At 45.9% G+C, this 57671-nt stretch carries 47 protein-coding genes and 1 pseudogene (1 of these 48 running past the window's edge); 20 read left to right on the forward strand and 28 right to left on the reverse strand.

What is annotated here, in order from left to right; all coding sequences use genetic code 11:
- From NST33_RS22835 to NST33_RS22845, 3 genes are all read left to right on the forward strand, one after another.
- Nucleotides 1-231: the 3' portion of a MarR family transcriptional regulator gene (locus NST33_RS22835; protein ID WP_339305182.1), read on the forward strand. The gene continues 192 nt to the left of window position 1, outside the view; 231 of the gene's 423 nt are visible here — the last part of the coding sequence; its start codon lies beyond the left edge, outside the window; it ends in the stop codon at nt 229-231.
- A 56-nt stretch (nt 232-287) separates the two neighbouring features.
- Nucleotides 288-1148 (forward strand): alpha/beta fold hydrolase, encoded by an 861-nt coding sequence (locus NST33_RS22840; RefSeq protein WP_339305184.1) that lies wholly within the window; start codon nt 288-290, stop codon nt 1146-1148.
- A gap of 124 nt (nt 1149-1272) precedes the next feature.
- Nucleotides 1273-2472, forward strand: a complete 1200-nt coding sequence (locus tag NST33_RS22845) for an MFS transporter (protein WP_339305186.1) — start codon at nt 1273-1275, stop codon at nt 2470-2472.
- A gap of 114 nt (nt 2473-2586) precedes the next feature.
- On the opposite strand, the gene NST33_RS22850 is transcribed toward NST33_RS22845, so the two are convergent.
- Entirely contained in the window at nt 2587-3039 is a 453-nt protein-coding gene (locus NST33_RS22850; protein WP_339305188.1) for an Lrp/AsnC family transcriptional regulator, read from the reverse strand.
- Between the two features lie 170 nt (nt 3040-3209).
- Here NST33_RS22850 and NST33_RS22855 point away from each other — a divergent pair, with 170 nt between their 5' ends.
- Nucleotides 3210-4394 carry a serine hydrolase domain-containing protein gene (locus NST33_RS22855; RefSeq protein WP_339305190.1) on the forward strand — a complete coding sequence of 395 codons (1185 nt, stop codon included), beginning with the start codon at nt 3210-3212 and terminating at the stop codon, nt 4392-4394.
- Nucleotides 4395-4450: 56 nt separating this feature from the next.
- Here NST33_RS22855 and NST33_RS22860 read toward each other — a convergent pair whose 3' ends face one another.
- The 4 genes from NST33_RS22860 to NST33_RS22875 form a co-directional block, all read right to left on the reverse strand.
- Nucleotides 4451-5812: an amino acid permease gene (locus NST33_RS22860; protein WP_339305192.1), complete on the reverse strand. Its 1362-nt coding sequence runs from the start codon at nt 5810-5812 to the stop codon at nt 4451-4453.
- Nucleotides 5813-6672: 860 nt separating this feature from the next.
- Nucleotides 6673-7371 carry an RNA polymerase sporulation sigma factor SigK gene (gene sigK, locus NST33_RS22865; protein ID WP_062329827.1) on the reverse strand — a complete coding sequence of 233 codons (699 nt, stop codon included), beginning with the start codon at nt 7369-7371 and terminating at the stop codon, nt 6673-6675.
- A gap of 130 nt (nt 7372-7501) precedes the next feature.
- The gene (locus tag NST33_RS22870) at nt 7502-7681 is read right to left on the reverse strand and encodes a hypothetical protein (RefSeq protein WP_036615241.1); all 180 of its coding nucleotides are present in this window, start codon (nt 7679-7681) and stop codon (nt 7502-7504) included.
- A 219-nt stretch (nt 7682-7900) separates the two neighbouring features.
- Nucleotides 7901-8833, reverse strand: a complete 933-nt coding sequence (locus NST33_RS22875) for an alpha/beta hydrolase-fold protein (RefSeq protein WP_339178317.1) — start codon at nt 8831-8833, stop codon at nt 7901-7903.
- A gap of 531 nt (nt 8834-9364) precedes the next feature.
- On the opposite strand from NST33_RS22875, the gene NST33_RS22880 reads away from it, so the two are divergent.
- Nucleotides 9365-11680 (forward strand): hypothetical protein, encoded by a 2316-nt coding sequence (locus tag NST33_RS22880; protein ID WP_339305194.1) that lies wholly within the window; start codon nt 9365-9367, stop codon nt 11678-11680.
- Between the two features lie 66 nt (nt 11681-11746).
- On the opposite strand, the gene NST33_RS22885 is transcribed toward NST33_RS22880, so the two are convergent.
- From NST33_RS22885 to NST33_RS22895, 3 genes are read right to left on the reverse strand one after another with little or no spacing between them, the layout of a single operon-like run.
- Nucleotides 11747-12994, reverse strand: coding sequence for an MFS transporter (locus tag NST33_RS22885; protein ID WP_339178322.1), 1248 nt, complete (start codon nt 12992-12994; stop codon nt 11747-11749).
- Nucleotides 12995-13020: 26 nt separating this feature from the next.
- Complete coding sequence (locus NST33_RS22890; protein ID WP_339178325.1) at nt 13021-13947, reverse strand: ADP-ribosylglycohydrolase family protein; 927 nt, start codon at nt 13945-13947, stop codon at nt 13021-13023.
- Complete coding sequence (locus NST33_RS22895) at nt 13895-14110, reverse strand: hypothetical protein (protein ID WP_339305197.1); 216 nt, start codon at nt 14108-14110, stop codon at nt 13895-13897. The genes NST33_RS22890 and NST33_RS22895 overlap by 53 nt, the downstream gene beginning before the upstream one ends.
- Nucleotides 14111-14444: 334 nt before the next feature.
- On the opposite strand from NST33_RS22895, the gene NST33_RS22900 reads away from it, so the two are divergent.
- Both NST33_RS22900 and NST33_RS22905 read left to right on the forward strand, forming a co-directional pair.
- The gene (locus NST33_RS22900) at nt 14445-15113 is read left to right on the forward strand and encodes an HAD-IA family hydrolase (RefSeq protein ID WP_221824381.1); all 669 of its coding nucleotides are present in this window, start codon (nt 14445-14447) and stop codon (nt 15111-15113) included.
- A 47-nt stretch (nt 15114-15160) separates the two neighbouring features.
- Nucleotides 15161-16333 (forward strand): mannitol-1-phosphate 5-dehydrogenase, encoded by a 1173-nt coding sequence (locus NST33_RS22905; RefSeq protein ID WP_237174296.1) that lies wholly within the window; start codon nt 15161-15163, stop codon nt 16331-16333.
- A gap of 246 nt (nt 16334-16579) precedes the next feature.
- Here the strand turns inward: NST33_RS22905 and NST33_RS22910 are convergent, their stop codons facing one another.
- The 3 genes from NST33_RS22910 to NST33_RS22920 form a co-directional block, all read right to left on the reverse strand.
- Nucleotides 16580-17470: a hypothetical protein gene (locus NST33_RS22910; RefSeq protein WP_339305199.1), complete on the reverse strand. Its 891-nt coding sequence runs from the start codon at nt 17468-17470 to the stop codon at nt 16580-16582.
- Between the two features lie 142 nt (nt 17471-17612).
- Complete coding sequence (locus tag NST33_RS22915) at nt 17613-18266, reverse strand: YkyA family protein (RefSeq protein WP_221824386.1); 654 nt, start codon at nt 18264-18266, stop codon at nt 17613-17615.
- A 40-nt stretch (nt 18267-18306) separates the two neighbouring features.
- Nucleotides 18307-19209: a polysaccharide deacetylase family protein gene (locus NST33_RS22920; RefSeq protein WP_313771507.1), complete on the reverse strand. Its 903-nt coding sequence runs from the start codon at nt 19207-19209 to the stop codon at nt 18307-18309.
- A 228-nt stretch (nt 19210-19437) separates the two neighbouring features.
- Between NST33_RS22920 and NST33_RS22925 the strand changes: the two genes are divergently transcribed.
- Both NST33_RS22925 and NST33_RS22930 read left to right on the forward strand, forming a co-directional pair.
- Complete coding sequence (locus NST33_RS22925; RefSeq protein WP_339305202.1) at nt 19438-20382, forward strand: DMT family transporter; 945 nt, start codon at nt 19438-19440, stop codon at nt 20380-20382.
- Between the two features lie 63 nt (nt 20383-20445).
- Nucleotides 20446-21282, forward strand: coding sequence for a sulfurtransferase (locus NST33_RS22930; RefSeq protein ID WP_339305204.1), 837 nt, complete (start codon nt 20446-20448; stop codon nt 21280-21282).
- Nucleotides 21283-21442: 160 nt separating this feature from the next.
- Here NST33_RS22930 and NST33_RS22935 read toward each other — a convergent pair whose 3' ends face one another.
- Nucleotides 21443-22105, reverse strand: a complete 663-nt coding sequence (locus NST33_RS22935) for a CPBP family intramembrane glutamic endopeptidase (protein ID WP_339305206.1) — start codon at nt 22103-22105, stop codon at nt 21443-21445.
- Between the two features lie 377 nt (nt 22106-22482).
- Between NST33_RS22935 and NST33_RS22940 the strand changes: the two genes are divergently transcribed.
- Entirely contained in the window at nt 22483-23061 is a 579-nt protein-coding gene (locus NST33_RS22940) for a TetR/AcrR family transcriptional regulator (protein ID WP_339305208.1), read from the forward strand.
- A 154-nt stretch (nt 23062-23215) separates the two neighbouring features.
- On the opposite strand, the gene NST33_RS22945 is transcribed toward NST33_RS22940, so the two are convergent.
- Nucleotides 23216-23803 (reverse strand): DUF1629 domain-containing protein, encoded by a 588-nt coding sequence (locus tag NST33_RS22945; RefSeq protein WP_339178341.1) that lies wholly within the window; start codon nt 23801-23803, stop codon nt 23216-23218.
- A gap of 292 nt (nt 23804-24095) precedes the next feature.
- Here NST33_RS22945 and NST33_RS22950 point away from each other — a divergent pair.
- Both NST33_RS22950 and NST33_RS22955 read left to right on the forward strand, forming a co-directional pair.
- Nucleotides 24096-24392 (forward strand): annotated as a pseudogene (locus NST33_RS22950) (aminoglycoside phosphotransferase family protein); the annotation flags it as partial.
- Nucleotides 24393-24424: 32 nt separating this feature from the next.
- Nucleotides 24425-25219 (forward strand): ankyrin repeat domain-containing protein, encoded by a 795-nt coding sequence (locus tag NST33_RS22955; RefSeq protein ID WP_339178345.1) that lies wholly within the window; start codon nt 24425-24427, stop codon nt 25217-25219.
- A 157-nt stretch (nt 25220-25376) separates the two neighbouring features.
- On the opposite strand, the gene NST33_RS22960 is transcribed toward NST33_RS22955, so the two are convergent.
- Nucleotides 25377-26414 (reverse strand): FAD-dependent oxidoreductase, encoded by a 1038-nt coding sequence (locus NST33_RS22960; RefSeq protein WP_339305210.1) that lies wholly within the window; start codon nt 26412-26414, stop codon nt 25377-25379.
- A 24-nt stretch (nt 26415-26438) separates the two neighbouring features.
- Nucleotides 26439-26822: a helix-turn-helix domain-containing protein gene (locus NST33_RS22965; protein WP_221824401.1), complete on the reverse strand. Its 384-nt coding sequence runs from the start codon at nt 26820-26822 to the stop codon at nt 26439-26441.
- Nucleotides 26823-26962: 140 nt separating this feature from the next.
- On the opposite strand from NST33_RS22965, the gene NST33_RS22970 reads away from it, so the two are divergent.
- Both NST33_RS22970 and NST33_RS22975 read left to right on the forward strand, forming a co-directional pair.
- A complete protein-coding gene (locus NST33_RS22970; RefSeq protein ID WP_221824403.1) occupies nt 26963-27316 on the forward strand; it encodes a DoxX family protein in 354 nt (117 codons plus the stop codon).
- 113 nt (nt 27317-27429) lie between these two features.
- Nucleotides 27430-29391 carry an AraC family transcriptional regulator gene (locus NST33_RS22975; RefSeq protein ID WP_339305212.1) on the forward strand — a complete coding sequence of 654 codons (1962 nt, stop codon included), beginning with the start codon at nt 27430-27432 and terminating at the stop codon, nt 29389-29391.
- Nucleotides 29392-29571: 180 nt separating this feature from the next.
- On the opposite strand, the gene NST33_RS22980 is transcribed toward NST33_RS22975, so the two are convergent.
- Nucleotides 29572-30717, reverse strand: a complete 1146-nt coding sequence (locus tag NST33_RS22980) for an exosporium glycoprotein BclB-related protein (RefSeq protein ID WP_339305214.1) — start codon at nt 30715-30717, stop codon at nt 29572-29574.
- 32 nt (nt 30718-30749) lie between these two features.
- Complete coding sequence (locus NST33_RS22985; RefSeq protein WP_221824409.1) at nt 30750-31109, reverse strand: hypothetical protein; 360 nt, start codon at nt 31107-31109, stop codon at nt 30750-30752.
- 868 nt (nt 31110-31977) lie between these two features.
- Here NST33_RS22985 and NST33_RS22990 point away from each other — a divergent pair.
- The 3 genes from NST33_RS22990 (at nt 31978) to NST33_RS23000 (ending at nt 36973) form a co-directional block, all read left to right on the forward strand.
- A complete protein-coding gene (locus tag NST33_RS22990; RefSeq protein ID WP_339178360.1) occupies nt 31978-33912 on the forward strand; it encodes a carbohydrate-binding protein in 1935 nt (644 codons plus the stop codon).
- A 33-nt stretch (nt 33913-33945) separates the two neighbouring features.
- Nucleotides 33946-36009: a family 43 glycosylhydrolase gene (locus NST33_RS22995; RefSeq protein ID WP_221824413.1), complete on the forward strand. Its 2064-nt coding sequence runs from the start codon at nt 33946-33948 to the stop codon at nt 36007-36009.
- 244 nt (nt 36010-36253) lie between these two features.
- A complete protein-coding gene (locus NST33_RS23000; RefSeq protein WP_221824415.1) occupies nt 36254-36973 on the forward strand; it encodes an SDR family NAD(P)-dependent oxidoreductase in 720 nt (239 codons plus the stop codon).
- Between the two features lie 12 nt (nt 36974-36985).
- Here the strand turns inward: NST33_RS23000 and NST33_RS23005 are convergent, their stop codons facing one another.
- Entirely contained in the window at nt 36986-38014 is a 1029-nt protein-coding gene (locus tag NST33_RS23005) for a hypothetical protein (RefSeq protein WP_339178366.1), read from the reverse strand.
- Nucleotides 38015-38269: 255 nt separating this feature from the next.
- Here NST33_RS23005 and NST33_RS23010 point away from each other — a divergent pair, with 255 nt between their 5' ends.
- Both NST33_RS23010 and NST33_RS23015 read left to right on the forward strand, forming a co-directional pair.
- Nucleotides 38270-40345, forward strand: a complete 2076-nt coding sequence (locus tag NST33_RS23010; RefSeq protein ID WP_339178369.1) for a methyl-accepting chemotaxis protein — start codon at nt 38270-38272, stop codon at nt 40343-40345.
- 94 nt (nt 40346-40439) lie between these two features.
- A complete protein-coding gene (locus NST33_RS23015) occupies nt 40440-41612 on the forward strand; it encodes an aminotransferase class I/II-fold pyridoxal phosphate-dependent enzyme (RefSeq protein WP_339305217.1) in 1173 nt (390 codons plus the stop codon).
- 288 nt (nt 41613-41900) lie between these two features.
- Here the strand turns inward: NST33_RS23015 and NST33_RS23020 are convergent, their stop codons facing one another.
- The 9 genes from NST33_RS23020 to hcp form a co-directional block, all read right to left on the reverse strand.
- Entirely contained in the window at nt 41901-43949 is a 2049-nt protein-coding gene (locus NST33_RS23020) for an iron ABC transporter permease (RefSeq protein WP_339305219.1), read from the reverse strand.
- Entirely contained in the window at nt 43946-44947 is a 1002-nt protein-coding gene (locus NST33_RS23025; RefSeq protein WP_315370802.1) for an iron-siderophore ABC transporter substrate-binding protein, read from the reverse strand. Before NST33_RS23025 ends, NST33_RS23020 begins: the two co-directional genes overlap by 4 nt.
- Before the next feature lie 183 nt (nt 44948-45130).
- Nucleotides 45131-45673 (reverse strand): CueP family metal-binding protein, encoded by a 543-nt coding sequence (locus NST33_RS23030; protein WP_339178379.1) that lies wholly within the window; start codon nt 45671-45673, stop codon nt 45131-45133.
- Between the two features lie 313 nt (nt 45674-45986).
- Nucleotides 45987-46709: a collagen-like protein gene (locus NST33_RS23035; RefSeq protein WP_339305222.1), complete on the reverse strand. Its 723-nt coding sequence runs from the start codon at nt 46707-46709 to the stop codon at nt 45987-45989.
- Nucleotides 46710-47036: 327 nt separating this feature from the next.
- Nucleotides 47037-48062 (reverse strand): NAD(P)/FAD-dependent oxidoreductase, encoded by a 1026-nt coding sequence (locus NST33_RS23040; RefSeq protein WP_221824430.1) that lies wholly within the window; start codon nt 48060-48062, stop codon nt 47037-47039.
- Nucleotides 48063-49079, reverse strand: a complete 1017-nt coding sequence (locus tag NST33_RS23045; protein ID WP_339178385.1) for an ABC transporter substrate-binding protein — start codon at nt 49077-49079, stop codon at nt 48063-48065.
- Between the two features lie 102 nt (nt 49080-49181).
- Nucleotides 49182-50807 (reverse strand): helix-turn-helix domain-containing protein, encoded by a 1626-nt coding sequence (locus NST33_RS23050; protein WP_221824434.1) that lies wholly within the window; start codon nt 50805-50807, stop codon nt 49182-49184.
- Nucleotides 50808-51064: 257 nt separating this feature from the next.
- Entirely contained in the window at nt 51065-52447 is a 1383-nt protein-coding gene (locus NST33_RS23055; protein WP_221824436.1) for a PTS transporter subunit EIIC, read from the reverse strand.
- Between the two features lie 299 nt (nt 52448-52746).
- A complete protein-coding gene (gene hcp, locus NST33_RS23060; RefSeq protein WP_221824438.1) occupies nt 52747-54039 on the reverse strand; it encodes a hydroxylamine reductase in 1293 nt (430 codons plus the stop codon).
- Between the two features lie 310 nt (nt 54040-54349).
- Between hcp and NST33_RS23065 the strand changes: the two genes are divergently transcribed.
- Nucleotides 54350-57001 carry a cation-translocating P-type ATPase gene (locus NST33_RS23065; protein ID WP_221824440.1) on the forward strand — a complete coding sequence of 884 codons (2652 nt, stop codon included), beginning with the start codon at nt 54350-54352 and terminating at the stop codon, nt 56999-57001.
- A 63-nt stretch (nt 57002-57064) separates the two neighbouring features.
- Here the strand turns inward: NST33_RS23065 and NST33_RS23070 are convergent, their stop codons facing one another.
- Nucleotides 57065-57448 (reverse strand): VOC family protein, encoded by a 384-nt coding sequence (locus NST33_RS23070; protein ID WP_221824442.1) that lies wholly within the window; start codon nt 57446-57448, stop codon nt 57065-57067.
- Nucleotides 57449-57671: the final 223 nt, after the last annotated feature.

Raw genomic sequence — 57671 nt, forward strand, 5'->3', positions numbered from 1 at the left:
ACGGTGACTGCACTTGTGGACAAATTGGTGCGGACAGAATACGTCGTTAAGGAGCGTGATGCAACAGATTCACGAGTTGTTCATGTGGCTTTAACTCCAAAAGGCGAAGAATTAAAGCCAGCCTTCGAAGAGATATCACAGCGCATGCTGGACGTGTTCTATGCGGACGTTACGGAAGCGGAGAAAAAAGAACTGCTGCGAATTTTAATGAAAATTCATAGCAACTTCTAATTTTTTTTGGAGAAATAGTTTGATATCAAACTAATAGTTTAGAGGAGGTTTTTGGTATGACGGACTACACTCAATTTTTACCGAAACATGAGGTAAAGAAGATCGGAGAACATGATTTACACTTGGAGATATTCGCTGGAACCCCGCCTCATGACGAAAAAACAACGACCAAGAAGCCCCCACTGCTGTTCGTCCACGGTGCATACACAGGCAGCTGGATGTGGAGCAAATATATCCCCCACTTTGTCCAGCACGGTTGGACCTGTTATGTCATGAACCTGAGAAGTCACTACAAGAGTCGGGTCATGGACATGACAAAGATTACATTTGACGATTATTTGGAGGATATTCGTGAAGTATTGGCGGAGCTCAACGAACCTCCCGTTCTTATTGGCTTTAGCATGGGTGGGATTCTCAGTCAAAAGATTGCAGAAACCGTTACTCTGGCAGGTCTGGTTGTGATCGACGCCAGTCTGAGCAAGGAAGTGCATGAGCTAATCCCCTACCCGGAAAGCAATCGTATCACACCTGGAATTATCATGCCTGCACCTGTCCGTGATGAACTAACCAGTATAGATGAGACGGCAGAAGACATTGCTTTTCAGCTTAAATATCTGCAATCGGAGTCCGCGAAGGCATTTGCTACCTTTTCAGTTCTTTGTGGAGTCGATGGTGTATCCATTAATGGTGACCTGATCCATTGCCCCAGTCTGGTGATCAAGGCTGTTTCCAGTGAAGACGAAGATCAGAGAGGCAAATTAACCGCCAAGCAGCTGCATGCTGCATATGCCGGACTGTGGGATACGACCCATACGGGTTTACTTGTAGGCCAACGGTACATGGAACCTGTCGATATCATCCTTGAATGGCTGAACAGACAGTTCCCCTTTGAATTAACGGAAAAATTCACAAATTAAAATAAATACCATGTTAAAACCTCCTTCTCACCTTTAATCCTGTATGCAAAAGTTTGATTTTTTCAGATAAGCTTATATGCATAGTTCTGGATAGGATTAAAATATAAGAAATGAGGTTTTATTCATGACCATTAACACCCCCCTCCCAAAACAAAGGGAGCTGCCTTCCATATCTTCAGAACGCCTTCCGTGGGCTGGGCTTCTTGCATTAGCCATGGCGGGATTTATTTGCATCCTCACTGAAAGCCTGCCTGCGGGACTGCTGCCGCAAATCGCAAAAGACTTGGGGATCACAGAGGCTCTTACCGGACAGTTGGTGACTCTTTATGCCATTGGATCACTTGTTGCTGCCATTCCCTTGACTGCTGCTACACGCGGATGGAGGCGCCGACCTCTTCTGCTGGCATGCATTAGCGGTTTTCTTGTCTTTAACACCGTTACCGCCTTATCCTCAGATTATATCCTGACACTTGCTGCTCGTTTTATGGCGGGAGTCTCTGCGGGTGTGTTATGGGGAATGACAGCAGGTTATGCTCGTCGGATGGTCCCGGATTCGTTAAAAGGTAAAGCCATGGCCGTGGCTATGGTCGGCACACCGGTAGCATTAGCCCTGGGTGTCCCAATCGGTAGTTTTCTTAGTTCTTATATCGGCTGGCGCCTCATCTTCGGGATAGTATCCCTTCTGACCGTAGCTCTAATCGTATGGGTTTTCTGGAAAATGCCAGACTTTGCCGGAGAGCCCGCTGGGGAACGTCTTCCGCTGCATAAGGTGTTTTTAATTCCGGGAGTTAGGCCTATTCTGTTTGTTGTTCTGGCCTGGATGCTTGCCCATAACATTCTATACACCTATATTTCTCCCTACCTTGCCCAGACCGTATTTGCTAACAGAGTAGACTTGATTTTGCTCATTTTCGGTATTACTTCCATTGTTGGAATTTGGTTAACCGGAATGCTTATTGACCGGTTTTTGAGGAGATTGGTTATCATTAGCTTGGCATCATTCGCTCTGGCCTCTGTCATGATGGGAATCGGTACTCATCAACCTGTCATTATTATTCTTGGCGTCATGATCTGGGGACTTACGTTTGGCGGGGCTGCCACACTGTTACAAACTGCCATCGCTCAAGCCGGAGGCAAAAGCACAGATGTCGCCCAATCGATGCTGGTTACAGCATGGAATCTGGCGATTGGCGGAGGAGGCATCATCGGGGGCATCCTTCTTGAAGTATTTGGAGCAGGATACCTCTCTGGGGCGCTGTTTATCTTGCTCATTCCTGCGTTGCTTGTAGCTATGCGTGCTTATAAATATGGATTTACCAAGTAAGTAAAATAACAGGAAGGCATTTTTTTGCATGAGTTAAACGTAAGACAAAAGAGGAGTTCACTTGATGTGGACTCCTCTTCTGCATTACATTTCAAAGTTTTATAGACTGTAATCTTATTCTGCCTGTGCCAACAGATTTGGTCCTTCCACGAGATTCTTATGTGCAATTGGAGAAGACATGGTGATTAAAGTCATGTAAGTACCGTACGGATCACACTTGTTCTCAAACTCCTCGAGTCCCTGAATGGTGTCTGTGAGGATTTTTAGCAAGTAATTGTACTCCCCGCTTATCCGATAACATTCCACAACTTCAGGTGATGCACGACAGAAATCCAGGAAAGGATAACAATCCCGCGTACGAAAAAGAACATAGGCTTTGCTTTGTTTGCCCAATTTGGAAGGGGAGATCACGGTTCGATATTCCTCGATGATTCCCTTTTCTTCCATTCGTTTGACTCGTTCAGTAACAGCGGGCTGAGATAACCCCACCAGTTTGCCTAGTTCGGTCATGGATAATCTCGCCTGATTCTCCAAGTGATACAGAATATGCTGATCTATTTCGTCCATGTGATCCACTCCTTTAAATACATAAGATATATTCAGAAATTACCTTAAGTATATTCGCTAATTCATTATAATACCTTTAACAAACCATGTAATACAAGATCAATCATTTATATAATAAACACAGTTATCCCGAGAAATCAAATACATCAGTTGGTGAGAGGAAGATAAACATGAGAAAAAAAGACATGACAACATTGCATAATTATGTGGATGAAGCCATTGACCGCGCTCTAAGCGAAAAAAGAATCGTAGGAACAGTTGTACAGGTTGCATTAGGAGGGGAACTGATATATAGCCGGGCTGCTGGTTTCGCAGACAGGGAGCAAAAACGCACCATGTCGGAAAACGCTCTGTTTCGACTTGCTTCCGTAACCAAACCTATTGTCTCGACAGCAGCACTGGCTTTAATCTCACAAGGAAAGCTGAGTCTGCATGATCCGGTGACACGCTGGCTTCCTGCATTCCGGCCCAAACTTGCCAATGGTCAGGACGCTTTAATATCAGTACATCAGTTGATGACGCACACCGCAGGCTTGACATACCGTTTCTTCCAAGAAGACCAGGGAACCTATGAGCTTGCAGGAGTATCGGACGGAATGGATTGCTCTGAAATGAGTCTAGAGGAAAATCTGCAGAGGCTGGCTTCTGCTCCTCTTCTGTATGAGCCAGGAAACATGTGGAGATATTCCATTGCGACAGATGTACTTGGTGCCGTTATCGAAAAGGTAACTGGGATGTCACTACGAAAAGCTGTTCGAACGCTGGTTACTCTTCCACTCCACATGACCGACACTGACTTTGTTGCGGTGGATTCGGAACGATTGACAGCCGCATACGCTAATGGTTCTGAAAAACCGCGTCTCCTTCATAAGGAGTTGGAGCAGATTCCTTTTATTGAGGGTACTGCTGGCTTCCGACTGTCACCCAATCGTGCGAATCGTACTTCTGCTTACTTATCGGGCGGAGCGGGTATGGTTGGAAGTACCGGAGATTTTCTTACTTTACTTGAAGCATTGCGACAAGGAGGACAGCCTCTCCTTACAGAAGCCGTTGCGGCTGAGATGTCTACCAATCAAATCGGTGATCTCGTGATGCCATACTGGCCAGGCAGAGGGTTTGGCCTTGGTTTTACCGTACTTAAAGATCCTGTCGCAGCCGGTACACCGGAATCCCCGGGTACGTGGCGGATGGGTGGAACTTACGGCCATTCCTGGTTTGTTGATCCAAAAGAAGAACTTAGTGTTGCAGCATTCACCAACACGGCACTTGAAGGGATGTCGGGCCAGTATACCACCGATATCTGTGATGCCATCTATGCGAGCATTCGTGAAGGCCAAGAGGCTGCAAGAATTTAAATACGAATAACCGCCCAATATCATTGGGCGGCTTTATTTTGCAACGATGGTAAGACCTACTGTCTGTTATTACTCAAATTTCTCTTTTTAAAAAGGTAGATCCCCGCAACAAGAATAAACCACACCGGCGTGACAAACAGTGCAACACGCGTATCCTCGGCCAATGCCAATACCACTAGCACAAACGCCAGAAACGCCAGGATCAAGTAGTTCGAGAACGGATATAGTGGCAGTTTGAAGCGGCTGCGACTCGCCAGTTCCGGCTGAGTACGACGATATCTGAGATGACAGATGACCATGATACCCCAGACAAAGATGAAGCACACGGTCGACACGCTCGTGATCAGTGTAAATACGCCTTCTGGCATGATATAGTTCAGAACAATCGCAATCAAAATAACAATTGTGGAGAAAAACAGCGCGTTGGAAGGCACTTTCCTGTTGTTCAATCGTGCAAACGACTCGGGTGCGTTGTGATCTTTTGCCATGGAGAACACCATCCGGCTTGTACTGAAAATGGCACTGTTACACGCCGAAGCCGCTGATGTTAACACAACGAAATTCACAATGCCGGCGGCAGCCGCAATACCCACAGCGGCAAACACTTGTACAAACGGACTTTCCGTAGGCACAATGGCGTTCCACGGGTAGATGCTCATAATAATCAGCAGTGCGCCAACATAGAAGAGCAGTACCCGGATCGGAATCTGGTTAATGGCTCTTGGAATAACCTTCTCCGGGTTCTCCGTTTCCCCTGCTGTGAGTCCCACCAGTTCCATGCCTACAAAGGCGAACACCACCATCTGGAACGATATGATGAACCCATGCAGCCCATTCGGGAACCATCCCCCATGACTCCACAGATTGGTGAAGCTTGCTGGACCCTGATCCGTGGTAAAGCCTTTGAATATCATATATAAACCAACAACAATAAGTGCAAGAATTGCCACGACTTTAATCAGGGCAAACCAGAATTCCATCTCCCCAAACAACTTGACCGTTGCCAAGTTCATGATTAGCAAAATGACTAACGCAATTAACCCTGGCATCCACTGAGGTACATTTGGAAACCAAAACTGCGTATATAAACCAACTGCCGTAATATCAGCCATGGCAATGGAAATCCAGCAGAACCAGTAAGTCCACCCTGTAATAAATGCCGCCATATTTCCCAGGTAATCACGCACAAAATCGACAAAGGAATGATACTGCAAGTTGCTTAACAGCAGCTCCCCCAATGCACGCATGATCAGGAACAACACAACACCCGTAATAATGTAGGCCAGCAAGATGGATGGCCCTGTTAGCTGGATCGTTTTGCCTGCTCCGAGAAACAGCCCTGTACCGATCGCACCTCCGATCGCCATCAACTGCACATGTCGGTTCTTTAATCCCCTTGTTAACGTTTCTTGCTGCATGATCAACCACCACTCTCTTTCTGCAAATGCTCTCTACGATGCAAAATATTATTACTCATCATATAATAATCTGCTCAGAATACATATCCCTCATTTATATATTTTTTTGCACAGCAAAGAGGCCACCTTTGTAAGAGGTGACCTCTTGATACGCTCGTATTTCATGCCCTTTGCTTTTATAAGCTTAAGTTGCATCCGATCCATACTATCATCAGCCTATGTACATTCCTTTGTTATTCTCATGCCATGTCATGCTGATTATACATATCTATAGAAGTATACAAAAATATAAGCCAAGCATAGAGCGGCAACAACTAAAAAGGTAATCGCTAACGAACGTTCGGTTTTCCAAATTCGAATCGCATTAGCAACATTAATTATGAATAACGCAAGCAAGTTAATGGTACCCGAGTTTGATTGGAACGAGTTGAAAACGATCATTATAAATCCTACGATCCAGATTAACAAAAACCACAGTGGAGTTTTCCGAAAAAGCTGCTTCATTATGATTTACTCCTTATATATTAAATTGGTCTGTGTACAAGATATTCTTCAATAGGAATGAAAATTCCTTTATTTAGGTCATAACCCCAAATAATTAATACGATTTAGACCCAATTTTAAGTATCTTCACAGTAAAAAGGGCTCCCGATAAGGCGCCCTCTGGTCTGTTCAGCTATTATTTTTGCTTTTCCAATCTGTTCTGAGGATATCAATCAGTGTAATTTCATTGCCCTCTTTGTCCGTACCAATTTCAGAGAGCGCGGTGTATCAAATTTTCGATCTTAATGCATCTCCCTACAAATACGATAGGTTCAGAGAACACCATCTTTTTAACGAAAAGCGCTTTTAACTAGCAACTACTTTTGCTTATAAAACTCGTGGTACAGCTTCATTAACGCTCGCTTCTCAATCCGTGATACATAAGAACGTGAGATCCCCAGTTCCTTCGCAATTTCGCGTTGAGTTCGTTCCTCCCCGCCTGCTTCCAGGCCAAATCGACCGATCACTACTTCCTTCTCCCGATCATCCAGGATGTCGAGATTGCGATAAATTTTGCTTTTTTCAATCTTGAGCTGCACTTTATCTACAACGTCGTCGGCTTCTGTTCCGAGGATATCGATCAGCGTAATTTCGTTGCCTTCTTTGTCCGTACCAATGGGGTCGTGCAGGGATACGTCTTTGCGTGTTTTCTTCAGGGAACGCAAATGCATAAGTATCTCGTTTTCAATACATCTCGCCGCAAATGTGGCAAGCTTTGTACCTTTGCCTTGTTGAAAACTTTCGATGGCTTTGATCAATCCAATGGTTCCGATGGAAATCAGGTCTTCCTGATCTTCACCCGTATTGTCGAACTTCTTGACGATATGCGCGACAAGGCGCAGATTGTGTTCAATGAGCAGATTGCGAGAGTGAGCATTGCCTTCAGCCATAAGACGTAAATGTTTGGCTTCATCATCCTCAGCCAGAGGCTGGGGGAACGCATTATTTTTGACATATGAGACGAGTAACGTTAACTCTTTAATGAATAGAGCAATTGCGGTAAACAATCCGGGCACAGATGACACCTCCTGCAGTTTTACAACGATCTGGCCTGAGCACATGTGGGAACAGGGTCGATCTATTGTATGTAGGCAGTGGCCCAGAAGTGCACGTACACTTGAAAAAGGGGATGATCTTGCGAAGATTTCACAGACTCACAGAAACGATGGATCCCACCCGCTGAAGCAGGAGAAATTCTTTTTCCACACTTTCGATAAAATACTTCTTTTCACCAAATAGGACAACATCATTCTGAGCTAATGAAACATCGCTTTTAAAATAGATCACATTGTCCGTTTCCCGAAACGCACCTTTGTAATAAAACATCCTATTTCTCTCCTTCATGTATCTACCTATGTAATTAACTACCCGCTCCATGTGGATCTGCTTCCTTCATGCTAACATATTCTCTCTCATTCATCATGTCATATTCGCACACTAACCAACATAAAGCCCCAGCCCTGTGCAGAACAGAACTGAGGCTACATATCGATATGAATTCCTGTTTCTCCTGTCGATTGCTTCAAGAAGCTAATTCAAATTAAATTATTTAAAGATTCGTTGTGAGAACTGATACAGGCCGCTGTTCCAGACAGATGGTTCATGTCCACCTACATCCTGATACCAGGTATGCGGAATGTTCATGCTGCTCAAGCCGTTTTTGAAATTCTGGCTGACCCATAACAGACCATCACTCGATCCACAGGAGATCCACAACAATTTGAGTTGGCTAGCGACTTGTCCAGGGTTGGAAACCAGCTGTGATACAGATTGCGTATTCGGTGCAGCCGAGAAGGCCCCTACCCAAGCGAAGGTATTCAGATTTTTCAATCCGAAGTTAAGCGACTGCCCACCACCCATGGACAGTCCGGCTAGCGCACGACTATTCTTGTCTTTGTACACTGGATAATTGGCCTCGATATGAGGAATCAGATCCTTGAGCAGGTCTTGCTCAAACCGTTCAAACGCAGCCACTTTGTCCGGAGCAAAAATGTCACCGACTGGACGGTCGTCCTTCATGGCACGGCCATTCGGCATGACAACGATCATCTGGGACAGCTTGCCTTCCGAATACAGGTTGTCCAAAATGTTCTTGGGTTTCATTGCATTGACCCACTCATGCTCATCCCCGCCGATGCCGTGCAGGAGATACAAGACGTTATACTTTTTATTCGGAGAATATCCTGGCGGTGTATACACGGTCGCTTTCCGTGTATTGCCCACCGTTGTGGAGTAATAGGATATCAGATTGGTATTTCCGTGCGGAATATTGTTTCGATAGCCATCAAAACCCGGTGGTGCCGGCACCACCGAAGTATTAGCAAGCGCATTGTTTGCGTCATTGCCGGATACATTCATAGATTCATACGCTGTGTTCTGAGCACCAACCTCGCTGGAATCCGTAGCAAAAGCCATTGTTGGGGCAATCATGGCAACGATCATCGAAAGACTTAAAAGGATTGTAATACGTTTTTTCATCTCAATTTCTCCTCTCAATTTTGTCAAACTTAAGTATGCGTTTCTCGAAGTTTCACTGGATTACGCTTGATGCTGAAGTTCAACTTTTTTCTAACGCGGTGAAGCAAGCTTCCTCTCAAACCAAAATTGAAAGCCCTTACAATAAACAGGTTAGATCACCTCCCTTCCCTTCAGAAAAAACTGAACCTGTAGATTTCACTCTGTTTTTCCGACATGGAATTACTTATATAGTATATTTAAACTTATTTATCCATTTTTCGCAACAATATTTTCATTTCTAGCGATTCAATTCAATGATCTTATAGCATCAGAGTTTTTCTTCTTTCTTCTTTCTTCTCGAATCCTAATTCAAAAATTGTAAAATACTGTTGTTAAATTGAATATTTTACCTTATTATAACTTCCATAGGGGGGTGTCTATGAACAATTTCAATAGATTCATAATAGTTTTCTTCTGAGAGATGCTTTCGCAAAAGTTTCAACGTCTCGTTCGCCAATATCTTTTGCAACTACTTTATTTTCTGGGAGGAAAATGATGATGTTCAATGTACGCTTTTCGATCAAAAAAGCATGGGCTTCATTTCTGGTTATTACATTATTGCTGCCTTTACTTGTCGGGTTATGGCCATCCAATGTCTATGCTGCATCTAACAATGAAGGAAAAATATCCATAACCGCAGATGATGAGTTCACACTTTTTATAAACGGCAGACAGACGGGAAAAGGCACCGACTGGGCCAAAGCCTATACGTTCCCTGTGCCGATTCAATCTGGCATCAATGTGATTGCAGTTCAAGCGAAGGATATAGGCCTCTATGCGGGACTGCTGGCAGACCTTAGCTACGGAGATGAGAATCTGGTTACGGATTTCAACTGGAAAGTATCTGAACGATATATTGAAGGTTGGGAGCAACCCAAATTCGATGATTCGTCATGGTCACGTGCTACTGACTTCGGACGGTATGGCAGTGATCCTTGGAAACAGATTAGTGGCATGCCTGAGGAGACCAGTGCACGCTGGATCTGGGCAGGCAAGACCAATGTGAATGCTCCAGTTTCAGAAGCATATTTTCGAATCTCATTTAACGTCTCTGAAGATGGACTGGCTATTAGCAATCCCATTTCTTCTTCAGGTCAATTCGAGCAAGTCGATTATCAGTTAAAACCGACCCAACCCATGCCTGCTTCCATGGTGAAGAGACTTCCCGTGGTAAATGCCGTCTTTGAAACGGTGGAAGAGAAAGGTTCAATAGAACTTAGCACCCAAGAGGCTGCCCAAATCGGTAATAACCTAGCTCCTGGTCAGATCTTTCTCGATCAGTCCTCTGCCCGGGCTATCAAAGTTACAAGCGTCAATAGAAGCTCTGGTGGTATGCGGGTAGATTACATCACTCCGGGTGTGGAGGAATTGTTCGATTACTATGATATTCCCGAGCAGGAGGTCTCGTTCGAAGAGCGTAATATCGTCATGCCTGATCCTGAGATGGTATTGGATAGCAAGGAATGGCTTGTTCATGAAACCCCTTCCTTGTTAGAGACCGATATAACTGACGATGCTGAAATGCGACAGTTCAACATCGACAACACGATTCAAAATGATTTGGATGCAAATATGGACAGGGTTGCGGATGCAGAAAGAATGGATATCGCTTCCACGGATATTGCACCCATGGATCTGAATGATGTGATTCGTGCTGCTGGAGCAGGTGATTTTGCCAATTGCAAAAAATCCGGCAATGAGTTTGTCTGTGATTTCAAGAAGGTACTTGTAAATCAACAAAATGCAAACGGTAACAAAGTGTTCGTTGAAGCAGGTGGCAAGCTCACCTTGATTGCACCCAAAGTTACGGGGAAATACGGATTTTGGGGAAAATATGATCTGAAATTTACTGCTGGTGAGAAAGCCAACATCTATATCAAAGGTGATGCCAAGTTCAAAAAAGAGGTCAAGGTTCCAATCATGGGCTTCAATATTGGTGCTGGCAATCTCGGAGCCGTATCAGTCGGCGTTTTTCTGGTCATTGGTATTGACGGCAACGTCACCTTTGAATTTCAGGTCGATCAGGGATACACGGTTACCGCGGGAGTCAAAGGGAAAACACGTGTTTTTATTCCCGTGAAGATCCAGCCTTACAGCAGTGTGAACAGATATCTTACGGTAACCCATAAAATTGAAGGACAGATCACTGCTTGGGCAGGAGCCAAAGCGGAAGTCGGTCTGAAAATTGCCGGCAAAAAAATACTTGAGGTAAGTGTTTTTGCCGGCATTGAAGGCACAGGGAAATGGACAAGCAGCAATAATGTGCCCAGTACCATGTCTCTAAAGATTGATGCTCTCGTCAAAGGAGAAGGAGCTGTATTTAATAAGTCCTTCAAACTCTTCGAGCTGCGCTGGAATTTGGTGAATCTGGTGAAAACCCCTACCAATCCGGGAACCGGACAGAACCTGGCACGAAATGCTGCCATAACGGTAACTTCAACCTATCCCGGGTATTCAGCAGCCCGAATCAATGACGGGGATCGTAACACGGCCTTGGGGGAAAGTTATAGCTGGGCCAATAACCGTAATTCCTCACTTCCCCAATATGTCGTCATTGATTTGCCGGCATCGAGTTCAATCCAGCGAATTGATCTGTATACCACCCAGGGATACCCACTTGCCAATTATGATCTGCAATACTGGAATGGCTCAAATTGGGTGAATCTCGTACAGATTACAGACAATCAAGAGTTAACGCGATCACACACATTTTCAGCAGTCAGTACTTCCAAGATCCGTGTCGTAGCGAGTAAAGGTCCTTCCCATCAGCCAACCTATGTGCGAATCAATGAGCTTGAAATCTATTAAAACAGCATACCCAAAAAGCCTCAGCTCCTGGTTACACAGGATGACTGAGGCTTTCTTGATATCTGTTTAGTATACGGATACTGGATTAACTACCTCTGCACCCTCGGGTGAAGTCTGTCTGTCTTTCATTAACAGACTGATGAACAAGCCCAGCAAACCCAGTGCGGCAATAACTGCGGCATACAAAGGTACAGATATAAGTCCTGTATGGGTAATTGCATATCCGCCCAGATAGGCACCACCTGCATTCCCCAGGTTAAATGCGGAGTGACTTGAGGTAGTCGCAAGTAGCGGTGCTTCACGAGTCATATTCATAATCCGAATCTGAAGTCCCGGCATAATACCAAAAGCGGCAACCCCCCAGAAAAATATCGTGAGCACTGCCAGATACGGATTCTCCAGCGTCAGCGTGAGCACTGCCAGAAGAACAGCAAGGATACCAAAGTTGACGATTAACGAAGGCATCAGCTTCCAGTCTGCCAGACGGCCGCCAACCAAATTGCCCAAGGTTACACCGAAGCCAAACAACACCAGAATCCAGGTCACACTTTGCTCCGCAAAACCGCTAATATCCACAAGCATCGGCGTAATATAGGTGAAGACTGTAAACAAACTTCCGCACCCCAACGCCCCAATAAGCAGAACCAGCAACACTTGGGGACGAACCAGATTCCGGAATTGCTGTCCCAGGTTCGCTGGTGCTCCTTGCGGGAGGACGGGAATGAAACGAATGATACCAATCAACGAAATGATGCCCAAGATCGTAATCGCCCCGAAAGATGACCGCCATCCGAGCTGTTGCCCGATAAACGTACCAAACGGAACGCCAATGATGTTGGCAATCGTAAGCCCCGCGAGAACAACCGATACCGCTCCTGCCCTTCTCTCGGGCGCAACAAGCCGCGTCGCCATGATTGAACCTACACCAAGGAATGTACCATGGGCAAATGCCGTTAAGATCCGTGCCGAGATTAACAACCCATAGGTGGGAGCAATGACAGACAATGCGTTCCCGATAATGAAAATGCACATCAGCAGCACCAGCAGTTGTTTCTGCGGAATCTTGTGTGTAAATACGGTCAAAATCGGCGCACCTACCGCTACACCAAGCGCATATCCCGTAATGAGTTGTCCAGCCTGCGGAATACTTACATTCAGGTCTGTTGCTACATTGGGCAGTAAGCCCATAATAATAAATTCAGTCATACCAATTGCAAAAGCACCTATCGTCAGGCATAACAGGGATAATGGAAACGCCCCTCGTTTACCTGACTGTGAAGCCTGTGGTTGTAATGTGTGTCCAGTCGTGCTCATAGATGTTCTCTTCTCCTGTCTCTTAATCAACGATTTTCTGTCGCCTTTAACCACAAGGCTTCTGTTAGTTGTTCGAACGTTCCACGCATGGCCAGCTTGTCCCGCCAGTGTGCCGGAATACCACTCAATCCATAATAAGCACCTGCGATTTGTCCGTACACCGCACCCGTGGTATCCGCATCATCACCCAGATTAACAGCTAACAATGCGCCTTCCTCAAAACTTGAGGACTTATGAAACGCCCATAGTGCTGCTTCAAGTGAACGAACCACATAGCCGCTGCCCTTAATTTCCGGTGGTTCTTTGCTCTGATAGGAACCCATAACAACCTCTTCAATAGCAGGTGAAAAAGTAGGCTCTTCCCTCCACTGTCTGCATGTCTCCGGCATCAGCATGACGCTCTTGTCCACTCCGCGCAGACCGGCAACAACTATGGCGGCTAGCACTTCACAGGCTTCCACACTTTCCGTTGCAGCATGTGTTGTCCGGGAACTAAGCCCGGCATAGCGGACCGCCTCGTTTGGTTGATTAGCATAAGCCATCACGACAGGTGCAAGCCTCATAATAGAGCCATTGCCCGCCGTCATCGGGTCCGTTGATCCGCTGTAGGCTTCTCCGGTTATCTCAAACCTCTCCAAGGCACTTCGTGTGGCCCCACCGATATCAAAGCAATCGCCTGTGCTGCTCATATACCCGACCTTGTACCAATTGGTGTATCTGCGCATCTGATCTGCAGGATCAAACTCTGCCTTGCGTACCAGACTTTCTGCCAGGCACAGAGCCATCGACGTATCATCTGTCCACTGCCCTGCCTCCAGCCCGAATACGCCGCCACCCACGATATCCCTTACGGGTTCAAATGTGCCCGGGCTACTGAATTCCACGGTAGTTCCCAACGCATCACCCACTGCAAGCCCGATGAAGCAGCCATTGAAACGGTCCTTTTGCAACATGCTTGTCTTCCTCCCTTACTCCATATACTTTCAGAATCTTTCTTCCATTCTCCCACAGGGCCTGATCTGGCGTAAAGCTAATAAAATCCAATACATTCAGCTCCATTTCTTCTATTATAAAAGTGTCGAAAGCTGTTGAACGGCCAGATGATCTAATTTTCATAAAAAAAGTTTTATTTTTTTGAGCTGTAAAAACAGTTTATTCAGTACACCGCTTACATGCAAAAGGGTTAACGGTTTGCAACGTCCATTTTTTTCTGAAAACAAATCATACATGTGAAAATTTTCAATGTGAACAATCATGACGCACTTGACCCTTTGGTTTGTCCTATGTTACGGTTTTATTAGCTTCAAACGCATATTTTTTCCCAAATTAATATTCATTTTCGGATTATTGTGTCAACTAATATCCCGCAGGTCAATGAATACAGGGAATGAATTTGCAGAAAATTTTCATTTTTATCCCAAATTAATTCTGAAACAGGAGGAACAAATTTATGATTAAGGCACTGGTGTTTGATTTCGACGGAACGATTATTGATACAGAGACAGCATGGTATATTGCTTTTCGCGATGCTTACAAGGAACACGGCGTAGATTTAACCCTGGAGATGTATTCACAATGCATCGGTACCAGTCTGAAAACATTTAATCCATATGAGTACCTCATCACAGATTTGAATCTTCCGATCGATCGGGAAGCGTTCAGGGAATCTGTTCAGTTGCAGCACGCTGCATTGATGAACAAAGAGGTGGTTCGTCCGGGCATTCAGAGCTACCTTGATGAAGCGCGTAAAGCTGGACTAAAACTTGCTGTAGCCTCCAGCTCCAAACGGGAGTGGGTTGAACAGCATCTGGAACAATTGAAACTGAAAGACTATTTTGAAGTTATCCGTACCGCAGATGATGTTGCAAATGTAAAGCCTGATCCGGAACTCTACAATCAAGCGCTTGAAGCCCTTGGAGTAACTGCAGACGAAGCCGTAGCGATTGAGGATTCACCTAACGGCGCGCGTGCAGCTGCTGCGGCTGGTATGCACTGCGTAGTCATCTCGAATACCATCACAGGAACACTGGAATTCGATATGCCTCACCAACGGCTGTCTTGCTTGACTGACCTTACATTTAACGATTTGATTTCGAAGCCACTCGTCACTACCGTCTAAGGTCTGCACGAATTTCGCGATTCAATCCTTAAAGGGGGAGTTCATACATGAAAGCTGTACATTTTGGTGCGGGCAATATAGGCCGCGGTTTTATCGGTCATATGTTGTCCGCTTCCAACTACGAAGTCTGCTTTGTCGCACGTAACCCGAAGAAAATCTCCATGCTTCAAGAGAGACAGGAATATCCGATTACACTTGCCAATAGCGATCGGGACACTACGATTGTCAACAACGTGACGGCGATCAATGTGAATGAGCAGAATCTGGTTGCTGAAGAGATCGCTTCAGCCGATGTGATCACAACCGCGGTGGGTGTATCTGCACTCGGAGATATCGCCGAACCGATCGCCAAAGGCATTCAACTTCGCATGAAAAACAATAATCAGGCTCCGCTGCATATTATCGCTTGCGAAAATGCCATCGGTGGTAGCACCAGGCTGAAGAAACGCATCTATCCATTTCTGGATGAACAAACTCGCAAAAAAGCCGAACGTTATGTTTCTTTCCCCAATGCAGCTGTGGACCGGATTGTTCCGGCTCAAAACCACAAAGACCCGCTGCAGGTCACTGTTGAACCTTTTTACGAATGGGTCGTTCATCGTCCAGCACTTCTGGATGGATTCAAGAAAATAGATGGCGTCCACTATGTGGATTCGCTTGAACCTTATATTGAGCGTAAAATGTTTACGGTAAATACAGGCCACTGTGTCGCCGCATACTTCGGCTATCTCGAAGGATTCAAGACGATTAGACAGGTGATGAGTAATTCCACCCTTCGGGCCAAGGTACGCCATGTTATGGAAGAGACGGGTCAGATGCTCATCCAGAAGCATGGATTCAACGCACAGAAGCATAACAAATATATCGACACCATACTGGAACGCTTCGCCAATCCCAACCTGACGGATCAGGTCACCCGGGTTGGACGTTCCCCCCTTCGCAAGCTTTCGCCTCATGATCGGCTTGTTCGCCCAGCGCTGCAGGCCAGTGAATTCGGAATTGAAATTCCCCATTTAACTTCTGCTATGGCGGCCGCAATGCTGTTTAATGATAAACACGACGAGGAAGCCATGAAGCTACAACACATGATTCGCGAAGATGGCATCTCCGCCTTCATCCGTGAACGCATGGGAATTCCCGACGAACATCCCGTTTATCAGAATGTAATCGCCCGTTATCAAGAACTCAGAGGACGCAAGGAATCGACTATACTAACCTGAGTAACGGATCAGGGCATGGGTTCGATCCTGCAAACTGAATAGAAGCATGGCCAAGAAGCCGGGAGGAACCTATGCATCCGCATCGCTCCTTCCGGCTATTTGTCTATACACAGCACGGTACATTGTATCTATATTGTAGTAACGTTAATAAAACAGCGCATCTCCTCTCTCAAGGAAACACGCTGTGTAGGGAATCGTTTTAATTTTACTTAGCCGTCCTGCTTAACCATGTGGCTCATCCCTTTTTTACTCATTCATAATGGAATTAAGGGATGCATATGCCATAGGCAGGAAACCTTCAGAAGGTTCACCAATAGGTGCTTGGATGTGGAAAATGAAACCATTGCCGTCCAGTTCTTTCACAATAAAATACTCTGTTTTCTTATCATTCTGGGACATCATGTACAATCTTGCATCCTTCATCGGCCCGTTACTGAGTTGTTCAGCTGTTAATTGCTTCACTTCTCCGGTCTCGGACAACTCTTCTTTGGCATCCATCTTCAACATATCCAGGTTAAAATCCGCAGGCAGCTTCTCAATCTCTACCTCATAATCCGGATCAATCTTCATTGTTAATTCATGGTCTTCCGCATCAAAAGCCATCGGTTCAAAAACATAAAGTGAATAACCTTTTGCTTGTGCCAGTGTCACTGGGCGTTTCTCGGTCATTCCTTCTACCGTCACTTCCAGCTCTGATGTCTTCGGACGATCGGACGTTACTGTACCGCCTGCATTGGAACCGTTATTGTCATCACTCGATTCAATCTTTGCAATCTCTGTAAGTACCAACTGTTTCGTTGTTGCATCAATCGTTTTCTCTACATATTTGAAACGCACGGAATCTTCGTCATCGATATCATCCAGAGACTTCTGCAAATCTTCGCTCACCTGGAATGACATCGGCTTCTCATTCACTCGAATCTCCACGGTATGCGGATCAGCCCATCCAGTCAGAATACCTTCTGCTTCAATTGCAGCACTTTCATTTGGTTGTTGCTCCGGTGCTGGTGACTGTTCTTCCGTATTATTCACTGTTGGCTGTGCAGCAGGATTACTGTTCCCACATGCCACAAGCGAGAATCCCATAAGTAAAACCAGGAATGATGCACTGACTTTCATTGTATTTCCTTTTCGCATATGAACACCTCCGTTAGCTTAAACGCAATGATGCTTGTCCATGTTGCTTATCATCCATTGGCTTGGCTGTATACTAGTACTTACACGGGAGAAAGGCAGCTCAATCATGCAAAATGTCTGAATGGTTGCTCAGATCCTCTGCTCAGCTGGCCTGATCCATCTGTACCAGTTTGGCATTGGCTCCGTTAAACGCTTTGGTCTGGAGGTTAAATTGCTTTCGGAATTCAGCAAGCTTCGCATATTCGCTATTCCGTACCCGAATGGCTCGCTTAATCTTAACCAGATTAGGTTCTGCACTTTCTCTCATCAGATCATACAGCTGCTCATCGGCACTTAGACTCAACTGATACGAGGCAATAAAATTTTCCAATGCACGTGCTCTTGCTTCATATTGATCCAGCACCTTTTCCGCCTGTGCCAACGTATCTTCTTTTTCAAATGATAGTTCTTTCAATGAACTGCGCAGGGCCACCGCCTTCTCGTTGGTCTGTTTCATGGCCTCTTCCGCCTGTTTCAACAACGTTCTTCGTTCATGAATATGATCTGCTGCCTGATCCAGCAGTGCTTCGAGATCACTATTTTTGTTCTTGCCCTTGTCTAAAATAGATTTGTATAACTTCATATCCTCCTGCTCATGACTGACCAGCGTCTTCAGACTCTGATCGATCTCCTGACCACTGAGCACCAATTGGTTCACCTGATTTGCCGCAGGCTCCTGCGGATCTCCACAACCACTTACCAGCAGAATTAGCAATACGCTGACTGCCGCAAGCGCCACTTTTTTACTCGTTAGCACCCAAGTTCTTCCTCTCTTGCATCATCATCTTGTTGTTATATTACAAACGGCTATCTGCGCTAAAATTAGCTACCCAGTGTGCATCCGGATCGTATACTTCGAACTCGTAACCCCGATCCTCAAGTAGCTTCAGAATACGCGGTAAAGCCTGAACGGTCTGCTCGCGCTCGTGCATCAGAATCACTTCCTTATCCCGATGTACACTTTTGCTCACCCGGGCCACAATCTTGTCCGGCTGACCGGGAAGATTCCAATCGAGTGAATCTGTCGTCCAGTCCCACAATTTGAACCCGGCCGCAGCAATGTCACCTCTGAACTTTTCACCGATCTGTGGACTGCTGCCATAAGGTGCACGAATCAGATGAGGTGTAAAACCAATCAGGTCCTGCACCATCTTCTGCTCTTTCTTGAACTCTTTCACAAAGTTCGCAGAACTGCCGCTCTTATACAGCTTTTTATAGTTATGCGTCATGCTGTGGAGTCCAGGGTAACTGCCTTCCTTCAACAGCCGTTTCACTGCTTCCGGATGCTGATTCAACTGACGTCCGATCATGAAAAAGGTAGCCTTTGCCTCATGCTGCTTCAAAATATCCAGCAGTTGTTCCGTATATTCAGTTGGCCCATCATCAAACGTTATGTATGCCAATTTGCGAACCTGGCCCTGGAACCGGGCCGGCTCCTCCTTCGCATCCGGAGTAACTTGTATCATGCCAAGCTTGGCGGGCTGTTCTATTACAGTAATCGGAGGCGGCGCCACAACGCTTTTGATCCAATGCGTCATGCCAAGGAATACATATGTAATACCGGTAACGAACAGTACCAGGAGCATTAGAGCTATGCTTACCCTTCCATACCGGATTTTTCTTCGTTTATGTGTTTTCGTGCGACTTGTGCTAGGCGGAATACTGCCACGTTCTCCCGCTCTCTCTTGTTGAACTCTCACTGTCATGCCACTTCCTTACTTTCATTTTTTCCCGATTATTGGTATATTATCTCGTTTCATGTCTCTATATAGAAGATTAATAGAAAAATGGATCGGGAGAATGACAGAATAGTTACAAGCCCGGTTACAATCTACTTATCTCTTCGTTCTCTTTATCTTTCCTGCGGTTACCTTCTCCTGTATAATGAAGTGATTTACGCCATCAGACTTCAAGAAGGAGCTACACCCATGACAAGCTTGAACCGTGCCGGCAGATCCATTTATCTGTTATTCTTTGTCGGCATTATCGCCATTTCTTTTTCTTCGATCTTTGTACGCTGGTCTACCGCAGATGTTGCGGTCATTGCCATGTACCGTCTATTTCTGACCAATCTGCTAATGCTGCCTTTTGTCTGGAAATACAGACATGAGATGATGCGTCTACGCATACGGCAGTGGGGCTTGCTACTTGCATCCGGTGTGATGCTGGCCCTTCATTTCCTACTCTGGATGGGTTCGCTGCGGCTCACCAGTGTTGCCAGTTCCACAGTTATTCTCGCGCTGGAGCCTATACTGATTCTTGCCGGTTCGGTATGGCTGTTCAAAGCCAAAATTAACCGCATAATGATCATCGGCATGGGCATCGCCCTGCTTGGATCAATCGTCATTGGCGCAGGAGATTTCCAGTTGGCAGGTACTGCCCTGCAAGGTGATGTCCTGTCTTTACTTGGCACAATCGCAGTCGCCGTTCATATGCTGCTGGGTCAATTTTTGCGAGCGGGACTTAGTGCATTTTCGTATAACTTCTGGGTGTTCTTCGTGGCTGCTTGCACGCTGGCGGTATATAATCTGATCATGGGCCATCCGTTCGGAGGTTACGCTGCGTCAGAGTGGGGAATCTTCCTGCTGCTCGCCATTGTGCCAACGATCTTTGGACATTATCTCTTCAACTGGCTGCTTCAATATATGAATGCCACAACGGTATCCATGGGCGTACTTGGGGAACCCGTATTCTCTTCGTTGCTGGCCTGGATGCTGCTCGGCGAATCCCTCAGTGCATTACAGATGTCTGCCGGGGTTGTCATTATATTCGGGGTATGGATATTCATTCGATATGGCAAAACCAAACCTCAACCCATTCCTGCTGATGCTCCTATCGCTGGCAAAGGGCCTGTTGAACCTACCACGGTATAACGTTTTTTTTTCGTAAAGCATAGTTATAAACGACCTACCACTCTCATAAGGCGGTGTATTTTCATGAAAAATATTGTATCCATGCGCTGGCTGCTCGCCAGAATGTATGAACCGGATGTGGTCATTGCAGATTGCCGATTCTTGCTCGGTCAGCCGGAGGCTGGAAGACAAGCCTATGAAGCTGGACATATTCCAGGAGCTGTCTATCTCGATTTGGAAAAAGATCTGTCTTCTCCTGTGTCTGCGCACGGAGGACGTCACCCGCTTCCTGATCCGGCTGTTCTCGCAAGTCGTCTCTCCAAAGCTGGCATCGGCTCCAATAGTCGTATTATTGCTTATGACGATCAAGGCGGGATGAATGCATCTCGGCTATGGTGGCTGCTTCGCTATATCGGTCATGAACAAGTGTATATCATGGACGAAGGTTTCTCCGCTTGGAAAAACGCCAAATTCCCGGTGACCACGGATGTGCCCGTTCAGATCCCGGCTTCCTTTGAGGTGAACGTACAGCCAGCCATGCTGGCAAGTGTAGAGGATGTTCAGCAGGCTTCGGCAAGTGGCAGTGCCATGCTAATTGACTCCCGTGATGCTCGCCGCTATGCAGGTCTGGAGGAACCGATCGATGCCAAGGCCGGACATATTCCGGGTGCGGTGAATTATTTTTGGAAAGATGTGTTGGATTGGGATGGACGTTGGACAGATACTGGGGTGTTAGAAGAGCGTTTCAGTAAGCTGGACAAGGATGGTGCGATTATCGTGTATTGCGGTTCTGGCGTCTCGGCCTGCCCTAACGTGATTGCACTGGAAGAAGCGGGATATACGAATGTGAAGTTGTATTCCGGGAGCTGGAGCGACTGGATTAGTTATGAGGGGAATCCGGTGGCAACGGTGGAAGAGTAGGTAAAGAGCACAAGTCTACAGTAACTCAAAAACAAATACACCGCCATGCAGGCTGATGCCTGGGGCGGTGTATTTTCAGTGCCTGAGCGTCATCCGGGAATACAGGAGAGATAGAGGCATCGTTGCACGCGAAAACTGATCCAACAAGATCTTTTCCCGCTCAATGAAACAAGATCTGCAAAAGAAAATGAGGGGAAGCATTCATGAGTCCATGAGCCAAGATAATCACCCATATTTTACGATAGCGTGCCCATAAATAACCAAGAAACAGACCCGTAACCCCATGATTTGCAATCACTGTTGCCACATCAATATCCCACTGGCCATTCCCTTGAATGGCGACATGCCAAATGGACCATAGTATTGAAACTAGTAGTATGGCGGGCCATCTTCCAAGCAACGTCTCCAATCGAGTTTGCAGCCATACCCGATAAAAAACTTCCTCCAATACGCTATTGATCATAAAACCAATCAACACCAAGAGAAGGAATTCTGTCATATCGGTTGCTACCATTGTTCCTTCTGGTTGTGCAATTGGGGAATAGAACTTTAGATAACCCCAGACCACAATAACGATCATTGGTGCAATGACGTGTCCGCGAGAGCGAGGCTTTGCCGAGATAAATCCTTGTTGCTTGCCCGTCATTTTGCGACATATCAGCAAGAAAATCAACGGAATGAACAATAGTGTCGTCAATTTGAACGCCAAATAATATAGCTGGAAATGTAATCCTTGCTGGTCTATCGATATCAGAGAAACCGTAAATAAAACGCCTGACAGCAATAATACAATCGATTGAACGACCAAGTGCCTTTTATCCATTTGTTGGAAACTCCGATGATTTTGACTTTTATAAGGAATCATACGGATTAGAAAAATGCCAAGGAATGCCGGCAACATACTATGCCATATTGGAATCACTTCCTCACGATCAGCCGTGTACCTTATATTCAAGTTTCCGGTCCACACTAACCACAGTACAGCAGCAAATATAATGATTATGCATAATAAGCCGATTGCCTTTCCCCATGCTGGAAGCATTACTTTGAATTGGTGACTCATTCCACTTGCACTCCTTTGAGTGGCATGTCACATTTGCCCCTTTTTTTTAATTCAGTTGAGTTAAATAAACTCTAGCACATTCCATCTTCATCGTCTATTTAATTCAGTTGAGTTAAATAATATGATATTCTGAGTGTATGCCAAAAATCGTGGACCATGAGAAAATGAAGAATATTATCGCTGAAGCTACTTGGAAAATCATTAGTGAGAAAGGCATTCATCATGCAACGTCAAGAACGATTGCAAAGGAGGCCGGATTATCACAAGGCGCTTTAAGACATTACTTTTCAAAACAAGAGAGCCTATTAGCGTTTGCCATGGAGTTAGTTAAGGAAAAGGTACTTACTCGACTAAGAAATCTGAATGCAAGAGAACTGGCGCCTCAAGAAAGAATTGTTGAATACTTACTCGAACTAGTCCCGACTAATGAACAAACATTATTGGAAATGGAGGTTTGGTTTGCATTTGTAAGCTATGGAAAAACGCAAAAAGGGTTCGACGCCAATTATGAGGACCTCCAAAACGCAATCAACAACTGCATCATGTACTTGAAAAATGAAGGTCTTCTGCGCAAAACCGATGAAGAGAAGGAACAAGAAAAGCTATATGCCTTTATCAATGGGATGGCTCTCAATTTGTATCTAGAGCCGGATAAGATAAATAGAACACGAAGCAAAGAAATGATACAAGACTATATCAATTGGATTATACGTTAAAGGAAAACTTGATGCATAGATCAGGGAGCTAAGTCAGCTGACCCGCGCCAAGCAAAATACACAAGAAAGTCCGGTGGCTACTGGGGAAAAATAAAGACTAAGAGCCCACGTTTTGCGTGGGCTTCTCTGCGCTTTCATTATAATCATGTAGCATTTAGCTGCTTACATTTCCGACTTCTGTCACGTTCAGGTTTAGCTTATGTTTTCGGCATACTTCGTAAAAATCTTTTGAAACAATGGGTTTGAAGATATTGATATAATCCAGCATAAAAAATTCATGCTTGCCAATTCGCTCTTCATGAAGGCAGATTTGAGATACAACTTTGACGATCTTACGTGGAGGCTGTTGTACAGATGCAGCAATGACCGCTTTGCGCCCATATTCCGAACGTTCATAATCGAAAACATCCAAACAATCAAGCTGATGTGCAGTCCAATAGGTTTTTTCAACCGAACGACCATTGTGGTAACACACCGTTGTCGGAATAAACTGTGTGTTTGTTTTAGTTTCCTCCAACAGTTTTTTAAAACGATCTGATACGTGTCTCGTTCCTGTGATCGTCTCAAAATAATCTACATTCAGATTCCGCACCGTAGGCAGTAACTCAACCTCTGCCGTTGTCCCCTCTGGCAACGGATTCTCTATCGCCAAATAATTCATATCTAATTCGGGAGTGAAGGCTGTTCCGCCACTAATAAACCCTCTACGTGGATATTGAGATTCCAGAAAATAATAGTTCAAAAGAATGATGTCTCCTTCCGAGTGAAGTGCTTTTCGATCAATTATACGGGTCAAATAGCGATAAATAAAACACCAAGACAACAAGTTAGATTCAGCTTATCTTGGTGTACGCCCCTCTAATTACTCCGCGGTTTTAAGTAAGTTATCCACAATAAAATCGAGCTATTTGTATAACGAATAAATATCATTATAGAAAAATAAACCACAACTCATATCAATGAGACGTCCTTCTTTGACTGTGGGGATATTATTCCAAATTGAATTGTCTGACAGTTCAACCATTTCTTCAAGTCCGGATCATATATGGATAGATCATGCTATGCAACCATGCCTTATTGATATTGATGGCGCAGGATTCTTCGATCTCGAACATGAGCATAGCTTTCTGGAGTTTCGATTTGGAGATTTTTATCACTACTTAAAAAATAACGATCTCGACCCGGAGCGGATGACATTTTATCGATTTTGCCATCATTTGTCCTTGATATCAGGAGGACTGAAACTGCTTCACAGACAATTCCCCGATCAGCAATTCGCTAGGGGTCTCGCGGAGTATCATGCCAGATGTGCAGTTCAGATGCTTTCATGAATATGGATACAACCCCGGAAGGAGATTTGAGCATGGAATTTATTCACGAAGATGAAAAACTTGCAGTGATCGTTATTCAAGCCATTCACACTGGAGATATTCCAACGTTAGAGCAACTGCTGGCAGAGAATCCGGGATTGGCAAAGATAAGAATATTGGAAAGAAAGCCTGACAACGTAGATGCAGATTCTAGTATCTATCGAACACTGCTGCACGTGGTGACGGATTGGCCGGGGCACTTCCCTAATGGAGCGGATACCGTGCGAGTATTGACCAAGTTCGGTGCGGAAGTGAACGCTCCTTTTGTCGATCCACATATTGAAACACCTTTGCATTGGGCTGCAAGCTCTAATGATGTCCAAGTGCTCGATGCCCTTCTTGATGCTGGCGCAGACATTGAAGCGACTGGCGCGGTGATCGCCGGTGGCACGCCGCTGGACGATGCTATTGCTTTTGCACAATGGGATGCAGCACAGCGCTTGGTTGAACGCGGCGCGATCTTTGCTCTTTGGCATGCGGCTGCCCTTGGAGATATTCACGCCATACTAGAACATTTTAAAGGAGTCAAACTCCCGGAACGTTATCCTTGGGGAACAAACACCTCCCCTTCTCCTCCCGATGCAGTAACCGTTGCCTTCTGGTGTGCTTGCCATGGAGATCAAAGAGAAACAGCCGAATACCTGCTTGACCAAGATGCCGAACTGAACTGGATAGCCACCTGGGATGGAACGACTCCACTGGACACAGCAAAACGCAATTTTTCAGCTGAACTGATCCCGTGGCTTGAGAGTCAAGGTGCCAAATCCGCTAGCGAGATTCACAAGTAGATGAAAGGCTAGCATGAAATTGCCAATCGCCAGCAACTGCGAATATAGTATGAGGAGAGTCCGGTGGCTACTGGGGAAGTGTAGAAGACTCCAACAATTATACACAACGAAAAGGACATCGCCACTTGAGCGATGTCCTTTTTGTTCTGGAGTGATTCTAAAACCGTGAGAGGCGACAAGGGTCTAATTCATTTCTTGATTTGCCATCAATAATTTCACTTGCAGCCAGATGCGCAATCAGCGGCGCCAGCGTAATTGCAGAATGCATTAGCGTCAGATAAAGTCCATTCATGTGATCATGGAAGCCCACAATCGGATAACCGTCTTCAGGCATGGGTCTCCATCCAACTTTTATGCTCTCCAGTTCCAGTTGATTACCGTGCTTGAGACTGCGACGCAATGTGTCGTAAGCTCGCTTACCTACCGCCTGTGGTCCATTTGCCTCCGACTCGTCGATATAGTCTTCCGCAGCCAGCAGCGTATAATCCGTCAGTTGACGCGCTTCAAATTGCGCATTGGAGATTAATGTGTGTATCAGTTTATTAGCAGTTTTCATCCGAATCAGAATCGAAGGTGACGAAGTTACCGGCACGTGACAACCTAATGGGTTACAAAGTTCGGGTGTACCTGTTCCTGCGGCCAATACCACAACATCCGACTCCACAAAACCCTTGGACGTATGAACACCAACCAGACGGGAACCCTCTTGCTTCAGCTGTGTAACGTTGGTGTCGAACTGAATCTTTGCTCCGTACTCTTGCGCTTTGCTCAACAACAGCTCCGTTACCGCTATAGGGTCCACCGCACCTTCTTCGCTGACAAACATGGCTTCATCCGGATATTCCTTCAGATTGGGCTCCAATGCCTCAAGCTGCTCCCGGTTTAATTTTTGAAAGTGTTGCTCCCTTAAAGGCGGAGTGTCCCAAGTTAGCGCGCCATGCCAATGAATTTTCAGTTCGGACAACTCTTGCTGAAGTGTGTGATATTCTTCCACAGCTGCATCGTACAAATGCCAGTATTCAGGAGCCACTCTATGCGTCGTATGTATCCAGGCAAATGATTTTTCCGTGACTTCACGCGCCGCGGCTGAGTGCCGTTCAATAACGGTTACATCTTGATTTCGTTTGGCTAGATGATAGGCCATACACGCCCCAACAATCCCTGCACCAATAATCACAATTTTTTGTTTATTCAAAACTAACTCTCCCTTGTCACCCTATCACCCCAAGGAATCGATTTTCCGAGGTTCGGATGGGAGTGCTCCTTTTTCGTCTTCTTCGCCGTACAGCTTCTCCATATGCTGCATATGGCCGGCTCCCCAGTCGCTCATTGTCTGGAGCACAGGTTTCATGAGCTGTCCGTACTCCGTAATTGAGTATTCGACCTTAGGCGGAATTTGAGGATACACTTCCCGATGCACAATATCGTGATACTCCAGTTCTTTTAACTGCTGGGTCAGCATCTTTTTCGAAATATCTGGAATGGATTTTTGTAATTCGCTGAACCGCATTGTACCATTGCTCAGCAAGCGTAGAAGAATCAAAGATTTCCATTTACCCGTGAGGATATCCAAGGCCGTTCCGAATTTGCAATATACCGTCATTCTTATTCCTCACTTTCTGACCATACCCGGGTATACTTTTGGTTACCTGGTTAGGTTTAAGTGCCTACTTCCAGATTGGGCCTTCTCACTTTAGTATAGAGGCAGATATTAAAATCGAGCAAGTGAGGGGATCAGAAAAGATGAATGTAACGTTATGGATCGTACAACTTATATTGGCGCTAGGTTTCATATATTCAGGATGGATGAAAACCATTCTTATCGAGTCGTCAAAAAAGACCTGGGCCTGGGTCAATGATGTGCCAAAAAGTCTAGTTGTTCTGATCGGAATCGCGGAACTACTAGGAGCGCTTGGCCTAGTTTTGCCTTGGGCGCTGAACATCACTCCGGTGCTTACGCCGATCGCCGCAATCGCTTTGGCTGTTGTCACACTGCTTGGAATGCTGTTTCATATTCGGCGCAATGAGTATCGGGAGCTTGGCGTAAATATCTTTTTTATAGTTCTGGCATTGATCATAGCCTTTGGAAGACTATAAAGGAAACGGGGAACGTTTGGGAAAGTGACAAAAAGCCACTAATATTATTATATAATAAGCTCACCACATAAAAGGCTGGCTTCAACAGCTCATGGAAGGAAGTCAACTCTCTATTGAAAGCAACCTTGAATGTACAAGAACACATACTCATCTGGAATTGTGCATCGCTCAAAATCATGGATGTACGACATATTGTCATACAGGCCGATGAGTGCGTACGTCCTTACCTGTTCCCTGCCAGCGCCTTTCTGTACGTAACGGATGGCAATGCAACCGTGATCTTAGACGGAAATGAGCATGCTACCAAACCATTTTATATGCTTCATGGGGGCAAAAACACCCGTCTGGACATCATCCCAACGGACGAATCCTTTCATTATTACCTGATTCTCTATAAAGCCTCCTTACCGCTGCCTGGCAATCAGCATACACTTCAACAACCGGATCAACCATTGCCATTCCACCTCCAGTACGGTTTTATTCCATATCATCCTGCCATCCTCTACGAAATCACTGAGCGAATGCTGGGCGAGTGGAATAAACCCGGACGCTTGGAGCGACTCCATACCAAAACACTATTCTATCAATTTGTATATGAATTGCTCAGACAAATGGATCAACAGCAGGTAAGCATTGTTAGGCCTAACCTTGCTTCTCAGCTTATTCGCTATATGCAGGAGCACTACGCCCAGCCTCTGACGCGGGAAACCCTCGCTCATACATTCCATTACAGCGTCCCTTATCTTTCCAAGTACTTTCGACGCGAAACTGGCGCAAGTCTAATCGATTACTTAATCGGTATTAGGATGAACAAAGCAGTAACGCTGCTGCAAAAGACCGAGTTATCTCTGCAAGAAGTCGCTGCAAGCGTCGGATATGCTGATGTATCCTATTTTATAAGAATGTTCAAAAAACATACTGGAGTCACACCAAAGCAATTCAAGGATGAGTCCGGACAAGTGACGAGAGGTTCTTATCGTCCTATCCTTAGGCTTCGATCATCCATTGCTCCGCGTAAACTCCGTCGTTATATTGATATCAGAGATGATAATCATTATCAACATAGCGAAAAAGGAGATTTACGGATGTATAGAAGCAAACTACCTGTAGGAATTACCCTACTGTTGTGCCTAACTCTATTGGTTAGCGCATGTTCCAGGCCAGCAAACACGAATGGAAGCACTGGCAGTACGCAAAGTCCAACTGTAGGTGCAGAGAGTAATATCAGTAACACCACAAACGGAAGCTCGGAGATGGTAACCTATTCTGCGGTTAACGGTGAAGTACAAATCCCCAAAAAAACTCAAAGGGTCGTAATGGTTGCAGGAGCCTTTACTGGTCATTTGCTAGCTCTTGGCCTTAAGCCTGTTGGAACTGGTGACGAGTCCTTTAACAGTTATACAGAAGGAAAGCTCGATGACGTTGTCAACATCGGTAACGATGTACCCTACGAGAAAATCATGGATTTGCAGCCGGATTTAATTGTCGTTTGGAATGACCCTGAAACGATTGAAAAGCTGTCCAAAATTGCACCGACCGTCGCTGTTGAATATGGAGTACCTCTGCGGCAGCAATTGATAGATTTTGGCAAGATGACTGGTAGAGAAGAGCAAGCGAAGGCCTGGATCGCAGAGTGGGACGCTAAAATCGCTGAATATAAACCACTCGTGGAGCAAGCAGTAGGTAATCGCACGGTTTCGATTTTTGATACGGGAAGTGCCAAAGAATTTTATGCCTACGGGAGCTTTGGTAGAGGTGGAGATATTATTTATGGCGAGTTTGGCCTGAAGGCACCGCCGATCATTCAGAAGGAAGCCATCGATAGCGGCAAAGGTTGGGCCAAGTTATCACTTGAATTGTTACCACAATATGCAGGAGATTATATCTTTATTAGTGGATGGACAGGTGATGAGAGTGGGGATTCCGTTTTTGAAGGTCCTATCTGGGATAACCTCCCTGCTGTCCAGAATAATCACGTTTATCGCGAGGAAAGCCGTGGCTTCGTGTTTAGTGACCCAATTTCGTTGGAAGCCCAACTTAAATTTGTCGTAGACAGCCTAACCAAAACAGAGTGAAATTGAGTAGACCACGATATGTACGAGGCGAGGAGCAATCCTCGCCTTTTTATGTTTTTGTATAGTTCTTATCTTTCATTTGAAGAGAGTTTGAAAACAAAAGCACACACATAAACAGGGACCTCTCACCATGTTGGCAAGGGTCCCTGTCTTTAAACTTGTTATATAGCCCATTTTCCGTTAAGTGATGGTAAGGCCGCCGCTTGCATATCCGGCTATGGATGTAGCCACATCAATTCCGGCTGTTACTGATGCTGAGAACACCATAAGCAGGCGGTCACCAGCAGATACCGGAATACTCAGTCCTGTAGTCACTCCGCTGGATATTGTGCCCAGTGCCAAAACGCCGGTCAGTGGAGGAGCTAAGGTTACCAATGCACCCGGTACAGCCGTAAAGGAGTTATTAGGTGTAGTGGAACGGAATAATTGTGCAGTTATGGTTACTGTAGATCCAACCAGACTAAGTCCTGCTGTCGTGCTGAAATAAGCGGCCAGTGAAGTAATCGTTCCTGCACGCGATGCCGAGAAAGCAAAGTTAAGCAATGTGCCTGCAGCCCCTGTGAGATCAATAATTCCTCCGTTAACACTTACTCCGGTAGCACTGTTGCCAAAACCAACTAAACTGGAAGTATTCAAAAGTCCACCCAAAACTGTAGTCAACGCAACCGGAAGTCCTGATGCATAAGGAATAATTGTTCCGGAACCTGTCGCACCCGTAGCCCCGGTTGTACCTGCTGTTCCTGTTGCTCCGGTTACTCCAGTTGTACCTGCCGTGCCTGTTGCTCCCGTTACTCCGGTTGTTCCTGCCGTGCCTGTCGCTCCCGTTACTCCGGTTGTACCTGCTGTGCCTGTTGCTCCCGTTACACCCGTTGTACCTGATGCGCCTGTCGCTCCGGTTACTCCGGTTGTACCTGCCGTGCCTGTTGCTCCCGTTGCTCCCGTTGCACCTGTGACTCCCGTGATGCTTGGGATTTCACCCAGCAATTCGGAAGAAACCAAACGATGGGCTGTTACCAAAGTGCCCGTGCTGCTCTTACCCCATACGGATACTTGAACAGGATCATTAACCACCGCTGGTGTTGAAAAAGTAAACTCGAAGGCATCAAAATTAGCATAATAGTTGTTGGTTATTACTTGATTGGGTACGATGTCAAAAGACTCACTGACATACAGTATTCTTATTCCACTTTCCATGTAATACCCTTGTATTTGTACGGTTGAGTTACTCACATCACTGCGGTTATCAATTCTGACAGTAACTGTCTGAGTCGGTCTTACACCGCTAACAGCATTATTTTCAATCGGCCCTGTTGATAAAAAGCTCATCGCTACATCTCCTTTTTGAGTAGATTTATCTTCTAGCTGTTCTTGACCGATTTTTCGTGCTCTACAACACGATGTGCATCAACCAATTGTCCAGAGGCTTGTTTGCCCCACACTGAAATCCCTACTTCCTCTACACCTTCCACATCTGTTCCAAAAACAAACTCAAAAGCATCTAAATCTGCAAAATAATTTCTGGTCACTGCTTCATTAGGGGCAATATTGATTACTTCACTCACATACAGCGTTCTTGTTGTGCTTAACACATAACCCTGAATGGACACTGTTACAGAATCCACCTCAGCCCGACTTACCAATCTAATCGTTACCTGTTGGGTCGGTCTAACCCCGGAAACCGGATTGTTTTCAATCGGCCCAGTTGACAAAATAGCCATTTTCCCATCCCACCTTTTATGAACCTCTGACTCTAGCAGTATTTGGCATAAGCTCACTAGATAGTAATATTCAAACACTCAACCAACGGTGTGGACAAAACACAGGGGGCAATCACCATTATCACTTAAGAACCTTTTACGCTCAGGGCTTTAGCTATACAAAAACTGGGATATGTACAACAAAGAGAAGAAATTATGCAATGTTAAAGTTGCCAGCAAGTAAAAGTAGATTTTGTTATATAACCAGGATCGTTTCCAGAAAAAAAACGAAATGACCGTTCCCCCGGTAGATTCCAGGGAAACGGTCGCAGCTTAAGACATCTTTTTCTCGCATCTAAGTTTTATAGAATACGAGATAGTATTTTACCATCAAGCCCAATGTTAAACACATAGAATAATAATGGTCTTCTTCATCCTCTACTAAAAATAGAAAAAGATTGTATTATCTTAAAATTGTGATATGATATCGTCAAGTTAATAAACATTTAAAAGAAAATATGAAAAATAATTACATTTAATTGTGACCAAACCTCTTTCTTCGCCAAATTTCAGTGTTCTAACCCATTTTATTGAAAGCGATTACAAAAAGAAACCTGACTGATTATAGCTTTTCTAATCGCACACACAGATGCAAGCTTACTTCGGGTTATAGCCACTCCCTTGCCACTGTGAACACGTACGCGGTGCACAGGTCGTCTGGCTTAAACCATATATGACAACATGAGGATTTAACCTAACAGCAACCTAACCATTATTTCAATAAGGGGGGTGACATGAGGAGAATCTCTTCGTTTTTTCGGTATTTCATCATCACTGCTATTCTGAATTTCAGCTCACCAACCAATCCAATCTCATGGAGGCGAAACGTATGATCCGTAAACCGCTAGTTTTGTTGTTGTCGTGTCTGCTAATCTTTGTCACCCTGCCCGTTGAATCGAGCCATGCAGCCAATGCAGCCGTTGCCAAACTTCCTGGAAACTCCAATTCCCTCATCGATCATAAACTGGGAGCCGATCCTTATGTGCTCGTCCATAACAATCGGGTCTATGTCTACATGACAGGTGATGCATATCTGTACAACAGTGACGGCTCTGTCAGAGAGAACCAGTACAGCACGATCGGGAAAATTAACGTCATCTCATCAGCTGATATGGTGAACTGGACAGACCATGGTTCCATCCCGGTAGCGGGTGCGAATAATGCCAATAATGGACAAGGGATTGCTAAATGGGCTACCCAGTCCTGGGCTCCTTCGATGGCGAAGAAAACCATTGCTGGCAAAGAAAAGTTTTTCCTGTACTTTGCCAACTCGGGTGGAGGTATTGGCGTACTCACGGCGGATTCCCCCATTGGACCGTGGTCCGATCCAATTGGTCGTGCCCTCCTGACTCACGGTACACCGGGTATGTCTGGCGTAACCTGGCTCTTTGATCCAGCTGTACTTGTCGATGATGATGGCTCTGCTTACTTGTATGCTGGAGGTGGCATTCCGAACGATACCAACGCTGCTTCCATTGCCAACCCCAAAACAGCTCGGGTCATTCGTCTCGGTGCCGACATGACCAGCGTGGTGGGCAGTGCTGTGACTATTGATTCTCCTTATATGTTCGAAGATTCTGGCATTCACAAGTATAACGGCAAATATTATTACTCCTACTGCATCAACTTCGCGGGAACACACCCCACTGCATATCCAAAAGGTGAGATCGGATACATGGTCAGCGACAGCCCGATGGGGCCTTTCACGTATAAAGGACACTTTCTGAAAAATCCCGGCACGTTCTTCGGTGTAGGCGGCAATAACCACCATGCCGTGTTCCAATTCAACAACGAATGGTATGTGGCGTACCATGCGCAAACGGTAAGCAAGGCATTCCTCGGTGATGGTAAAGGGTACCGTTCCACACATATCAACAAACTGACACATAATGCGGATGGAACAATCCAGGAAGTTCAGGGGAATATGACAGGTGTACCTCAGACCACTAACCTCAACCCGTATGTCCGGGTGGAAGCCGAAACCATTGGCTGGCAAGCAGGAATTAACACTGAACCGAGTCAAGCGAGCGGTGGACCTGTAGCCAATCAGAATGTCACTAATATTCATAACGGGGATTGGATCGCGGTCGGCAATGTTGATTTTGGCTCAGCTGGAGCCTCCAAGTTCAAGGCCAATGTCGCTTCTACCGGAAATGGCAACATTGAGGTTCGACTGGACAGTCCGACAGGCCCACTAGTTGGAACACTTAACGTAAGTTCAACTGGCGGTTCGCAAACTTGGCGCGAGATGGAGACCAATGTTACCAATGCTACAGGGGTACATCGTTTGTATCTGGTGTTTACAGGCTCAGGCAATGGAAATCTGTTCAAACTGGACTACTGGCAATTCACATCCGGTTCGGGCGGTAACCCTAACCCAAATCCTAATCCCAATCCAAACGTTACCCGTTACGAAACCGAGAATATGACACTTGGCGGCCAATACGCTGGCGTAGTCAGTTCCCCTTTTAATGGAGTCGCTCTTTACGGGAACAATGATTATGCGGCATACAATCAATATTTTGCATTCCCAACCCATCAATTCTCTGTCCGCGGCGCTTCCAACAATAATAATACAGCCCGTGTTGATCTGGTCATCGGGGGTGTAACCGCTGGTTCTTTCTACTTCACGGGAACGGAGCCGACCGTTCAAACCCTCAGCGGCATCACACACGCTACAGGTAATCAGGAAATCAAGCTGGTCGTAACAACGGATAATGGCACTTGGGATGCTTACATTGATTATCTGGAGTACTCGCTTTAATTCCTAGGACATGATCAATTGGGAGGATAGAATATGTGGAAAAAGATCAGTGCTCTTCTACTCGCTCTTCCTTTGCTTATAACATCATTCCCTTTGACAATTCCGGCAGCTTCAGCCGCAACGTTCAGCAATCCGGTTATTTACGCGGATATTCCTGACAGTGACGTCATTCGGGTAGGCAATGCATTTTATATGACAAGCACAACGATGCATATGAATCCGGGAGTCCCGGTCATGAAGTCTTATGATCTGGTCAACTGGAGCATCGTAAACTATGTATACGATACGCTTGGAAACGGGGATATACAGAATCTGAACAATGGACAAAACGAGTATGGGCGTGGTTCCTGGGCGAGCAGCTTGCGGTACAACAATGGTATATATTATGTGGCCTTTGGATCGCTTTCCACGGGCAAGACGTATATTTACCAAACCAGCAATATTGAAACAGGGCCATGGACACCTTACACATTGAACAGTTATTACCATGACCCCTCCCTTTTGTTTGACGGGAATCGAACCTTTCTTGTTCATGGCAGTGATAACATCAGTATCGTTGAGCTGACACCTGATGCCAAGGCCATCAAGTCCGGCGGACTCAATCAGGTCCTGATTCCAAATGCGAGCAGTGTTGCCGGCTCCAACATGATTGTAAAGGCAGAAGGAGCACACATTCAGAAGATCAATGGCATGTACTATGTATTCCTGATTGCCTGGCCTTCGGGTGATGGTCGCATTCAGCTTGCCTATCGTGCAAACACATTGACAGGTCCATACACAGGTAAAGTTGTACTCAGAGACTCGGGAATCGCCCAAGGAGGCATCGTGGATACCACATCCGGCGCTTGGTACGGCTTGCTGTTTCGTGATAGCGGGGCCATTGGGCGCATCCCCTATCTCGTTCCAGTGACGTGGTCAGATAACTGGCCAGTGTTTGGGTTGAACGGCAAGGTTCCCCTTAACATGAATATGCCCGTTGAAGGTCAGCCTGCTGCCAAAATCTACGGGTCCGATGAGTTCAACGCAACCACATCCGGCACCCCCTCAGTAACGCAACTGTTAGTGAACGGCGGCTTTGAGGAAAGTACCCTTCAGCCGTGGGCCAGCAACAATACGGCGACCATCACCGTAACAAATGCCGAAGCGTTCAGCGGTACAAAAAGCCTGTTCGTCAGCGGCAGACAGCAGACAGCTGGTGGTGCCAAACAGATGGTTACCGGCAAGCTGGTACCGGGAGGAACGTACTCTTTTTCGGCAAAGATCAAATACACTACTGGTCCTGCAACCAAAACGTTCAATCTTAGCATCCAGAACGGTGCAAGTTATACCGGAATTACCATTATGGGCAGTGCGACGTTAAGCCGCGGACAGTGGGGTACCATTCAAGGTACGTATACCGTTCCGTCAAATGCAGACCTGTCCCAAAGCTTTATTTTTGTGGAAACACCCTATAACTCGAATCCGGACCCGACCAATGACTTGATGGCGTTTTATGTGGATGACGTCTCCCTGACAAGCAATTCATCTTCCGGCACATCCAGTCTGGCCACATTTTGGCAGTGGAATCATAACCCTGATGCTGCTAACTGGTCCCTGCTCCAGCGGCCCGGTTTCATGCGGTTAACTGCAGGCAAAATCAGCAAAAACCTGTTAGAAGCCCGCAACACACTGACACAACGAACCTTTGGTCCAAAAAGCACAGGGATGACTGCTTTGGATACAGCAGGCATGAAGGATGGTGATTATGCAGGACTCGCTGCTTTTCAGGCCAAATATGGTTTTGTCGGCGTAAAAATGAAGGGCAGCACCAAATCCATCGTTATGGCTAATGCCAGTTCCGGCACCATGACTGAAGTAGCAACTGTGCCATTAAACCAGAACAGAATCTATCTCCGCGTCATCTGTGATTTTACGAACCAGACCGACAAAGCCTACTTTGCTTATAGCCTGAATGGAAGTAACTGGACAACCATTGGTAATACACTTCAAATGTCTTACACACTGCCACACTTTATGGGATATCGGTTTGCACTATTCAATTATGCAACGAAGTCTACCGGAGGATATGCAGATTTTGATTATTTCCACGTAGAATAAATGTAGTTTTATTCGGTTATTAATTTTTCGCTTATGATCAGGAGCTGGACTTCACCATGTGTGGAGCCAGGTCCTTTTCAGTATATTTTATATGAAGAGATTCACCTTTTAACTTCAAAAACCCCGAATCTTGACAAGGATGAAGCATACCTCATGTAAACTTCATGTTCCATATATCACCTCTATAGTAAGATATAGATTAATGTAAACATTATTAATTTCTAATCGATAAGGTGGGTTTTATTTGAAAAATATAATTGTCTTTGGTGCAAGCAAGGGATTAGGCGATGCATTTGTCCGAGGTGTGCCGCAATCCGGTGATAAGGTTTGGGTGGTCTCTCGCAGCAAGCCGGAAAGTCTCTCCGTGGAGGATGGCGTCGAGCGAATATGGATTCAGGCTGATCTTTCCGAGCTTCAGGCCGCAGAGCAAGTTGCCAGCCAACTTCAAGGCGAGACGTTGGATGTGCTTATTTATAACGTGGGGATCTGGGAAAAGGAAGGATTTGAAGAGCACTATACGTTTGATAAGGATGAACCGGCAGATATCAGTCAGCTGATCCATGTGAATGTGACTTCTACGATTGTATGTATACAGGCGTTACTGCCTCAGCTCCGCCAGTCTGAAGCAGGGAAGATCATCCTGATCGGTTCAACAGCTGGTTTGAGCAATGCAGGCAGCAGCCAGGTTTCTTTTGTCGCCTCCAAATTTGCCATACGGGGTATTACGGAAGCTCTAAGAGAGCATACGAGGAATGACCGCATCGCGGTGACATGCATCAACCCGGGAGAACTGGCGGCAGAAATTCCGTATGAAGACGGGATGGAACGTGCACTGGCTGAGTATGGTGGGACACGCATTCCCCTGCAGGATATGGTCGCAATCGTTCGATGTATCATCAGCTTGTCCAAAGCGGCCTGTGTAAAAGAGATCAACATGCCCGCCTTAACGGATACGAACACCTAGATAGCAACCCGTTTACATTAATACATGCGACAAGTGCGCAATACCTATGGAATTCAGGCGTTCATGCTCAGGGATATTTTCATATAACAAATGGGATTTTCCGTCCTTGTCCAGGTGATCACGCATAGCTGCAATCCGTCCCTTGTTAACATCAATAAAACGAAAATCGATTTGGCGCAAATGCTCCAGCCCGGTTAGTCCATCAAAGGAATCCGCCTTGAGCGCCGTATTTATCTCTTTCAGTTCAATAAACTCCAAAGCACGGGCTGTCCATAGATGTTTGGTATCGCGCAACGATTTCATATAGTCCAGTTCGAGCTGTCTGAGAGAGGTCATATGGGAAAAGTCGCATAACTGCTCCAGCTTGGGCAAGGACAGATGCAGATATTCCAGCCCCCGCATCTGTTCGAGTCCCTGAATACTCGTCAGTTTGCGAATAGAGCTTAGCTTCAACATCGAGATGGTCGACTGTATTAATACATCCAGTCCCCCTTTTAACTCACAGTGATCCAGGGACAGATACTGAAGCCTAGGTAGTTCCGCTAACACATCGGCACTTTCGAGCGTGCAGCTCAGAATGAGCGTATGCAGTTGGAGGCATGCCGCAATGGAAGCAAATCCGTTGAATTTGCCACGCAGTTCAAGAAAGGTCAATTGTTTATAGTGTTTAATAAAATCGAGTCCGGTCACCTTTGCAGGTGAGTTCAATCTTAGAAACTGCAGTTGCTCCATCGCACCCAGGATCGTCAAATCCTGTGCCTGCGAAAGATCAAGCTGTAATGCAGACACATGTTTCAACTGTGCCAGTCGCCCCAGAAATCCGGATGAATATACCCCTTTAGGGTCCATATGTGATATGTGTAGGATCAGATCCGGCCGGGCAAAGAATACTTTGGCATCGAGCTCAGCAAGGTCCTCGTATGTATCCGCGTCAACGCGAAAATGAACCGTTGCTCTGCGGCGCAACAGATGCACCGCCTGGTGCATCTTTTCGGCATTCCATGGAGCCCCCTGTATTGATGCATGCCATAACTCACTCACAGATAATCCCCCTTTTCACCCATAGTTCCAATTCATTCCATTATAAACAAGATCACCTGAATGAACCACCACCGATCCCCGTTTTTTCATTCCTTTCTTCTTTTTTCATCCCTTCCCCTTCATCCTTCTCATAATCATGCCTTCCTTTCCGTTGCTTTCAGGATTATTCGACAGAAATCTACATAAAATTAGAGATCATACCGACATATAACTTAGGCGTTTTGAGCTTTTATTAATCATCTGGGGAGATGGAATATGTCGAACATGTTGAACAAGTGGGGGAAAACGGGAGCACGGACATCCAGTATGGCAAATACGTTGTCCATTGTGCTGCTGGTCATTATCGTAGTTGTCTTTGCCGTGCTGGGAACATTTATGTTTGCAAGCACAAGAAACATTCTGGTGAAACAGCAGGAATCCATGCTCCAGACCAAGACACAAGCCATTGTTAGTGAATTTGATGCACTATTCAAGGAAAAGGGCGCACTCGTCAAGCAAATGTCCACCAACACATTATTTCAGCAATACATAAAAACAACAGCATCTGCTGCGGATGCGGCAAGTTCTACCTACGCTGCGGAAACACAGGCGACACTCGCCGCTATCGTTAAGGCAGAGCCTTCGTTTGCCGATGCCTGGGTCGCGGGTCTGGATGGAAAAGGCTTTTGGATTCAAAATGATGGTGTCGTATCTGCACCGGATTTTGATATCCAGTCACGTCCATACTACAAGCCGGTTACCGCTGCAGACGGACTTTATTTCTCCGATCCGTACATTGATATTGCAGCAGGCGATGTACTTATGGGTATCTTTTATCCGATCAAAGACGACAACAACAACACGATCGGCTTTGCCGCAGCGGATATTGCATTCAAGGATATTCCGGCGATTATGGAGAGTTATTCCCTTGGAAGCACGGGCTATTCCATGTTGCTGTCCAAGAGTGGGGAAATTCTGTACCATCCGGATCAAGAGAAGGTATTGAAGGAGAACATCCTGGACAGTACAGGGGACATGGGGGACATCGGCAAGAAAATGCTTGCTGGGGAAAACGGCGTACAACTTATGAACGACAATGGGGAACGTCGTTATATCGGCTACGCTACCAGCAAGGATACGGGATGGTCCGTTGGTCTGACCATATCCGAAGAAGAAGTTCTCGCGGAATTAAAAACATTCACGTGGATTACGCTTGGCGGTTTTGCTGCAGCCACCCTTCTACTTGTGATTATCTGTTACATTACCCTTCGCCGTCTGTTACGCTCCATACCACAGCTGCTGGCTAAGATTAAACAGATTGAACAAGGTGACCTGACTGTCCAACTGGATATCAAATCTAATAATGAAATTGGACAGATCGCCACAGGTTTGAATTCCATGGTGCAGAAAATTCAGGGCATGCTGCAAATGGTCGGCAGCTCGGCGCAAATCCTGAACCAGTCGTCGAATGATCTGCAAGACATCTCCTCACGAACGGCTGTGACCATGAATGACACATCAACAGCCATCAACGAGATTGCCAATGCAACGAATTATCAGTCCATCGAAACGGAAAATATTTTACGCAAAACAGGCTCGTTATCCAGCCAAATTGATGAAATTGCTACCGATGCGCAGGCTATGGGAACGGTCGTGCAGACATCTGCCGATCAAAGCAGCCAAGGACTTGCGGTCGTGGAACAATTATCGAAATGGTCTGAGGAAAACCATCAGTCCACCCAAGCAATGTCCTCTATTATCCAGGAGATTGACCTGAGTCGGAATGAAATATCCAGTTTTGTGGATACAGTCAAACAGATTGCCTCTCAAACGAACCTGCTCGCCCTGAATGCCTCCATTGAGGCTGCACGTGCTGGCGAACATGGAAGAGGATTTGCCGTCGTTGCCGAAGAGGTCCGCAAACTTGCAGAACAGACGGCTCAGGCAACAGAGGAAATCAACAAAAAGGTGAATGTTATTGAAGAGAAAACAACCCTGTCGGTTGAACATACCATGCGCGGTATGAAGATTGCGGAGGAGAATGCCAAATCCGTAGAAGATACCAAACATGTATTCTTTAGTATTAACAAAGACCTGAAAGATCTGCAGCAGCGTATGATGCAGATTACCAACAATACCTCCAATGTACACAAACACAAAGATGAGATATTCCAGGCACTGGAGATTATCTCCTCCACCACAGAGGAGAACTCGGCATCAACGGAAGAAGTAAGCGCCAGCACGCAGGAGCAGCTGGATAGTATCGAACAGGTAGCGGATCTGTCGAAACAGTTGAACCAGCTATCTGGCAAACTGCAAGACGAATTAAGCCAGTTTAAAGTAAAGTCATGATCCGCAAGCTTTCCTCTGCTCTTCTCTTTTAGTCGCTGTCCATTTATTATTAATGAATATGCGTACGAAGAGGATTGGAGGCTGAATCATCATCATGAACTTTGCCAAACGAATGGATCATTTCAACGAAGGAATTTTCACCCGGTTGCTGGAGATCAAACGCCGCAGACTGGAGAACGGGCAGCCCGTTATTGATCTCAGTGTGGGTACGCCAAATATCCCACCTGCGCAGCATATTATAACTGCACTATGCGAGGCCGCAGCTGATCCGGCTAATTATATATATGCTGTGAATGATCAGAGTGAGTTGTTACAAGCTACGAGCAATTGGTACAAGCAGCGCTATCAGGTCGAGTTAGACCCTGCAACACAGATCTGTTCCTTACTCGGTTCACAGGAAGGGCTGGCACATATATCCCTCTCCATTGTCGATGAAGGTGATCTGGTGCTGGTCCCTGACCCCTGCTATCCCGTCTTCGCGGATGGACCGTTACTGGCAGGTGCAGAACTGTATTATATGCCGCAAAAAGAAGAAAACGGGTATGTTATTCAACTTCAGGATATACCGGAAGATATCGCTCATCGAGCAAAATTCATGCTGGTCTCCTATCCCAACAATCCAACAACTGCGATGGCACCAGATCAGTTCTATCTCGACCTGATTGCCTTTGCGAAGAAGTATGATATTATCGTGCTCCATGATAATGCGTACAGTGAGCTCGTGTTTGACGGAAAGTCATGTGGAAGCTTCCTCGCATTCCCTGGCGCCATGGACGTCGGTGTGGAATTCAATTCCCTGTCAAAAACGTACGGACTGGCCGGAGCTCGAATCGGCTTCTGTGTGGGCAATGCAACCATGGTCTCCATGCTGAAAAAGTTAAAATCCAATATGGATTACGGCATGTTTCTTCCGATTCAAAAGGCAGCAATTGCCGCCATTACCGGTGATCAATCCGAGGTTGAACGGGTCAGAGCAATCTATGAACAGCGAAGAGACATCCTCTGTGATGGATTCAGCAATCTCGGTTGGCCGATTGCCAAACCTGATGCAACAATGTTCGTCTGGAGCCGGATTCCGGCGCACTACGACAGCTCGGAGCAATTTGCCATGGATCTGGTTACACATGCAGGGGTCATCGCAACCCCAGGTAGTGCCTTTGGTCCTTCGGGTGAAGGGTATGTGCGCTTCGCCCTCGTTCAGGATAATGAAATATTGCAACAGGCGGTACAATCCGTCGATGACAGCGGGATTCTGAAATCCAGCTAACGGGAGCACAATTCGAATGTGCTCAAGCAAATATCCCCTCAAGGTCCACAGGGAACAAGAGTTTCACGTTTGATAACGTGATCTCAACTTCTTGTAGACGTGAGGGGATTTTTTTCATTTTCGAGGACTAAACATTCATGAGGTGATGGTGTATGTGTTGTGCCAGCTAGGGGGAATACAAATCATGATTTGTGTAAACACGTTAAACAAGATCGTAAGATCGTGGGCTAAATGGTGCCAAGTTACAGTAAAAAGCCTGCTCGGAGAGCAGGCTTCTGGTTTGGACTTTTATACAGACTTGCGCCAGTTAGAACGATACATCAGATACAGGAAGTACGGTGTTCCGATGATCGCAATGAGTATGCCTGATGGAATCTCTGTCGGCGCCATGACGGTTCTGCCGATTGTATCGGCGAGCACCAGCATGACTGCACCGGCTAATGCGGATAAAAACATCGAACGTCTTAACTTATTCCCCGTCAATAGCCGAACCATATGTGGTGCAATCAGGCCGATAAAACCAACGGTTCCTACACAAGCAACAGCACCTGCTGCAAGTAATACACCAACTGTCATGGCTAATAATCGTGTACGACGTACTCCGAGACCAAGCCCGGATGCACTATTGTCGTCAAATACCAGCAGTTCGAATCTGCGTGCCAGCCACCAAGCCACCGGTACCAGAATAACTAAAAATAATCCGATAACCCTCACCTGTTCCCAGGTACGAGCATAGGTACTTCCTGTCAGCCAGATATATCCGCTGCTACCGTATACCGCACCACGGACAATCAGAATCTGAATACCTGCTCCAGCAATGGCAGACATCGCGATCCCCAGCAACACAACCGCCGAAGGGTTCAGTCCTTTCTTCCAGGCGAGGGAGAACACCACCACTGCAGCAATAGCTGCACCGATGATTGCCGCAATTGGCAGCAAGTATATCGGAAGACCCGGCCATAAGATGATGACCATCATCGCTCCAAGCCCTGCACCTGAGGACACACCAACAATTGAAGCATCAGCCAGCGGGTTACGTACCGCCATCTGAATGAGTACACCACTGATTGCCAGTGCAGCTCCTGCACCTGCGGCAACAAGTGTACGCGGAATCCGAAGCTGAATCAGCGCGGAGAACAGTCCATCCGATTGGAACAGACTTGGTAACCAATCGGCCAGGGGAATTCGCATACCGCCAAACATCGTACTGAGCAAGATAAGCACGACCGTTATGACTGAGAATAATACAGCCATCGGGCCAAATGCAAAGCGACGCGCAGCTCCTCCTGTGCTCATTGAAGTAGACATGCCTGATCCGTTCGCAGCCTTCATGCGTGTAAGAACAAGCCAGATGAGCCACGGTGCACCAATGATCGCCATAACGGCACCCGTTGGCAGTTCCATGCTGGAGTTATGCACCATCTTGGCAAGGACATCTGCTCCAACCAGGAGCGCTGCGCCCCATATGAACACACCGGGTAAAAGTAATCGATTAGAACGTACACCACTCAATCGAACCAGATGTGGTGCGACCAGTCCCACGAAGCCAATCGGTCCGATTACACTTACAATCACAGCAGCCAGCAATACAGCAAGTATTAACCCTACTGCACGAGCCAATGTAACCTTTTGTCCCAAGGAAGAAGCCGTTGATTCATCCAACTCCAGCATATCCCACTGTCTGGAAAGGATTAACGAGAGAAGGGTAATACCAACCACCCAAGGCAAAGCATAAAACACACCACTCCAGTCATTCTGGACAAGTGTTCCGGAGCCCCAAAGGAACAACCCTTGTGTCTCCATGGAGAAAAAAATATGTAATGCACTTGTAAATGAACCAAGCACCATCGATACAATCATACCGGACAACGCAAGTCGAACCGGGCTTGATGTTCGTCCGCCGCCCATGAAATAAGCCGCAAATGCTGCCAGCAAACCACCTAGTGCTGCGAAAAGAAAAGGCGACTGACTTAACACGCCTGGAAAAGCGATAGCTCCCAGCACCACCACAAAGTACGCTCCTGCATTAATGCCCAGCGTATCTGAAGCAGCGAGTGGATTACGAGTAATCGTTTGCAGCAAAGCGCCCGCAACAGCCAGTGCGCCACCCGCAAGAATACCAATCACTGTACGCGGCATGCGCAAGTCCCAGACCATATTGTGCTCTAATGAATCCTGTCTGCCTGTAAGAGCGTCCCAAACGACATGCAAAGGAATGGATGCTTCTCCATAACACAGACTTACAAAAAAAAGCACGATGAGAGCGGTTAGACCGCCCCCATATATGCTTATTGTGCGCCAATTCATAGCTGACTTAGATCCTTGAACCGAACTCATTTGGTAATCGCCTCGACTACCCCATCAACCAATACTTTGGAGGAGATCGGTCCACCAAATGTCCATGTTGTACTATCGAGTTGATATGTGCGTTTTTCCTTCACAAAGTTCAGTCCGTTCCATACCGAGTTATCTTTCATGGCTGTGCCAAAGACGTCATCGTTTGGTTGTGTAATATAAATGAAGTTACTGTCCTTTACATCGGTTAAGGATTCAATGCCTACTGTAGAGAAGCCATAGTTTTCAACTTTGTCCGGCTGCCAATCGTTAACCAGTCCGATTTTGTCCAATGTACCAATCACAACCGAGTTATCGGTAAACATACGCAGGCTGACTGCATTTTGATATGTGAATGCTTGTGTCAGTGCAAAGTTGAAGTTTTCTTTCCCCGCAGCAGCCAGTTTTTCTTTGGCTTCTACATAGTGTTGATCGAGATTACTCAAAACTTCTTTTGCTTTGTCTTCTTTACCGAGAGCTGTTGCAATGTTATTAAAGATCTCTGTCATCTTGTCATAATCATAGCCGTCACCATCATACGGATCATATTCAATCGTTGGTGCAATTGCATTCAGCTGATCGTAGACCGCTGTATTATTATCCGCATTGGCAATGATCAGATCTGGCTTCAATGCAGCAATAGCTTCCAGATTGGGTTCACTGCGTGTTCCGATATCCGTTACACTGTCATCCAGTGCTGCTTCGGATGTTACCCACACTTTATAGTTAGCGTTATCTGCATTACCTACTGGTTGAACACCCAGGGCAACGACATCTTCCGTATATGTCCATTCAAGCGTAACGACACGCTCCGCTGGTTTGTCCAGCTTAAGCTCTCCACGTTTATGCTTCACGGTAACCGGACCTGCTGTCTCTTCAGCCGGAGCACTACCGGAATCACTACCTTGACTTGTATCTGTTGTAGTCGTGGTTTTACCACAACCCGCCAAAACCAGCACAAAGGCCAGCATGATCAACAATCCGTTCAACCCTTTTTTCATATCTCTTTTCTCCCCTATTTGTATGTATTTATATGATAACAATTATCATTATCACTATTGGATTATGCCGTAGGAATGGATTTTTGTCAATGCAAAGTACCTTATTCCAATTCTTTTATGAGATAAAAAAAGGAAAGGGATAGTTCAAAAGCCATCCTTCCCTTCGATTGATTGCTGTTTACATTAACTCAACTGCATCGTAGTGATGCATGTATTATCATTTTCGTATGTAGACAATTGCGTTTCTGCAACCTTTCCATCTCCAACAATGCGAATCAGATAGGTTCTGTCTCTAGGCACCCAAAAATCCATAAATCCGTTTGCACCAGACTTCATCACTTCATCTTTCATAAAGGTGTTGCCTTGTGAACCGTGAATGGTAACGCTGAATTCCTTATTGCTCATTTCCCCCTGACAACCGGTCAAACTATGAATTGCACAGGGATGGGTCTGGTCCACATAGGGTGCAATGGAAAGGAAAAATTCATTTTCAGGCAAATCGTATGTAGTGGTCTTTTTATCTTGATCGGTTACGATTAACTGTTTGGCATTGATGGAGGCAGATTCGGGTGTCTCTTTTCCTGTGCTGATATCTTCCACCAATTTTCGGATGTTGGGCGCATTGGCTTTACCCGCCTCTTCCTTACCTGTATTGCTTGCAAACAGGTATGTTCCGATCACAATCACAACTACAACACTTGCAATGATCCACATTTGTTTTTTCATCTGGAGTCCATCTCCTCGTCCGTTTTCATCAAGTATAATGGAGAACGAAGCAATATGGACTTATACAACAAACAATTCACCAGATTATCACATTATTGGTACGAATCTCTTCGCATCATAGTTGATTGGTTCGAATGGTAGGCTGGGCTCTGGAAACGCAGAGAGCAGCGGTGAAGTCTATGAGCTTCATCGTCCCGCCACTCTCCAGTGCCTACAAGTTCAGACTATTTTGCTGAATAAATAGACTTATTGACTGGATAAAAGACATAAACTTTTATTTTTATGCTGACATAGACTATATTGAGAATCGGAATTAAGGAGTCAGTTTTAGAATGGTCACAGTGGTATTTAGATTGTTATGCAACTGTGCAGGAGTTGCATTCGCATTTACCAGTTGGATCGTGGTCGGAACCGTTGTAACCGTAACAATAACTTCAGCAGATATAGGTCCACCTCCATTACCTGTGAATGGCACAGGTGTTATGGGCGTTCCATTTACCGTGAGGTTGAAATCCGCATTGCCCTGATTATGAATGCTAAAAGAGATCAAGTAACTTCCTGTTTCATTGATTGTTATCGTCGAGGATGGCGGTACAAAAGTAAATGCACCTCCAACGTTAGCCAAAACACCGGTTAAAGTTATTGGAGCGTTTCCTGGAACTGTGTCAGTACCTGTGCCAGGATCTGCTCGGAAAACACTTAGGAAATCGGATATTCCAGCCCCAACTGGACCGGCCGGACCTGTTGCTCCTGCTGGGCCTACTGGGCCTACTGGACCCACTGCTCCGGCAGGGCCAACAGGACCTACTGCTCCGGCAGGGCCAACAGGACCTACTGCTCCGGCAGGGCCAGCAGGACCTACTGCTCCGGCAGGGCCGACTGGTCCTGGTATACCAGGAACTCCTTGCAGTCCGATCGGTCCCGGTATCCCTTGAGCTCCTGTCGCTCCCTTGGGACCTATCGGTCCTAGTGGGCCAGGAATCCCTGGAGAACCTTGCGGTGCATTAACAATAACTTTAGGTTTAACTTTTACCACTTTTACCTTAACACCACAATGAAAATGTTTTTTAAATTTACGTCTACAAATTCGTTTCCCATGTCTATTTAACAACCAACTCACCTCCGTGATATTTCTCCACATACTATGTGTATCCATCACGAGGGGCATAGACTATTAACTATAAATTAGAAAATTATAGTGCCTATAATGAGTAAATTGGTCTATGAATCCAGTCTATAACATGAATGCATAGACCAATTTTCAATATAAAATGCAGATAAAAAAGCCAGTTGAACACGAGATACTCTCGAGGTTTGACTGGCTTTTGCTATGCTTATCCCTTTCACACAGGTTCTTCTTATTTTACAATAGTGCTTTGTTTTTCTCATAGAACCGGGCATTGTGAGAAGAGACACCCGCCATATCGGAAGCAGCAGGTTCCAGATACGTCTTGGCACTGTTGACTGCGAGCACCGCATCGTTAAAAGCACCTGCAATCAGTCGAACTTTGCTTCCATAGGTAATGAAATCACCTGCTCCGAATATGCCTGGAATGTTGGTACGCATGCGCTGATCTACGGATACGCCGTAATCTTCCCGCGCCAGTCCCCATTGCACAAGATTGCCAAAATCACGATCATACCCGTGGCTTACGACGACCTCATCCACCTCAACATGTGTGATCTCACCGGTTTCTATATGGGCCAGCTCGACACGATCTATTTTGTCACCTGTACCGTATAAGCGTGAGATGTTAAATGGCGTCATGACGTTGGCTTGAGCTTTCATCTGAGCAACAGGCGACTCATGTCCGGTGAATTCATGACGTCTGTGTGCTACTGTAACTTCACTTGCTATCTTGCCCATTTCATTCGCCCAGTCGACTGCGGAATCGCCACCACCCGAGATCAGAACACGCTTCCCGGCAAATCGGGACAGGTCGGTTATCGTATAGTGCAGATTTGTCAGTTCATATCGGTTGGCACCTTCAATAGCCAGTTTTTGCACTTGAGTCATGCCTCTGCCCGCGCATAACAGGATAGTACGTGTATAATGACGCTCGCCTGTTTTGGAAATGAGTACAAATACACCATCCTCACATCGTTCAAGCTCGGCTATTTCCTGCCCAAACACAATCGTTGGATCGAACGTTCTCGCCTGTCTCTCCAGTGATTCAATCAGCTTCTCACATCGAATCGGATCTATCCCGCCCACATCCCAGATCAGCTTCTCCGGGTATGTACGCATGAATCCACCCAGTTCCTGCTTGGCTTCGATGATCTTGGTACGCATGGCTCTCATACCACTATAAAATGAGGCATACATGCCAGCAGGCCCACCACCAATGATCGTAATATCGTAGATATCCAATTGTGTCTCCGTTGTCATTTAAGGCACCAACTTTTCAACAACATAGTCCATCAATTTTACAGATCCAATCGGACCCACACCCGATACGAATTGGCTTGTCTTCAGCGGGAAGACATGATCATTCTTCACAGCCTCCAGATTCGACCACACTTGGCTTGCTTTCAGATCTTCCATAGATTTCTTCGTGTCATAACCTACAAGGGTTCTGTCTTCCAGGAAAATATAATCCGGATTCATCTCAGGCAAGAATTCCAGGGAGAACTGGCTAAACCAATCTGTAGAGTCTTTGATCGCTTCAGGACTATTCAGACCCAGGATATCATAGAAGAAAACACTGCTGCTTCCTCCTTTTGGACCCATGAAACGGTAACGATTGTGCTCCACCCGGAGAACCAATACGGTCTTGTCTCCCAGGGCTGCCGCAATCTTCTCTTTCGCTTGGGAGGCTTTCTCGTCGAATTCAGTCAGTACTTTGGCAGATTCTTCGGTCTTGTCAAATATGGCAGCCAGCTTCGGCATAGCACGTTTCATTTCACTGTTGGCATCCAGTGCCACCGTAGGAGCGATTTTGGACAATTCATCATATACGCCCTGTTCCATACCTTCGCCAGCTGTAAGGATCATATCCGGTGTCAACGCAAGCAACTGTTCATAGTTATATTGATATTGCTCGACTTCAATGATCTGGACCCCATGTTCTTTCAGATAATCAGGGCGGTATTCCGCTTCAACTTCTGGAGTTAACAAAACGATTTGAGGTGTAACACCCATTTCAATCAGATACTCGGCATAGATTGAATCAAACACCACCAGATTTTGAGGGTGAGTTGGAATCGTTACTTCTCCAAACTGATCCTTTACCACCTTAGTCCCACTTTCAGTCGCTGTTTCTTCTGCAGTACTCGCTGCTCCTTCAGTTGGAGCACCTGCTGTTCCAGCTGTTGCGTTCTCTTCCTTGGTTCCACCGGAACATGCCGCCAGCATTACACTAACCACCAACAGCATGATACCAAACCCTTTAAACCTTCGTGACATGATATACTTCGCCCCTTATGTATATTGATAATGATAATTATTATCAAATAATATCAAAGAAGGATTATTGCTTCCATAGCATATCGTGCGTATTTAGTTGGATTATTGTGCTCTCTCATGAAGTGTTTCCGTAAGGTAGCGAACGATCTGATTGAGAATCAGAGTGTGTCCCGTAATTCCGTGACCGTCTACCCACAGGTGAGTATCGACGTAAAATACCCGATTATTTTTTACAGCCTTCAGGTCATTCCATTGCGGACTCTCCCATAGTTTCCTCATATTTTCTTCAGCACTGAAGTGCTGCATAATCCGCTTTTCCACAAACAGATAATCGGGATTGGCTTGTGTGAGCAGGTCCAGCGAACAAGGGTTAAACCATGCTGTACCTGAATCCAGTGCTTGCGGCAGTGTTAATCCAAGCTGTTCATATAACAAGTGTGATACCCCGTGTGAATGCCCACCCAGATATCGATAACCAAACGCTTCCACCCTCAGCAGCATGACAGTGGACGCGGATTGGATGATGGGTTGCAACTTTCGCTTAGCTAAGCTGACTTCATGTTTCATCTGCTGATGCAGTCTATAAGCCTCTTCTTCTTTGAGAAACCAGGCTGCCAATTGATCGAGCATGGGTTCTACATCTTGATGAAGTCCGGTTAGAATCGGTGCAATTGTGCGCAGCTCCCTTTTGACCTCTTCCGTCAATACGTTTCCTATCAACATCTCCGGTTGAACTTGTCGAACAAGTTCTATCTCCACCTCATACTGTGTAACCTCCAGCATCTGCACTCCATGCGCTATAAATTGTTCATGGTGATGTGGGAACAGCAGGATTGGGGTGACCACTACGGCATGGGGGATGACACCCAGATGAATCATAATTTCTGCACAGATTGGAGAAAGTGATACGATCTTGCGCTGCGTCATCGTCTGCCTATATATCTTAGGTGATACGCCAGTCAACTGTTTGAAGCGTCGGCTAAAATAATGAGCATCTTCAAATCCAGTCTTTTTGGCAATATCCTGAGAGGTTGCAGCGGTTAATAACAGTTCTTCCTGCGCACGGTAGATCCGGTAGTGGGCCAGATAATCCAGAGGTGGCTTACCATATCGCTCACTAAATTTGCGGGAATAATGCCATGGACTAATACCGGCGATCTGAGCTAACTGTGTACGTGTAATGACCTGATCATAATGCTGCTGCATGTAGTCAATGGAGCGAAGTATACCGTGTTCTGGCTTCAACTCGTTATCCGGCTGTTTCCGATATAGATTACTCAACAACTCATATAACAAATGCTGATTGCCAATCCTTTCTGCACTCTGTTCCTGTGAATGCGCTTCACTCCAATGCTGAATGATACTTGCCAAACCTCCACCGGACAGTTGCACTTTCTGATACGCCTCTCCTGATGGTAAATGCCATTCGAACTTCTCAGCCTCCCGCCTATCATGCAGCACCGAATATGTATCGAACTGAACATGCCAGCCTGCCAGATCCAGGTTGCCACCTTCAATGACCTCCATTACGGAGTTCTCTTCAAGCGCAATTAATTCTCCATAGGAGACGTGAACTCGATGTCCATTTATATTCCAGATCGCTTCTCCATCAATGATAAATATCAAGGTGTGACTGAAAAACTGATGCAGCTCGCCTTTCGTTATCCATGCGTTGCTTAGTGCATCCGTTGACTTCCATTGAGCAATCCATTCCATGTTGTCAGACATAGGTTATCCTTTCAAAGGGATTAGTAATCCAGATTTATAGGTTTCACTATATCAAAATACATGACAACTCCATAACCAACAAGCTATGGCTTGAATAAAATGGTGGACAGCTACTGAGCATTTCATACTTGTATTATTCAGATACAAAAACAACAAAAGGCCGGTACCATCAGGCACAGGCTCTTTCTTACAACTTTAATACTACTTATTCAATTAGTACGTTTTACGTATTACTCAATGCTGGGTTTCGGTCACCCCTATCCCCGTTTCTGTCCTTTTCCTGCCATCCAATACGTTAGTCCACTCGAGACACCAAACGCAATAACCACACCAATGCATGTGTGTAACAGATTCAGGCTACCCTCTTCGATGAAGAGCGGGAGGCTGACCAAGCTCGGATTCCCCACCATAGCAAATGCCTTGACAGATAATAATCCAAAATACAGTCCACCCGCAGCTCCACCCAGCAATGCCGCGTAGAAAGAGGATCTTTTTCTCATGTTGACTGCATACAATGCAGGCTCTACCACTCCAAGGAGCGCTGTTCCCGTTGCCCAGAAAGCAAGTCTTCTGGATGCTGGCTCTTTCGAGCGGATTCCGTTTGCAAGCGCAGCCCCTGCTTGTCCTACAATCGCCACTAACATGGCAGCAATCACCATAGAACCACCATTCATAACCATTTCATTAATGATGATGGCAATCAGCCAGTAGTGTAATCCCATAATTAATATTAGCGAGAAGACTGCTCCCAGTAACATCACCGACAACACTGGAGCATTAGCTACTAGTGAATCCAATGCCTCCGGCAGATATTCATCAATCCAGGTGCCGACTGGACCAAGAATCATCAATACTAACGGAACAAGAACCAGTAACGTCAGGAAAGGAGCAACCATCCCTTTGGAGAATTTTGGACTCCATCGTTCAACGACTCTTTCCAGGTAGGCCCCTGCACAGATCGTGAGAATGACCCAGATGGGCGTAGAGTAAAAAGCTGGCTGGGACACAAGTGGCAAACCCAGGAAATGCACCTCTTTTTCCCCCGACATCAGCATGGTCATCTCCGGATAAAACATGAGTCCGCCAATAGATGCTGCAACATAGATATTGCTCTTCAACCGATACGCTGTGCTGATTGCTACCAATACAGGCAGTACATAAAATACACCGTCTCCAATGATCCTGAAGATCGTAAAGGTCTGGCTGTCCATCAACGCAGAAGAGTCCGTAGAACTGTACGTATCCATTAACGCAATAATGGCGACTATAATTTTAATAACAGCGGCTCCGAGAATCGCAGGCATCAAGGGCCTGAATACATCGGATACAAAATGTAAGATCGAGAATCTGTTCTTCTTCGTGTGTCCTTCTTCCTGCAACCCTGTCCCTGTAGATTCCCAAGTGTCCATACCCAGTAACGTATTGTAGATAAGTGAAGATTCATCTCTTATTACCAGATGGCACTGCTCACCTGTTACCCGAATATCTGCTACAACATCTGCGAAGGCAAGAGCCGACATGTTCAATTGTGTACTGTCCTTCAGTACCAGCGTCGTTGTGCCCTTATCGTGTTCTACGAACCTGATGTTCTCCTTGCCACCTGCGAGTTTCAACCAATCTTCAATCTGTGTGTTATGCATTATGTACAATCTCCTCATGTTACGGTAAACCCGTGTTTTGTGATGTGTTATGATCTAATATGCCTCTATCTATATACACATTTCCATGAAAAAACTTCAATAGGATAAAAAAACTAATTCCCCTTACATTGCATGTTCATTTATACAAGGTATATGGACCTATGACATTGTTTACGTAGCAAAAAAAGCCTACTCTTATGTAGGCTCTTATCCATCTTTAATTATGAGTCATACTCTTCATACTCACAACCGACTTCACAGTCATCAGATGGCGATGCACATAAATATACATCCTCATCCTATGACAGTGCCAACATCGCGTTCATATCTTCTTCTGCTGTTGTAATTAACTTCAGTCCAAACATATCCACGAGTACATCCAAGACACCTTCCGATATGAACTCAGGCGGTTTCGGTCCAATCCGAATGTCCTGAATGCCAAGGCTGAACAGGCCGAGCAGGATCGCAACTGCTTTTTGCTCAAACCAGGACAGCACAATGCTGACAGGTAACTCGTTCACAGTACAGCCAAAAGCATCCGCCAAAGCCATTGCAATTTTCACCGTAGAACCGGAATTGTTGCATTGACCCAGATCGATATAACGCGGTATCCCCGTGTCTCCAACCGTACCATAATCCACATCGTTGAAGCGGAACTTGCCACAAGATGTCGTCAGAATTACAGTATCATTCGGTAAAGATGTCGCGAGTTCACGATAGTAGTTGCCACCTTTGCCTGGCGCATCACAACCAGCAATAACGAAGAATCGACGGATATGCCCGTCTTTCACCGCTTGAATAATCTCGGGCGCAAGCCCAATCACGGTCTCATGATGATATCCTGTCGTTAAGACTTGCTCCGACTGTACATTAGCCGCAGGCAGAGATAATGCACGTTCAATCAGCGTTGAGAAGTCATCATCCATAATCTTGGCAACCCCCTCCAGACCCGCCACTTCGTATGAGAAGAAGCGGTCTGCATATGTGCCTTTGATCGGCATGACACAGTTGGTTGTTGCAAGAATAGCACCCGGGAATTGTTCGAAAAGTCTTCTTTGATCATACCAGGCTTTGCCGATATTGCCCTTGAGATGGGCGTATTTCTTCAGCGCCGGATAACCGTGCGCAGGCAACATTTCCGAGTGCGTATAGATGTTGATTCCTTTCCCTTCAGTTTGACGAAGCAACTCCTCCAATGCATACAGATTATGCCCTGTTACCACGATGCACTGTCCTTCGATCTGATTCTGGCTAACCGTAATCGGTTGCGGTACACCAAAGCGGTCCGTGTGCGCACGATCCAGCACGTCCATAATGCGGATTGCTGCATTGCCGACTTTCATCGCCATCTCCAGATGTTCCTGTACATTAAAATTCGAGTTCGTTAATGTCATATATAATGCCTCATGTGTAATCCGATCCACCTCAGGATCAGAATATCCCAACTGGCGTGCATGTGTTGCATAAGCAGCGATGCCTTTTAACGCAAAAATCATCGTATCCTGCAAACTTGCGATTGTTTCGTTTTTGCCGCATACCCCTACCACGGTACACCCGCCACTCGGCGTCTGTTCGCACTGATAACAAAACATATGGTTTCCCCTCCAAACTTAGATTAAACGTAGTTCGTTATGGAATAGCGTAACAGACCCTGATATGAGCAAGTGTGATGGTGCACACAGTTTCTGATCCAATATCTATATATGGTTCTCCAGACTTTCATCCAAACTGGAAATAATAACATTCGAAAAAAGGCATATCTCGGATCATTATGAAAAATACTGTGTACAGCTAAAAAACGTATAAATCCATAATCTTAAAAAAATACGAAAATGAAACGATTCTAGATTTTGCCCGTAAGGGTAATACACAGAGAAATCTAATATTCAAGGAGCTGGTCAATTGCAACATTACAGACACAGTGCGGAGGAAACCCTTCAGGATGTACAGAGTTCCTCCAAGGGACTTACGACCTCCGAAGCTGCCAAGAGAATTGAAACGGAAGGATATAACGAGTTAAAAGGTAAAGATGCAACACCAGTCTGGAAATTGTTTCTCGAAAATTTCAAAGATCCGATGGTCATCGTGCTGCTGATTGCAGCCGCGGTACAGGTTGTTCTTGGACACCTGATTGAATCGTTGATCATTTTCCTGGTTATTTTGCTCAACGCGGTGATCAGTGTAGTGCAGACCAAAAAAGCCGAAAGCTCGCTCGACGCGCTGAAACAAATGTCTGCACCTGAAGCCAAGGTCATTCGTGACGGGCAGAAAAAAACCATTCCAGCGAGGGAACTCGTTCCCGGTGATATTGTTATGCTGGATGCAGGTGATTATGTCCCGGCAGACGGCCGTATCCTGGAATCAGGTAGTCTTAAAATCAACGAAGGCATGTTGACCGGAGAATCCGAAGCTGCGGAGAAACACGCCGATACCATCCCGGATGAAGCTCCAATCGGAGATCGTCGCAATATGGCCTTTAGTGGCTCACTCGTCGTATATGGACGGGGCATGCTTGTCATTACAGGAACGGCTCTCAAAACAGAAATCGGCAAAATTGCTGAATTGATTGAAAATGCCGAAGCCAAGAACACGCCATTACAGCGCAAGTTGGAATCATTCAGCAAAAAACTGGGCTTTTTCATCCTGGGCTTGTCGATTCTCATCTTTGGCATTGAAGCCGGTCGTGTATGGTTGACCGAAGGTACGGAGAATATCGGGCCTTCCATCGTAAATGCATTGATGTTTGCCGTAGCTGTTGCGGTTGCTGCCATTCCTGAGGCGTTATCCTCCATTGTGACCATTGTATTGTCACTCGGAACAAATAAGATGGCCAAACAACATGCGATCATTCGCAGACTGCCTGCCGTGGAAGCTCTCGGTTCTGCCAGTATCATCTGTACCGATAAAACAGGTACACTAACGCAGAACAAGATGACCGTTGTGGATTATTACATTCCCCATGGTACCAAGGATGAATTCCCTGATGATCCCGATCAGTGGTCAGAAGAGGAACGACGTCTGTTACATATTGCAGTGCTCTGCAATGATTCGAATATTAATCAGGAAGGCAAGGAACTGGGTGATCCTACCGAAGTGGCCCTCATTGCCTTCAGCAACCGGGTGAACAAGGATTACAATGAAATCCGTGACCAGTTCCCGCGTGAAGCTGAGCTTCCTTTTGACTCGGATCGAAAACTCATGAGTACGGTGCATACCTTCGAGGGACAGACGGCTTTGCTGACTAAAGGTGGACCGGATGTGCTGTTCAGTCGCTGTAGTCATGTGTTTATCAACGGTGAGGTTCAGCCCCTCACACCTGAGATTCGCACACAATTTGAAGAAAAAAATGAGGCCTTCTCCAAACGAGCCTTCCGTGTGCTGGCCTACGCGTACAAAAAATTCGATGATAAAAACCAGGTCACCATTGATGACGAGCATGATCTGACACTTGTTGGTCTGACAGCGATGATTGACCCACCGCGTGAAGCGGTATATGGCTCTATTGAAGAGTCCAAAAAAGCGGGCATTCGCACCATCATGATCACCGGAGATCACAAAACGACGGCTCAGGCGATCGGTGTGGATATCGGCCTTGCCGAACCGGATGATCTCGCCATTACCGGAGCCGAACTGGACAAAATGTCTGACGAGGAGCTGGATAAACAACTCGAACACATCTCGGTCTACGCAAGGGTATCACCTGAGAATAAAATCCGGATTGTGCGTGCATGGCAGCGTAAAGGCAAAGTTGCAGCCATGACCGGAGATGGAGTTAATGACGCACCTGCGCTGAAACAGGCCGACATCGGTGTAGCGATGGGTAGCGGAACAGATGTCGCCAAGGATGCGGCTGCCATGATTCTGACGGATGATAACTTTGTCTCCATCGTGAATGCGGTCAGTGTTGGGCGGATGGTATTTGATAATATCAAAAAAGCCATCGCATACCTGTTTGCCGGTAACCTCGGCGCCATTATCGCCATTTTGTTTGCCCTGATCGTCGGCTGGGTTAATCCATTTACGGCCCTTCAGCTGCTGTTCATCAATCTGGTGAACGACTCTCTGCCTGCCATTGCTTTGGGTACAGAGAAACCCGAGCCAGATGTGATGCGGCGTAAACCACGTGACATTAACGAGGGTATCTTCGCAGGTGGAACCCTGCAGGCTGTGATTACACGTGGTGTCCTGATTGGTGCAGCTGTTATTGTGTCCCAATATATTGGACTTGGCATCTCGGAGGAAATCAGTGTGGCTATGGCCTTCACCACCCTGATTCTGGCACGCAGTCTGCAAACTTTTGCAGCACGTTCCAATACACAGACCATCTTCCAGGTGGGCTTCATGACCAATAAATTCGTGCTTGGCTCCATTCTGGTATGTCTCTGTCTCTATGCAATCACACTGATTCCAGGTGTTCGCGGTGTCTTCGCTATCCCGGATACATTCGGTTGGAATGAGTTCCTGATTGCAGGCGGACTTGCTCTTGCTGCCGTCATTCTGATGGATGTCATCAAGTGGATTCGCAATCGCGGTAAACAAGTTACTGCGGCATAAGATTTGTAGATATAACATGCACAAACAGGCGCCCGTTATCGGAGCGCCTGTTTATGTATCTAATTATCCCTGTTTAATGCCAAAAGCGATCCAGCGTCCATCAATATCCTCGATCACAAACTCCTTGTTATTATAGTCTGTATGATTGAGGACTCGTACGATTTTCACATCTGCGTTGATCAATTCCTGTTGAAGCTCTTCCTGGTTCTGGGTAATAAAATATGCATCATATCCATAGCCATATAATTCTCTGTTGGGTATAACTTTCTGTCCATTGCTTTGAGTTAAAATAATCTCGGTCAGATCACGATACAGGCAGACATGAGGTTCTGCGGCATCAAGATATTCGACGACTCGAAAGCTCATCTTTTCTTCATAAAACTGCGCGGTTCGATTCATATCAAGCGTCGGAAATACGCTGTGGGACATTAATAATGCATGAGTCATGGGTATAATCTCCTTCATTTTCAACATGCTAATTACTTATATATCTAGTTACCTAACCGCTGATCCATCTGCTTATGTATGCTTCAATGATCATTTTAGTTAAATTCAGGAAATCCGTCTATTGTTTATTATTAATATCTTTCTATGCTCATCACATCCGAATGAATTATTATGACATTATTGCCATATGATGAAATGGGGTGTAAAATGATATATTGGTTTT

This window comes from Paenibacillus sp. FSL L8-0435 (genome assembly GCF_037965655.1).
Taxonomy (GTDB): Bacteria; Bacillota; Bacilli; order Paenibacillales; family Paenibacillaceae; genus Paenibacillus.

Coding starts and splice junctions, on each gene's coding strand:
- NST33_RS22840 (WP_339305184.1), top strand. CDS start 288: ATGACGGACTACACTCAATTTTTACCGAAACATGAGGTAAAGAAGATC.
- NST33_RS22845 (WP_339305186.1), top strand. CDS start 1,273: ATGACCATTAACACCCCCCTCCCAAAACAAAGGGAGCTGCCTTCCATA.
- NST33_RS22850 (WP_339305188.1), bottom strand. CDS start 3,039: ATGGACGAAATAGATCAGCATATTCTGTATCACTTGGAGAATCAGGCG.
- NST33_RS22855 (WP_339305190.1), top strand. CDS start 3,210: ATGAGAAAAAAAGACATGACAACATTGCATAATTATGTGGATGAAGCC.
- NST33_RS22860 (WP_339305192.1), bottom strand. CDS start 5,812: ATGCAGCAAGAAACGTTAACAAGGGGATTAAAGAACCGACATGTGCAG.
- NST33_RS22870 (WP_036615241.1), bottom strand. CDS start 7,681: ATGTTTTATTACAAAGGTGCGTTTCGGGAAACGGACAATGTGATCTAT.
- NST33_RS22875 (WP_339178317.1), bottom strand. CDS start 8,833: ATGAAAAAACGTATTACAATCCTTTTAAGTCTTTCGATGATCGTTGCC.
- NST33_RS22880 (WP_339305194.1), top strand. CDS start 9,365: ATGATGATGTTCAATGTACGCTTTTCGATCAAAAAAGCATGGGCTTCA.
- NST33_RS22885 (WP_339178322.1), bottom strand. CDS start 12,994: ATGAGCACGACTGGACACACATTACAACCACAGGCTTCACAGTCAGGT.
- NST33_RS22890 (WP_339178325.1), bottom strand. CDS start 13,947: ATGTTGCAAAAGGACCGTTTCAATGGCTGCTTCATCGGGCTTGCAGTG.
- NST33_RS22895 (WP_339305197.1), bottom strand. CDS start 14,110: ATGAAAATTAGATCATCTGGCCGTTCAACAGCTTTCGACACTTTTATA.
- NST33_RS22900 (WP_221824381.1), top strand. CDS start 14,445: ATGATTAAGGCACTGGTGTTTGATTTCGACGGAACGATTATTGATACA.
- NST33_RS22905 (WP_237174296.1), top strand. CDS start 15,161: ATGAAAGCTGTACATTTTGGTGCGGGCAATATAGGCCGCGGTTTTATC.
- NST33_RS22910 (WP_339305199.1), bottom strand. CDS start 17,470: ATGCGAAAAGGAAATACAATGAAAGTCAGTGCATCATTCCTGGTTTTA.
- NST33_RS22925 (WP_339305202.1), top strand. CDS start 19,438: ATGACAAGCTTGAACCGTGCCGGCAGATCCATTTATCTGTTATTCTTT.
- NST33_RS22930 (WP_339305204.1), top strand. CDS start 20,446: ATGAAAAATATTGTATCCATGCGCTGGCTGCTCGCCAGAATGTATGAA.
- NST33_RS22935 (WP_339305206.1), bottom strand. CDS start 22,105: ATGGATAAAAGGCACTTGGTCGTTCAATCGATTGTATTATTGCTGTCA.
- NST33_RS22940 (WP_339305208.1), top strand. CDS start 22,483: ATGCCAAAAATCGTGGACCATGAGAAAATGAAGAATATTATCGCTGAA.
- NST33_RS22955 (WP_339178345.1), top strand. CDS start 24,425: ATGGAATTTATTCACGAAGATGAAAAACTTGCAGTGATCGTTATTCAA.
- NST33_RS22965 (WP_221824401.1), bottom strand. CDS start 26,822: ATGACGGTATATTGCAAATTCGGAACGGCCTTGGATATCCTCACGGGT.
- NST33_RS22970 (WP_221824403.1), top strand. CDS start 26,963: ATGAATGTAACGTTATGGATCGTACAACTTATATTGGCGCTAGGTTTC.
- NST33_RS22980 (WP_339305214.1), bottom strand. CDS start 30,717: ATGAGCTTTTTATCAACAGGGCCGATTGAAAATAATGCTGTTAGCGGT.
- NST33_RS22985 (WP_221824409.1), bottom strand. CDS start 31,109: ATGGCTATTTTGTCAACTGGGCCGATTGAAAACAATCCGGTTTCCGGG.
- NST33_RS22990 (WP_339178360.1), top strand. CDS start 31,978: ATGATCCGTAAACCGCTAGTTTTGTTGTTGTCGTGTCTGCTAATCTTT.
- NST33_RS22995 (WP_221824413.1), top strand. CDS start 33,946: ATGTGGAAAAAGATCAGTGCTCTTCTACTCGCTCTTCCTTTGCTTATA.
- NST33_RS23010 (WP_339178369.1), top strand. CDS start 38,270: ATGTCGAACATGTTGAACAAGTGGGGGAAAACGGGAGCACGGACATCC.
- NST33_RS23015 (WP_339305217.1), top strand. CDS start 40,440: ATGAACTTTGCCAAACGAATGGATCATTTCAACGAAGGAATTTTCACC.
- NST33_RS23020 (WP_339305219.1), bottom strand. CDS start 43,949: ATGAGTTCGGTTCAAGGATCTAAGTCAGCTATGAATTGGCGCACAATA.
- NST33_RS23025 (WP_315370802.1), bottom strand. CDS start 44,947: ATGAAAAAAGGGTTGAACGGATTGTTGATCATGCTGGCCTTTGTGCTG.
- NST33_RS23030 (WP_339178379.1), bottom strand. CDS start 45,673: ATGAAAAAACAAATGTGGATCATTGCAAGTGTTGTAGTTGTGATTGTG.
- NST33_RS23040 (WP_221824430.1), bottom strand. CDS start 48,062: ATGACAACGGAGACACAATTGGATATCTACGATATTACGATCATTGGT.
- NST33_RS23045 (WP_339178385.1), bottom strand. CDS start 49,079: ATGTCACGAAGGTTTAAAGGGTTTGGTATCATGCTGTTGGTGGTTAGT.
- NST33_RS23050 (WP_221824434.1), bottom strand. CDS start 50,807: ATGTCTGACAACATGGAATGGATTGCTCAATGGAAGTCAACGGATGCA.
- NST33_RS23055 (WP_221824436.1), bottom strand. CDS start 52,447: ATGCATAACACACAGATTGAAGATTGGTTGAAACTCGCAGGTGGCAAG.
- hcp (WP_221824438.1), bottom strand. CDS start 54,039: ATGTTTTGTTATCAGTGCGAACAGACGCCGAGTGGCGGGTGTACCGTG.
- NST33_RS23070 (WP_221824442.1), bottom strand. CDS start 57,448: ATGACTCATGCATTATTAATGTCCCACAGCGTATTTCCGACGCTTGAT.